Origin of the sequence: Pseudomonas sp. NPDC087626 (assembly GCF_044743405.1) — a bacterium.
Lineage (GTDB): Bacteria > Pseudomonadota > Gammaproteobacteria > Pseudomonadales > Pseudomonadaceae > Aquipseudomonas.
Map to the genome: position 1 here is coordinate 1 of NZ_JBIUWJ010000045.1, position 44930 is coordinate 44930.

A 44930-nucleotide genomic window follows, 5' to 3' on the forward strand; every position below is an offset into this window, starting at 1 on the left:
GTAAGAGCGTTTTGCTTACTTTTGCGCTGTTCAAAAGTGAGCCGCCGTCAGGCGGAACCATAGGAGGCCGTTACCGAAGAAATGGATATGTACTCCGCCTAATCCAACCCCCCAGAGGCCGCTACAACGTTGTGTAGATACCTATGCCGAGATAGGGCCTTCAAAAGCCCCGCAACATCAGGCCTTACGCCAAACCCCCTGGCCACTCAAGCGCTGCCGATCATGGGCCGCGTTGAAATCCTGTTGCGGTCCTTTTGGTACCACCCCCGTCGGATTGATGGTCTTGTGGCTGGCGTAGTAGTGATTCTTGATGTGGGTAAAGTCCACCGTCTCGGCAATCCCCGGCCATTGATACAGTTCGTGTAGCCAGTTCGACAGGTTCGGGTAATCGGCTATCCGCCGCAGGTTGCACTTGAAGTGGCCGTGGTACACCGCATCGAACCGGATCATCGTAGTGAACAAGCGCACATCCGCTTCAGTCAGGTACTCCCCCGCCAGATAGCGGTTTGCGCCCAAGACACGCTCCAGGTGATCGAGCTCGGCAAACACCTCATCAAACGCCTCTGCATATGCCTGTTGCGAGGTGGCAAACCCTGCGCGATACACGCCATTGTTCACGGCCGGATAGATCCGCTCATTCAGCGCATCGATCTCGCCGTGCAGCGGTGCCGGGTAGAAGTCCAGGTCATTGCCGGTCAAGTCATCGAACGCACTGTTGAACATGCGGATGATCTCGGCCGATTCATTGCTGACGATGCGTTTGAGCTTTTTGTCCCACAGTAGCGGCACGGTGACGCGGCCGGTGTAGTCGGGCGTGTCGGCTGTATAGCGCTGGTGCATGAAGTCGAAGTGATCGAGTTTGTCGCCGGTTGATCCGAGCGCAGTGTCGAAGGTCCAGCCGTTTTCCAGCATCAGCCAACTGACCACCGAAACGTCGATCAGGTCTTCCAGGCCTTTGAGTTTGCGCAAGATCAGCGTGCGATGTGCCCACGGACAGGCGAGTGAAACGTAAAGGTGATAACGCCCGGCTTCAGCGCTAAAGCCGCCTTCGCCGCTGGGGCCGGGCTGGCCGTCAGCCGTGACCCAGTTGCGGCGTTTCGCCTGTTCGCGCTGGAACGCCCCGTCTTTGCTGCTTTCGTACCACTGGTCCTGCCAGTGGCCATCAACGAGTAAACCCATGATCAAGACTCCGCAAACCAATAATCGTTGGAGCCGAGTCTATTCCGATGAGTTCGAACAAAAAGCGCAAAGATCGGGCGCCAATGATCGGTTAAATCGATTTGTCGCGAGCAGCCCAGTATTTTTCGGCGGTTTCAAATGCTTGCTCACGGGGCTGGCCAAGACCGCGCAGGGCCAGTGCCATGGTCGAAATCAGGGCCATCTGCGGATAGCTGTCGACTACATCGCCGCGCCACACCGCTTTCAGGTGCTCGATATCCAGCGAGGCCGGCTTGACGTGACGTTGCGCCGATAGCTGTGGCCATTCTTCGTCCCAGCTTTCGCCGCCGGCAGTGCCGTACAGATGGCTGTCGGCATCCGGGTTGATCTCGATTTCACCGCCATCGCCCTTGACCACAATCGCCGTGTCACCGAGCAAGCCGCTGGCATCGCGATGCACAGCCTGATAGCCCGGATGGAAAATGCTTTGCAGGCCGCATCGCGCGCCCAGCGGGTTAAGGATCCGCGCCAGCGAATGAATCGGTGAGCGCAGGCCGAGCGTGTTGCGCAGGTCGATCATCTTCTGCAGTTGCGGCGCCCAGTCCATCAGCGGCATGAACGCCAGGCCAGCGTTGTCCAGTGCCGTACCGACTTGCTGCCAGTTGCGGCACAACGCAATGTTCAATTCGCCGAGCAGTTGCTCGCTGTACAGGCGCCCGGCAGTGTGTGCGCCACCGCCATGCATGAAGATGCGCACACCGTTCTGGGCCAGGCACTTGGCTGCCAGCAGGTACCAGGGCAGGTGCCGCTTCTTGCCGGCGTAGGTCGGCCAGTCGAGATCGACCGCCAAGGGCGGGGCGTGCAGGCGCTCGCGCAGGGCTTCGGTGAAGCCCGCCAGTTCTTGCGGGCTCTCTTCCTTGTGCCGCAACAGCATGAGGAAGGCGCCGAGCTGGGTGTCCTCGACCTTGTCGTCGAGCAGCATGCCCATGGCTTCGCGGGCTTCCTCGCGGGTCAGGCTGCGCGCGCCGCGCTTGCCTTTGCCGAGGATGCGCACGAAGGGGGCAAATGGGTGTTCGGCGGGCGTTTCGGTAAGCAGTGGGGCGAAATCGGTCATAGACAATTCGTCGGTTTGGGCAGGCCCGCCAGCTTGGCGGCGAGTTTGGCGGGAGTGCCTTTGAACAGGCGGTTCAGGTGCAGGCTGTTGCCCTTGTCCGGCCCCAGCTTGAGCGCGGTGTACTTGATCAGCGGGCGGGTTGCCGGCGACAGCTGGAACTCCTGGTAGAAACCGCGCAGCAGCTCGAGGATTTCCCAGTGTTCGGCGCTCAGTTGCAGCTCTTCGGTGGCCGCCAGCGCGTCGGCGACTTGCGCCGACCAGTCCGCCAGGTCGAGCAGATAGCCGTCTTTGTCCAGTTCGATCTGGCGTGTACCCACGGTCAGCGTGTTCATAACCAGCTGTTGACCTTGTCGTAGGTTATCGACAGTTCGACGAAGGCCGGGTAGTCAAGGGACTTGATCCACTGCGGCACCGGCAAGCCGCGAGCCTGGACGTCTTCTTCCAGGACAAACAGCTGCAGGCTGTCAGCCCTTTGCTGTAACTGATTGCACGGTGTGGTGCCGGGTTGTAGGGCATAGACCGCGTCCCCTGTGAGCAGCAGGCCATCGTTGCCGCCGAGCAAGCGCAGGCAACTGTCCAGCCGGTTGTCGGAGAAAGGCGAATGAGACAACACATGCAAAGTCGACATCAGAGGGTAATAACCTGGTCATAGCGGTCAATAACGGCCGAGATCTGCCCGGCGGCCAATAGCTGCAGTTCTTCGAGGCTCAAGTCCTGCGCCTGCAAGCCACGTGCGTGGGCACTGTCGGCGCAGACGTAGAGGTCTTCGACACCGAACAGGCCAAGGGCTTGCAGGTTGGCGCTGAGGTCTTTCTGCTGGATGGCCTTGGCATTCTGCTGGCTGGCCAGCTGGAACACGCCATCATCCAGAAACAGCAGGCCGATGGGCAGGTCGAAGGCGCCGCCGGCCAGCACGATGTCCAGTGCTTCACGGGCACCGGGGCCGGACCAGGGGGCCTGGCGGCTGATAATCAACAGGGATTTAGGCACGGCTCACGGCCCTCCAAAGCAAATTAGCCGATCGGCGTCCTGCACCGCGTCGTGCAGTTGACCGAGGCCGGACAATTGCCACGGCGCGTCGACATCGATCGCGCTGCGCTGATAGCGCTTGGCCTCGGTCTCGTCCAGCACACCGCGTCTCAGGGCGGCGGCGATGCACACCACGCCATCGAGCTGGTGCGCACTGACGAAGGTGCGCCACTGCTGGGCGACGTCCTGCTCATCCTGCGGGGTGACGACGCTGCTGGAAGCGTTGTAGACGCCGTCCTGATAGAAAAACAGCCGTACGATCTGGTGCCCGCCGGCCAGCGCAGCCTGGGCGAACAGCAGGGCGCGGCGCGAGGAGGGCGCGTGAGGGGCAGAAAACAGCGCGATGGCGAACTTCATGGCGAACTCTGACGATAAATCTGCGGCCATGATAATGCTTTATCGGCGGTGCGGCGAAGGGCGATTCAGCGTGGCATGTAGCCCAGTTGCCAGCGGCGCGGAATCTTCAGCGAGACAATGCCCAGCACGGCCGCCAACAAGCCGCTGGCGTACAGCGCTTGCAGGCCGAACCGGTGCTCCAGGATCGCCCCCAGCACGGCACCGGCAAACATCCCGGCCCAGGGGATCAACTGCACGCGCCAGCCCGTGCGCCGCTCGCCCAGCATCCAGCGCCCCAGGCCACGGCCGAAGCGTGACAGGGCGCCGGTAACGTAAGTCAGGCCAATTGGCAGGCCGTTGACCTGCTCCACGGCGGCATTGAGCATGCCCATGGCCAGAATGGCCGCCAGCAATGCCGGGAATTGCGTTTCGAATGGCCAGGCCGCAGCGGCGCACAGCAGGGCGGCGATACTCAGCATCAAGGGCAGGGCGCGGCGCCGGCCGATGCGGCTGACGATCACGCCCAAGGCGTTACCGACGATAAACATCAGCACCAGCACTGACAGGTGCAGGGTCAGTTGCCAGTCACTGGCGCTGATCGCCACCGCCAGGCGGGTAGTGTTGCCGCTCATGAAGGAAACAAAGTCGCCGGTGGCCATGAAGCCGATGGCGTCGGTCATGCCCGCCAGGACCGACAGGCTCGCCACCAGGCACAGGCCGACCCGGCCGCGCCATTTCTGCACGTGCAACAGCCCGCTGGTGGGTGCGCGATGGGGTGGGGAAGGCAGCATCGGCTAACGCTCGAGGCCGTGCAGTTCGCAGTACTCCTGCCAGTCCATGCCGGCCATCTGCGCCACCTCCTTGTGCACTTCCAGCCGTTGGGCGGCGAAGTCCTCGGGGGTAGCGGCGGTCAACTGCAAGGTCAGTTCCCAGGCAAACAGGCCCAGGCGCTCGGCCTCGGCTTCGTAGGCTTGGTGCAGGTGTTCGCTGCGAAACCGCTCCATGCTCTCGCCTTTGGCCTGGGCAGCCAGCGGATTGAGGTGGTCCAGTTCTTCGCGCAGTGCCGGATGGGCATTGAGAAAACGTTGCAGCGCCAGTTCGTGTTGCGATTCGATCGAGGCCATGAATCATCCTGGTCAAAATGAAAGTATGCGCGCGGTACCGGGCCGGGCCTTGATCCGGGTCAGGAAGTCTTCTTGCGGTTGGCCTTGGCCTCGGCTGCCAGGCACTCGAGGGCAAATTGTTCGGTGTAGGTCATCTGGATCGGCGTGGTCTCGCCCTTTACCGTGCGTTCGCCGTCGAGAATGTAGCGGATGCGTTTGTCGGTCACGCCAATGCGCTTGGCAATCCAGGAGGGGGTCTGGCCGATCTGGCTGATCAGTTTGTCGGCGTAGTCGGTGGACGGTTTGTACAGCTCGGCGTTGGGGGTCATTGGCTTTCCAGAAAGAGTACGTGGCGCAGGGCGCCCATAATGGCGCGACAGGGTGCGTGAATAACCGTGGCCTGTCGCGCCTTATCTCGAAGTAAAGCAGAGCCTTTGCACTTCGAGACGGCGGTGTGGAGTGATAGAGTCGCCGTTTTACCTATTTAAGGAAGCACGATGCGTATTTGTCTGGTGGCACTGGCGGGGCTGTTATTGGCCGGGTGTGCGGGATCGACGATGAACCAGGCCCGCACCCAGAGCCCCTACAAGACGCTCGCTTCGAACAAGGCTGATCTGGTGGTTGCCCAGTGTGTGCAGTTTGCCTGGCAGGATGAGGCAGTGTTTGGGGTGGATGCCAGCGGTTACCTGGAGCCGGGGGACGGTGGTGGGTTTACTGTTTATACCCGGTCGGCTGAGTCGTTTATCGATGTGCAGGGCGGGGTGTTGAAGTATTACGTGGTGCAAGATAGCTGGGTTGCCACGCGTCGGTTGGCGGCTTTGGCGACCTGCTTGTAGGGGGTTATCCATAGATGTGGCAGCGAGCTTGCTTGCGATGGGGCCTGAGCCACTGCTATCGCGAGCAAGCTCGCTCCTACAGCTGTGGCAAGGCAGCCACCGGGAAGTCGAACGCGGCCAGCTGGAATCCCTGCTCATCCACCTGCAGCGCCCAGCCTTGACGGTCCCAGTCACCCAGCACAATGCGCTTGGCTGCCAGGTCGCCAATTTGCAGCTTGTGGATGGCGGGGCGGTGGGTGTGGCCGTGGATCAGGGTTTTTACCCCGTATTGCTGCATGATCCGCGGGATTTCCTCGGGGGTCACGTCGACGATGTCGTTGGCCTTCATGCGGGTCTGCGCGCGGCTTTCGCTTCGCAACTTGCGCGCCAGCGCGTGGCGGGTGCGCAGGGGCAGGTGGCGCAGGATGAACAGCGTCAGCGGGTTGCGCAGGTAGCGTCGTAGTTTCATGTAGCCGATGTCGCGGGTACACAGGCTGTCGCCGTGCATCAGCAGCACCGGTTCACCGGCGAGTTGCACCACACTCGGGTCTTTTAGCAGGGTACAGCCGGCTGCTTTGCAGAAGGCCTTGCCCAACAGGAAGTCGCGATTGCCGTGCATCAGAAAGATAGCCGTGCCGCTGTCGCTCAAGTTGCGCAGGGCTTGGCAGATGGAGCGTTGGAAGGGGCTCATGGCGTCGTCGCCGATCCAGGCCTCGAAAAAGTCGCCCAGTATGTACAGCGCACTGGCCGTGCGGGCACGGGTGGCGAGCAAATCCAGAAACGCCCGGGTGATGTCCGGGCGCTCCTCTTCCAGATGTAAGTCTGAAATCAGCAGTATCACTCAATGATCTCGGCTTTCTCGATGATCACGTCTTCTGCTGGAACGTCCTGGTGGCCGGACTTCATGGTGGTGGAAACACCCTTGATCTTGTCGACAACGTCAGTGCCGGCAGTCACTTTGGCGAACACCGCGTAGCCCCAGCCCTGCACGTTCTTGCCGCTGTGGTTGAGGAAGCTGTTGTCCGCCACGTTGATGAAGAACTGCGCGGAAGCCGAATGCGGCTCCATGGTGCGAGCCATGGCCACGGTGTACTTGTCGTTGGAAAGACCGTTGTCCGCTTCGTTCTGGATGCTTGGACGCTTGTCTTTCTTTTCCTTCATGCCTGGCTCGAAACCACCGCCCTGGATCATGAAGTTGCCGATTACACGGTGGAACACGGTGTTGGTGTAGTGACCGGCCTTAACGTACTCGATGAAGTTGGCCACGGTGATCGGGGCTTTCTCGGCGTTCAGGTCCAGGACGATGTCGCCGTGGTTGGTGGTCAGTTTGACTTGAGTCATGATCGCTACTCTTTAAGGAATTCGTGGGTTTCGGGGCAGCACGGCCCCCAACCGGTTTGGCCAGCGTCGGCCAAGGTGCGCAGTTTAGCGTGCCGGGCGCGAATTTCGAGGCTGTTTTTTCATCTGGGTTCGATTAAAAGCAGCAGTTTTCCGGCCTGCTCTGTCAGGCACTTGACCGCATCGGCTATGATAGCGGCTTTGTTTTGTTCGGCCTGCATGTAGGCCACGCACTTGTACGCCCAAGGATCCTATGAGCAAGCCCACTGTCGACCCTGCCTCGAATTCCAAGAACGGCCCAGCCGTGCCGGTCAACTTCCTGCGCCCGATCATCCAGGCGGACCTGGACTCGGGTAAGCACACGCAGATCGTCACCCGTTTTCCGCCAGAGCCCAATGGTTACCTGCACATCGGTCACGCCAAGTCGATCTGTGTGAACTTCGGCCTGGCCCAGGAATTCGGTGGCGTCACGCACCTGCGTTTCGACGACACCAACCCGGCCAAGGAAGACCAGGAATACATCGATGCCATCGAAAGCGACGTCAAGTGGCTGGGTTTCCAGTGGTCCGGTGAAGTGCGCTATGCCTCGCAGTATTTCGACCAGTTGCACGACTGGGCGGTCGAGCTGATCAAGGCGGGCAAGGCCTATGTCGACGACCTGACCCCTGAGCAGGCCAAGGAATACCGCGGCAGCCTGACCGAGCCGGGCAAGAACAGCCCGTTCCGTGAGCGCAGCGTGGAAGAAAACCTCGACCTGTTCGCCCGCATGAAAGCCGGTGAGTTCCAGGACGGTGCACGGGTGCTGCGGGCCAAGATCGACATGGCCTCGCCGAACATGAACCTGCGCGACCCGATCATGTACCGCATCCGTCATGCCCACCACCACCAGACCGGTGACAAGTGGTGCATCTACCCCAACTATGACTTCACCCACGGTCAGTCGGATGCCATCGAAGGCATCACCCACTCGATCTGCACCCTGGAGTTCGAAAGCCATCGTCCGCTGTACGAGTGGTTCCTGGACGCGCTGCCGGTGCCGGCCAAGCCGCGCCAGTACGAATTCAGCCGCCTGAACCTGAACTACACCATCACCAGCAAGCGCAAGCTCAAGCAACTGGTCGATGAAAAGCACGTACATGGCTGGGATGACCCGCGTATGTCGACGCTGTCGGGCTTCCGTCGTCGCGGCTACACCCCGGCGTCGATCCGCAACTTCTGCGACATGGTTGGCACCAACCGTTCCGATGGCGTGGTCGACTTCGGCATGCTGGAATTCAGCATCCGTCAGGATCTCGACGCGAACGCCCCGCGCGCCATGTGCGTGTTGCGTCCGTTGAAGGTGGTGATCACCAACTATCCGCAAGACCAGGTCGAAAACCTCGAACTGCCGCGTCATCCGCAGAAAGAAGAGCTGGGCGTGCGCAAGCTGCCGTTCGCCCGTGAAATCTACATCGACCGCGATGACTTCATGGAAGAGCCGCCAAAAGGCTACAAGCGCCTGGAACCGAACGGCGAAGTGCGCCTGCGCGGCAGCTACGTGATCCGCGCCGACGAAGCGATCAAGGATGCCGACGGCAATATCGTCGAGCTGCGCTGCTCCTACGATCCAGACACCCTGGGCAAGAACCCTGAAGGCCGCAAGGTCAAGGGTGTGGTGCATTGGGTGCCGGCCGCTGCCAGCATCGAGTGCGAAGTGCGCCTGTACGATCGCCTGTTCCGCTCGGCCAACCCTGAGAAGGCCGAAGACAGCGCCAGTTTCCTGGACAACATCAACCCTGACTCACTGCAAGTCCTCACCGGTTGTCGTGCCGAGCCTTCGCTGGGCGATGCACAGCCGGAAGACCGTTTCCAGTTCGAGCGCGAAGGTTACTTCTGCGCGGATATCAAGGACTCGAAACCGGGCGCTCCGGTATTCAACCGTACCGTGACCCTGCGCGACTCCTGGGGTCAGTGATTCAGTCAAGGAACTAACGTGCTAACGATCTACAACACGCTCACCAAGAGCAAAGAAGTCTTCAAGCCGCTGGATGGCAACAAGGTGCGCATGTACGTGTGCGGCATGACCGTGTACGACTACTGCCACCTCGGCCACGGCCGCAGCATGGTCGCGTTCGACCTGGTGACCCGCTGGTTGCGGTTCAGCGGGTACGACCTGACCTACGTGCGCAACATCACCGACATCGACGACAAGATCATCAATCGGGCCAATGAGAACGGTGAGTCGTTCGAAGCCTTGACCGAGCGCATGATCGCGGCGATGCACGAAGACGAAGCGCGCCTGAACATCCAGAAGCCGGACATGGAGCCGCGCGCCACGGATCACATTCCGGGCATGCACGCGATGATCCATACCATGATCTACAAGGGATACTCCTACGCCCCGGGCAATGGCGACGTGTACTACCGCGTCGGCAAGTTCATGGGCTACGGCAAGCTGTCGCGCAAGAAGATCGAAGACCTGCGCATCGGTGCGCGGATCGAGGTCGACGAAGCCAAGGACGATCCCCTGGATTTCGTTCTGTGGAAGGGCGTCAAGCCGGGCGAGCCGAGCTGGGAGTCGCCGTGGGGCGCCGGGCGTCCGGGCTGGCACATCGAGTGCTCGGTGATGTCCACCTGCTGCCTGGGCGAGACCTTCGACATTCATGGTGGCGGCAGCGACCTGGAGTTCCCGCACCACGAGAACGAAATCGCCCAGAGCGAAGCGGCCACCGGCAAGACCTACGCCAACGCGTGGATGCATTGCGGGATGATTCGCATCAATGGCGAGAAGATGTCCAAGTCCTTGAACAACTTCTTCACCATCCGCGATGTGCTGGAAAAGTACCACCCGGAAGTCGTGCGTTACCTGCTGGTGTCGAGCCACTACCGCAGCGCCATCAACTACTCGGAAGACAACCTCAAGGACGCCAAGGGCGCCCTGGAGCGTTTCTACCACGCGTTGAAAGGCCTGCCGAAGGTGGCGCCGGCCGGTGGCGAAGCCTTTGTCGAGCGGTTCACCCAGGTGATGAACGACGACTTCGGCACGCCGGAAGCCTGCGCGGTGCTGTTCGAGATGGTGCGCGAGATCAACCGCCTGCGTGAGAGCGATCTCGATGCGGCGGCCGGTCTGGCAGCGCGCTTGAAAGAACTGGCCAGCGTGCTGGGTGTGTTGCAGCTTGAGGCCGACGACTTCCTGCAGGCTGGCGCCGAAGGGCGGGTGGATGCGGCTGCAGTCGATGGCTTGATCGCCGCGCGCCTGGCGGCGCGTGCCGCTAAAGACTGGGCCGAATCCGACCGCATCCGCGACCAGCTCACCGCCATGGGCGTGGTGCTGGAAGACGGCAAGGGCGGCACGACCTGGCGTCTGGCTGACTGAGTGGTGTCATCGCTGCAAAACCAAACCCGCCTAGTGCGGGTTTTGTTTTGACCGGCATCGCAAGGCATTGATTCGGCAGATCATCCGTGAGGCTAAGGGCTGACCGCTGATCGTTATCTGCGGGTTTTTTCCCACTCAGTGGGAATCCGGTTTCAGTTAATGGAAAACTCGGTGCACCATGCCCGCAAGAGCATGAGGCCGATATGAACTACAACACGCCCACTGATCGCTTGCTGCAAATCCTCGTCACCCTGGGGCAATCCGGCGAGGCGATCTCCGCCAAAGAACTGTCCGAGCAACTGGCACAGCCGCTCAGCAGCACTTATCGCCATCTCAAGACCCTGCTGCGCTGGGGGCTTGCCGAAGAGAACGGTCAGGGTCGCTATTTGCCGGGGCCAACTTGTTTGCAACTGGCCAAGAAATTCGACCGCGAAGCCGTGCTGGTGACCCTCGCCAAGCCGGAACTCAAGCGCCTGGCCGAGCAAAGCCAGGAAAGCGTGGCGTTAATGGTGCCCAGCAATGGCCAGGCGATTTGCATCGAACTGGTCGACAGCCCGCAACCGCTGCGTTGCTGCTACCAAAAAGGGCTGGCCCAGCCGCTGTTGGTCGGTGCGTCGGCGAGAGTGCTGTTGGCCTATATGGATGAGGCGCAAAGCCTGTCGGCTCTTTTGGCGCAAGGCGTCGAAAGCGAGGACGTCGCCACGTACCAACGCAGTTTTGCCGATATCCGCGCTGCCGGTTATGCCGTGAGTGTGAGTGAAATCGACGACGGCATTTGGGGTATCAGCACGCCGTTGCTCGACAGCCGAAATCGCCTGCACGGCGCCATCAGCCTCATGGCTCCTGCCTTCCGGGCGCACACCCGCAGTGAACGCCTGATCCGCTGGACCCAGGACGTGGCCCTGCGCCTGAGCGCCCGGCTCGACTGAATTTGACTGGAATTTCAAGCATGACTGCTGTTTCTGACATACCCCTGTGGACAGGTCGTATCGACGCTGGCGAAGGGCAGGCTGCGCTGCGCTGGCATCAATGGGTCAAGCCCTTCTGCGAGGGTCAGTCTGCGGGTGCAGCACTGATTGGACTGGCCTGTGATGAAGGCGTCAAACGTAATCAAGGACGCACCGGCGCCCGTCTTGGCCCGTCAGCACTGCGCAAGGCGCTGGCCAACCTGGCGTGGCACGGCCGTGCGCCGCTGTATGACGCGGGCGATGTGAGCTGCACCGACAGCAACCTCGAAGGCGCGCAGCAGATTTACGCTCACCACGTCAGCTATATGCTCAACCAGGGGCATTTGCCGTTGGGGTTGGGTGGCGGCCATGAAATCGCCTTTGCCAGCTTTAGCGGCCTGGCCGATCACCTGCGCCAGGCCACCCCGCATGCGCGGATCGGCGTTCTCAACTTTGATGCCCACTTTGATCTGCGCCATGGTGAACAAAGCAGTTCGGGTACCCCTTTTCGCCAGATAGCCGAGTACTGCCAGCGTGCGCAGATGCCGTTCACCTATTGCTGCCTGGGTGTCAGCCAGATGAACAACACCCAGGCGCTGTTTGAGCAGGCGCAGCGACTGAATGTGCGTTACCGCCTCGACCGGCAAATGAACAGCTGGGACATACCCGCCTGCGAAGCGCTGATCGATGAGTTCTTGCAAGACGTCGATCACCTCTACATGACCATCTGCCTTGATGTCCTGCCCGCCAGCCAGGCGCCCGGTGTCAGTGCGCCGTCTGCCCATGGCGTGGACATGCAGATCGTCGAGCACCTGATACGTCATGCCAAGGCCAGCGGCAAATTGCGCATGGCCGACATCGCCGAACTCAACCCCGGCCTGGATATCGACAATCGAACCGCCCGCATTGGCGCGCGTCTGCTCGCCAGCCTGATCGATTAAGTTTTTCCGTAAATCCCTGAAACCGCTTGTTGAATCATAAGAAAAAGAGAAATTCGCCATGCTGACATTCGAACTGGATGCGCTGAGCACCCTCGCTCTCGCTTTGCTCCTGCTGGGCCTGGGTGCCCAACTGAAAAAACGTAGCTACTGGCTGCGTCACCTGTGTGTTCCTGCACCGGTGATTGGTGGTTTTGGTTTTGCCTTGGTGATCTGGCTGTTACGTGATCAGCAACTGCTCAACCTGACCCTCGACACCAGCCTGCAAACCCCGCTGATGGTGGCGTTTTTCACCACTGTCGGTTTGGGTGGTAGCCTGGGCTTGCTGCGCAAGGGCGGTAAATTGCTGTTTATCTACCTGGGTGCGTGCTGGGGCCTGGCGCTGGTGCAAAACGTGGTGGGTGTCAGTGTCGCCAAGCTGCTGGGCATCGACCCGTTGCTGGGGATCATGGCCGGCGCGGTGTCACTGGAAGGCGGTTTTGGTGCGGCGGCAGCTTTCGGGCCGATTGCTGAAAACCTCGGTGCGGTCGGTGCGACCACTGCAGCGCTGGCAGCTGCAACCTTTGGCATGGTGGCAGGCGGCTTGTTGGGTAGCCCGCTGGCGCGCTGGTTGATCGAGCGCAACAAACTCGTAGTCAAGGCCGAAGCCGTTGGCAGCCTCAAGGCGTTCGAAGAAGTGGTCCACACCCCGCAGCCCGCGCTGGATGCTGCCACCTTGTTGCGCTTGTTGACCTGCATTGTGGTGATCATGGTGCTTGGGTTCTGGCTGGGCTCCAGCTTGCAACAGCATCTGGGTATCGTGTTGCCGAGCTATGTGGGCGCCATGTTCGTCGCGATCATCCTGCGCAACCTCAATGACCGTGCTCAGGTTATCGAGATGCCCGACCATGCCGTCAGCACTATCGGCGATGTGTGCCTGGGCATGTTCCTGACCATGGCAATGATGAGTCTGAAGTTTTGGGAGCTGGAGAAGCTTGGCTTGCCGCTGCTGGTGATTCTGGTGGTGCAGGTGGTGATCATGATTTTGCTGTGCGTGTTCGTCCTGTTCCGCCTGTTTGGCCGCAACTACGACGCGGCAGTCTTGTGCGCAGGCTTCATGGGGCACGGGCTGGGCGCGACGCCCAATGCAGTGGCCAACATGGGCGCCATTTGTGACCATTACAAAGTGTTCTCGTACAAAGCCTTCATCATCGTGCCGCTGTGCGGTGCCGTGCTGATCGACATTGTGGCTATCCCGATGATCACCTGGTTTATCAACGCATACAGTTGAGAATCACCTGGTTGCTTCATTGCTAAATCGCGCCGAAGCCAGCTTCCACAAGTTGGCTTCGGCGCATGCAAAATCCGCGAGCACCCCAGAACCACTGTGGGAGCGAGCTTGCTCGCGATTGACCGCGCAGCGGTCAGCTCTCGCACTGGCGCAACCTTTTATAGAGGGTATTGCGACTAACCCCCAACCGCCGTGCCAAATGCGAAATATTCCCCCCAACTGCCTGCAACTGCCGATTCAAATCCTCGGCATCATTCAAGTCCACCGCCAAAGTCTCGGGCGTCTCAAGCGGCTCCATCTCCAGGTCGACAAAAAAATCGTCCGGTAAATGCTCCGGCCGCACCGGTTGGTCTTCGGCCATGGCCAGGGCCACCTGGATCACGCTGCTGACCTGGCGCAGATTGCCAGGCCATGGATGGCGTTCGAACAGGGCCAGTACCTCCGGGCTCAAGCCGGCCCACTGGAGCGCCTCGCGGTGCTGTTCCCAGAGACACTTGAACAACGCCTGCTTATCGCTGCGCTCGCGCAGCGGTGGCAGTTCCAGGGTCAGGCCGCCGATGCGGTAATACAGGTCCTCGCGAAAGCGCCCCAGTTGCACCTGCTCGCGCAATGAACGGTTGGTGGCCGAGATGATGCGGATGTCCACCGCGAACAGTTCACTGCTGCCCACCGGCTGCACACAACGCTCCTGCAGCACGCGTAGCAGCCGGGCCTGGGTCGGCAGTGGCATGTCGCCGATTTCGTCGAGAAACAGGGTGCCTTTGTCGGCCTTGCGGATCAGGCCGATGCTGCCTTTCTGATTGGCGCCAGTGAAGGCGCCTTTTTCATAGCCAAACAGCTCGGATTCCACCAGTTCGGCGGGGATCGCCGCGCAGTTGACGGCGATAAATGCCTGTTTACTGCGTGAGCTCGCCTGGTGCAGGGCCTTGACGAAGACTTCCTTGCCCACCCCGGTTTCGCCGTGAATCAACAGGGGAATGTCTTTTTCCAACAGGCGCTCGGCCTGGCGCACGGCCTTTTCCACGCGACTGTCGCCAAAGTGCAGGGTGCCGAGGCTGATGGGCTGTGGCGCGGGGAGGGGGGCTTGGGCAAACACCCGGGCCTGCACCGGGCGCTGCAACGGCCGCTTGAGCAGGCAATGGAAACGATTGCGCCCGGCCGCCTGCAGGGCAAAGGGCAGACCGTCGGGCTGGTTGAGCAACTCCAGCAACGAGACCTGGAACAGACTGTCGATGCTGACTCGCGACAAGCTGATGCCCAGCAGATTGTCCGCGCGCCGATTGGCCGAGAGCACCTGACCGCTTTCATCAAAAATCAGCAGGCCGGCCCATTGGCTGTCGAGGTTGTTCAGCCCGGTGTTGAACACCAACTGGAAGTGTTCACCCTTGAACAGATTGAGGATCAGCCGGTTTTCCACGGTCTGGCTCATCATCTTGACCATGCCCAGGGTGTGGTCCGGGGGCAGGTAGCTGTCGCTGGATACATCGAGCACGGCGATCAGCCGCCGCTCGGCATCGAAAATCGGTGCGGCGGAGCCGGTCATGAAGCGGTTGGCCTTGAGAAAGTGCTCATCGTGGGCGATATGCACGGCCTGTTCGCAGGCCAGGGCGGTACCGATGGCGTTGGTGCCGCTGGATTGCTCACGCCAACTGGCACCGGCGTTGAAGCCACGGCTCAGGCTCGGCTCGATAAAGCGTTGGGTACCCCATGAGGTCAGTACTTGGCCCTGGTTGTCGGCCAGCATGATCAGGCAGTTGGAGTTGCTCAGGATGTTCTCATAGTAGGGCAGCACTTCCTGGTGGGTGGTCTGCACCAGTGCGTGCTGGCTTTCCAGCAGACGTGCGATGCCGGCGGCGGGGAGCTGGTCGAAGGCCGGGGGGCTTTGATGTTGCAGGCCGAAGGCGCGGCAGCGGCGCCAGGAGTCCTGGATGATGGCGTCGTGGGGCAAGGGCGAGGCAGGCGCGGGCATGGCAGGCAGTCCCTGGGCAAACATTTATTGTTTTTGTTATGGACGAACGCAACGACGTAATCGATTGAGTGTTGTTCACAATTGTTCAAAGTCAACTCGGCAACTGTTCAATTGCGCAGGTGAAGTTGTTCATTTCTGTTCAGGCGCGAACCCATCATCCTGTTCTTTTTCGTCAAAGCCCAGGCAGATCAAGCCTTTGGAATTTCTGGCACGAATGTCGCTCTGTCACCTCGGTCGCTTGACTCCAATAAGAAAAAGGCCGAGCCATGTCATTAACGCTGGAGCACGTCAGCCGCACCGTCGAGGGCCAAGTCTGGATCGATGATGCCAACCTGCACTTCGAGCCCGGGTCGTTCAACGTCCTGCTGGGCCGCACGCTGTCGGGCAAGACCAGCCTGATGCGCTTGATGGCCGGTCTCGACAAGCCGGACAGCGGGCGTCTCCTGATGAACGGGGTCGATGTCACCCAGCGCCCGGTGCGCTTGCGCAACGTGTCGATGGTCTATCAGCAGTTCATCAACTACCCGACCATGACCGTGTTCGAGAACATCGCCTCGCCCTTGCGCCAAGCCGGGGTCTCGGCCGAGCTGATCCAGAGCAAGGTGCACGAGACCGCGCAGATGCTGCGCATCGACAAGTTCCTCAAGCGTTATCCGCTGGAGTTGTCGGGCGGCCAGCAGCAGCGCACCGCCATGGCCCGGGCGCTGGTCAAGGATGCCGAACTGATCCTGTTCGACGAACCCCTGGTCAACCTCGACTACAAGCTGCGCGAAGAGCTGCGCCAGGAAATGCGCGAGTTGTTCCAGGCGCGCCATACCATCGCCATCTACGCCACCACCGAACCCAACGAGGCGCTGGCCCTGGGCGGCACCACCACCATCCTGCACGAGGGCCGGGTGATCCAGAGCGGCAAGACCGCCGAGGTCTATCATCAACCGCAGACCGTGCTGGCCGCCGAACTGTTCTCCGAGCCACCGATCAACCTGATGCCGGGGCGCATCGCCGGCAACGAAGTCAGCTTCGCCAATTTTGTGCACTTCCCGCTGAACGTCGACTTGCGTCCGGTGGGTGAAGGTGAGTTCCGCTTTGGCGTGCGCCCCAGCCATATTTCCCTGGTGCCGAGCAACGACGACGACCTGGAACTGGCGGTGACCGTCGAAGTGGCGGAAATCAGCGGTTCGGAAACCTTCCTGCATGTGCGCAACGAACACTTCCTGCTGGTGCTGCACTTGCCCGGGGTGCACGAGTACGACGTCGATGCGCCGATCCGCATCTACATCCCGACCCACAAACTGTTTGTCTTCGACGGCCAGGGACGCCTGCTGCAGGCGCCCGGCCGGCGTGTCGCGAGGGTTGCCTGATGGCCGAAATTCACTTGCACAACCTCGCCCACAGCTACACCCGCACCCCGACGGGGCCTGAAGACTACGCGATCCGCGAGATGAACCATGTCTGGGAACAGGGCGGGGCCTACGCCTTGCTCGGGCCTTCCGGATGCGGCAAGTCGACCTTGCTTAACATCATTTCCGGCCTGCTCAGCCCTTCCGAAGGGCAGGTGCTGTTCGACAACAAGGTGGTCAACCAACTGACCCCGGAGAAGCGCAACATCGCTCAGGTTTTCCAGTTTCCGGTGGTCTACGACACCATGACGGTGTTCGATAACCTGGCTTTTCCCCTGCGCAATCAAGGCATGGCCGAGGCCCGGGTACACAGCAAGGTCCAGGAAATCGCCGAGGTCCTCGACCTGCGGGCGCTGCTGGGGAAAAAGGCGCGCAACCTCAGCGCCGACGAAAAACAGAAAGTCTCCATGGGCCGCGGGCTGGTGCGTGACGACGTGTCGGCGATCCTGTTCGACGAGCCGCTGACGGTGATCGATCCGCACCTTAAGTGGAAGCTGCGGCGCAAGCTCAAGCAGATCCACGAGCAATTCAACATCACCATGGTCTACGTCACTCACGATCAACTCGAGGCCTCGACTTTCGCCGACAAGATCGCGGTGATGTACGGCGGGCAGATCGTCCAGTTCGGTACCCCGCGCGAGCTGTTCGAGCGACCGAGCCATACCTTCGTCGGTTATTTCATCGGCAGCCCGGGGATGAACCTGATCGAGGTCAGCCCACGTCCCGGGGGCGTGGGTTTCGCTGACATCGACTTGCCGTTGTCCGAAGGCCTGCAGCAGCGCATCGCCGAGGCCGCCGGCAAATCGCTGAAGGTTGGCATCCGCCCGGAGTTCGTGCATGTCTGGGACGAGCCCTTCGATGAGGCAATGCAAGCGACGGTGGTGCATGTCGAGGACCTGGGCACCTACAAGATCATGACCCTGAACCTGGGCGGCGTGCCGCTCAAAGTGCGCCTGGCCGAAGACAAGCCGGTGCCCCAGGGCACCGCCTATATCAGCTTTCCGGCGCAGTGGCTGATGGTCTACGCCGATGACTATCTGCTGCCCATGCACGCCAGCAACGAGGGGCAGCCATGAACAAGGTGCAGAACAACAAGGCCTGGTGGCTGGTGCTGCCGGTGTTCCTGCTGGTGGCGTTCAGTGCGGTGATCCCGATGATGACCGTGGTCAACTATTCGGTGCAGGACATCTTCGACCAGTCCAGCCGCTACTTCGTCGGGGCCGACTGGTACAAACAGGTGCTGCTGGACCCACGGCTGCACGACTCGCTGCTGCGCCAGTTCATCTATTCCGCCTGCGTGCTGCTGATCGAGATCCCGCTGGGCATCGGCATCGCCCTGACCATGCCGACCAAGGGCCGCTGGTCGTCGCTGGTGCTGATCATCCTGGCAATCCCGCTGCTGATTCCATGGAACGTGGTCGGCACCATCTGGCAGATTTTCGGCCGCGCCGACATCGGCCTGCTGGGCTCGACCCTCAACGCCATGGGCATCAGCTACAACTACGCGGCCAACACCATGGATGCCTGGGTCACGGTGTTGGTGATGGATGTCTGGCACTGGACCTCACTGGTGGCCTTGTTGTGTTTCTCCGGTCTGCGGGCGATCCCGGATGTCTACTACCAGGCCGCCCGGATCGACCGGGCATCGAGTTGGGCGGTGTTTCGCCACATCCAGTTGCCCAAGCTCAAGAGTGTGCTGCTGATCGCGGTGATGCTGCGTTTCATGGACAGCTTCATGATCTACACCGAGCCGTTCGTGCTCACCGGTGGTGGGCCGGGCAACGCCACCACCTTCCTCAGCCAGACCCTGACCCAGATGGCGATCGGCCAGTTTGACCTGGGGCCGGCGGCGGCCTTCTCGCTGGTGTACTTCCTGATCATCCTGCTGGTGTCCTGGCTGTTCTACACCGCCATGACCCACTCCGACGCCAACCGCTGAGGCCCGACATGAGCAAGACAAAGCTGCTGCCTCTGTTGCTCTACATCCTGTTCCTGCTGGTGCCGATCTACTGGTTGCTGAACATGTCGTTCAAGAGCAACACGGAAATCCTCGGTGGCCTGACCCTGTTTCCCCAGGACTTCACCCTGGCCAACTACAAAGTGATCTTCACCGACCCGAGCTGGTACACCGGCTACCTCAACTCGTTGTACTACGTGAGCCTGAACACGGTGATTTCCCTGAGCGTGGCGCTGCCAGCGGCCTACGCGTTCTCCCGTTATCGCTTCCTCGGCGACAAGCACTTGTTCTTCTGGCTGCTGACCAACCGCATGGCGCCGCCAGCGGTCTTCCTGTTGCCGTTCTTCCAGCTGTATTCGTCGATCGGCCTGTTCGACACCCACATCGCGGTGGCCCTGGCCCACTGCCTGTTCAACGTGCCGCTGGCGGTGTGGATCCTCGAAGGGTTCATGTCCGGAGTGCCGAAGGAAATCGACGAAACCGCCTACATCGACGGCTACAGTTTTCCCAAGTTCTTCGTCAAGATTTTCATCCCGCTGATCGGCTCGGGCATCGGTGTGACGGCGTTCTTCTGCTTCATGTTTTCCTGGGTCGAGCTGCTGCTGGCGCGCACCCTGACCTCGGTCAATGCCAAGCCGATAGCCGCAGTGATGACCCGCACCGTGTCGGCCTCGGGGATCGATTGGGGGGTGTTGGCGGCGGCCGGGGTGCTGACGATCCTGCCGGGCATGCTGGTGATCTGGTTCGTACGCAACCATGTGGCCAAGGGCTTTGCCTTGGGACGAGTGTGAGGAACTGATGATGGAGTGGATGAACTGGACCCAGCCGACCGCGCTGTTCTTCGGCGCCATCGCCTTGCTGCTGGTGGGCATGACCACCTGGGAACTGCGTTCGCCGAGCATCGCCCGGCGCGGCTTTCTACCGATCAGCACCACCCGTGGTGATCGGCTGTTTATCGGTCTTCTCGGCAGCGCCTACCTGCATCTGCTGGTGATTGGCGCTACCGGCTGGAGCATCTGGGTGGCCACCGGCCTGTCCCTGGTGTGGCTGTTGGTCGTGATGCGTTGGGGCTAGCCGACACCCGGCAATCGTGCTCCGAAACCTAATACAGGAGGTCTCTATGTTCGAGAAAAACAATAAGCTGCGACATAGCATTTCAGTGGCAGCCATGCTGGCACTCAGCGGGTTGAGCGTTGCAGCCTGGGCCGATGCCTATGAAGACGCCGCGAAAAAATGGATTGGCAGCGAATTCAAACCCTCGACTCTCACGGCCGAGCAACAGCTGGAAGAGCTGAAGTGGTTCATCAAGGCCGCCGAGCCGTTTCGTGGAATGAAGATCAACGTGGTCTCGGAAACCATCGCCACCCACGAATACGAGTCCAAGGTGCTGGCCAAGGCCTTCAACGAAATCACCGGGATCAAGCTGACCCACGACCTGTTGCAAGAAGGCGACGTAGTGGAAAAACTGCAGACCCAGATGCAGTCGGACAAAAATATCTATGACGGTTGGGTCAACGACTCGGACCTGATCGGTACGCACTTTCGCTATGGCAAAACCGAATCGATCACCGACCTGATGGCCAATGAAGGCAAGGACTACACCTCGCCGACCCTCGATCTCAAGGATTTCATCGGTCTTTCCTTCACCACCGCGCCAGACGGCAAGATCTATCAACTGCCCGACCAGCAATTCGCCAACCTCTACTGGTTTCGCGCCGACTGGTTCGAGCGGGCGGACCTGAAGGCCAAGTTCAAGGAAAAGTACGGCTACGAGCTGGGCGTGCCGGTGAACTGGTCGGCCTATGAGGACATCGCCAAGTTCTTCACCGAAGACGTCAAGGAAATCGACGGCAAGCGGGTGTATGGGCACATGGACTACGGCAAGAAAGACCCGTCCCTGGGCTGGCGGTTCACCGATGCCTGGTTCTCCATGGCCGGTGGGGGCGACAAGGGCCTGCCCAATGGCTTGCCGGTGGATGAGTGGGGCATTCGCGTAGAGGATTGCCACCCGGTCGGCTCCAGCGTGACCCGTGGTGGCGATACCAACGGCCCGGCGGCGGTGTTCGCGACACAGAAATATGTCGACTGGATGAAGGCCTACGCGCCACCGGAAGCGGCCGGCATGACCTTCTCCGAATCCGGGCCGGTGCCCTCCCAGGGCAATATCGCCCAGCAGATCTTCTGGTACACCGCCTTTACGGCTGACATGACCAAGCCAGGGTTGGCGGTGATGAACGCCGACGGCACGCCGAAATGGCGGATGGCGCCATCGCCGCGCGGACCGTATTGGGAGGAGGGCATGAAGCTGGGCTATCAGGACGTGGGGTCCTGGACGTTCATGAAGTCGACGCCGGAGAAACAGAAACTGGCGGCCTGGCTCTATGCCCAGTTCGTCACTTCAAAAACCGTGTCGCTGAAAAAGACCATCGTCGGCCTGACGCCGATTCGTGAGTCGGACATCAACTCCCAGGCCATGACCGACCTGGCACCCAAGCTCGGTGGCCTGGTGGAGTTCTACCGCAGCCCGGCCCGCGTGCAATGGACCCCGACCGGGACCAACGTGCCGGACTACCCGCGCCTGGCCCAGCTGTGGTGGAGCCACATTGCCGAAGCCGCCAGTGGCGAGAAAACCCCGCAACAGGCCCTCGACGGCCTGGCCAAGGACCAGGACGCCATCATGGCCCGCCTCGAACGCTCCAAGGTCCAACCGGTTTGCGGCCCGAAAATGAACCCGGAACGCGACGCGCAATACTGGTTCGACCAGCCGGGCGCACCAAAACCGAAACTGGCCAACGAGAAACCCAAGGGCGAGACCGTGAGTTATGCCGAACTGCTGAAGTCGTGGGAGGCGGCGCGTAAGTAATTTGGCTTGATAAACGAACGGCGCCGCAACGGTGCCGTTTTTTTGTGCGCCAGGATAGCGCTTCCACTCGGAAGTGAAAAACACCTGCGCGCTGGGTAAAGGGGCGCACTGTAAATCCAGAAGCGTTTACGCAGACGGTAGTTTTATTGGCCATTGCAAGGTAATTGATGAGGGTGATGTTAAGTCTGAGTGTCGGCGCGACAATATCGTGGGCATTCTGGGTTCACAGTGAACGGACATGTGGGTATGCCGTATTGATGTAATAGCTGTTGCGTAACATCTCGTTGCGGATTGTTTTATGGTATTTGCCATTTTTGAAGTGGAGCGCAATGCCATCATCTACTGCATAGGCAGGGTGAATGTTTTTTGAACGCACTAACTCGACGAAGGATGCATGTCGTTCGGCCTCTGAGCTGAAGTGCGGACATAGTGCTCCGGAGAGTAACCCTAGGCCGTTGATCAGTGCGTATTCTCCTCCAGAGTCCGAGTGTCCGTAGTCGAACCAACAAATTGCTCCGGCGCTGACACCACAGAGAATTTTACCGTTTACCCACGCTTTTCTCAGACAGTCGGTTACACCGAATTCCCGCCAAATGGCGAGCATTGCTCTCGTGTTGCCACCAGCGACGTAAATAATGTCAGCTTGGTCTATCAATGATGAAATATGTGCTGCGTGCGTGAACGGCGGTATGAAAAATGTCAGTTGAATGACAATGCAGCCTGAACTTTCATATTTGTTAAAGAACTCGCGGGCCTTGATCGGATCGTCACCATTGGCTGTTGAAATAAAAAGAATCGTAGGGTTGGCTTTTTCTGATAGTGACCGTATGTATTCATCAATAGGCGCCATGTACTTTCGTTCTTCAGGTGATTCGCCCCCGATGACAATAATGTCTCTATTGGTTTTTGTCATGTTGTCTATCCTATATGTGATGTTTTATGTGTATTTATGTTGTTTCAGGTGTTGGAGGTGGCTCTGTAAGGTTGCGTTTTTGGTGGGTTAAAGTTGGCTTGATGTGGTGATGTTGTTTTCTGTTTTAAGGTGCGTGGTCGATGAAATTCAGTTGTTTTGCTTTCGTGGGTCATTAATCTTGGATGGCTTTCTATGATGTCTCGTTCAGTGTTTTTAAGGTGGATACGTTGAGGTTTTGATTTGTTCATAATGCAAGTTTGACTATTCACGATTGTCGAGAGTTTGTTGAGTCGGCTTTATCCTGTGTTATCGCTCTACTTTCCTCTTGTTGTGAGGGATGAGTCCTACAACGTGTTTGGTCTATTCGGCTTTTTAGGCCTGCAGCGTAAGCACGCCACAATGCTTGATTTAGACTCCCCCTCCAGGTGACTTCTGATGCTGTACATCATTTTTGTTTCTAGAAAATTATCCAGTTCGCGAACCGAGCCGTAACTGCCGTCACGCATGTTCATCCACTAACTGGGCGTCGGAGTAAATGCATATGAAAGTGCTTTTACTTTGCCTGCCCGACTTTCATTGCGGCGTGTCGACGGTTTAACTCGGCTTTTTCGTCGAAACGACGCGAAACCGTCCACCGGTACGGCATGCCCTGATCGGCGAAACCGGCTAAACTGCCGCACGATTTTTGTTGAGTGTTTTCCATGCAAATTGCCTTGGCGCCCATGGAGGGGTTGGTCGACAACATCCTGCGGGACGTGCTGACCCGGGTTGGCGGTATCGATTGGTGCGTGACCGAGTTCATCCGGATCAACGATCAACTGCTCACGCCTGCCTATTTCCACAAGTTCGGTCCTGAATTGCTCACCGGTGCCAAGACCGCTGCCGGCGTGCCGCTGCGTGTGCAATTGCTCGGTTCCGATCCGGTGTGCCTGGCGGAAAACGCGGCGCTGGCCTGTGAGCTGGGCTCGCAGGTGATCGACCTGAACTTCGGTTGCCCGGCCAAGACCGTCAACAAATCCCGTGGCGGCGCGGTATTGCTCAAGGAGCCCGAGCTGCTCAACCAGATCGTCGAGCATGTGCGGCGTGCGGTTCCGGCGCACATTCCGGTGACCGCCAAGATGCGCCTGGGCTTCGATAGCCCGGACGGTTCGCTGGTGTGTGCCACCGCACTGGCCGAAGGCGGCGCCGAGCATATCGTGGTGCATGCGCGGACCAAGATGGATGGCTACAAGCCGCCGGCGCATTGGGAGTGGATCCCGCGGGTGCAGGAGGTGGTCAAGGTGCCGGTGTTCGCCAATGGCGATATCTGGAGCGTCGACGACTGGCGCCGCTGCCGCGAGATCAGCGGAGTGGAAGACATCATGCTGGGTCGCGGCCTGGTGTCGCGCCCGGACCTGGCGCGACAGATCGCTGCCGCGCGGGCGGGTGAAGAGGTGGTGGAGATGACCTGGGCCGAGCTGTTGCCGTTGATCCAGGAATTCTGGCTGCAGGCCAAGGCGCAGATGACCGCGCGCCAATCGCCGGGTCGCTTGAAGCAATGGCTGGCGATGTTGACCCGCAATTATCCCGAGGCGGTGGAGCTGTTTACCCTCATGCGCCGGGAGACGGAACTGGACCAGGTCTCGCGTTTGCTGGGTTTGCAGGTCGCGGAGGCGGCCTGAAAAAAACTGCAGAAAACCTCTTGAAATGCAATCAGCGGTCCCTATCTAAGGGTTACGCGATGCCGAATTCGGGTCGCGGAGACAAAAAACCTTGCTGATTGTTTTCAGGAGATTTGAACCATGAGTACCGCATTTTCCCTGGCTCCACTGTTCCGTTCTTCGGTAGGTTTCGATCGTTTCAACGATCTGTTCGAGTCTGCGCTGCGCAATGAGCCCGGCAGCAGCTACCCACCCTACAACGTTGAAAAACACGGTGACGACCAATACCGCATCGTCGTGGCGGCAGCCGGCTTCCAGGAAGAAGACCTGGAGCTGCAAGTCGAAAAAGGCGTGTTGACCATCAGTGGCGGCAAACGCGACAGCAACGACAGTGTGACCTTCCTGCACCAGGGCATCGCCCAGCGCGCTTTCAAACTGTCGTTCCGCCTGGCCGATCACATCGAGATCAAGGCCGCGGACCTGCGCAATGGCCTGTTGAGTATCGACCTGCTGCGCATCGTGCCGGAAGAGGCGAAAGCCAAACGCATCCCGATCAACGGCGAGCAAAAACCAGCACTGCAGCACTGAGTCACCGCAATGAAGAAGGGCGCCGATGGCTAATGCCGATCAGTTAGGCGACGCTGTCAATTGTAGGAGCGAGCTTGCTCGCGAAAAACGTCAACGATAACGCGTGTATCCAGTATAAACGCGGCGCCTTTGAGTTCTTCGCGAGCAAGCTCGCTCCTACAAAAGGGCTTAACTGACCGGCATTAGCGCCGATGGCGCCCTTTTTTATCGGCTGTCTGTAGGAGCCGCCGGACTCACGTCCATCCATACCGCACCAGGTGAAAGAAGATCGGCGCGGCGAAACACACCGAGTCCAGGCGGTCGAGCATGCCGCCGTGGCCTTCGATCATGTGCCCCCAGTCCTTGACGCCACGGTCGCGCTTGATCGCCGACATCACGATGCCACCGGCAAACCCCAGCAGGTTGATCAGCAGGGCGATCAGGAACGACTGCCAGGCATTGAACGGGGTAATCCAGCACAACGCGGCCCCGATCACGGAAGCCAGGAGGATACCGCCGATAAAGCCTTCGACGGTTTTGGACGGGGACAGGTTGGGCGCGATCTTGTGTTTGCCAAACAGTTTGCCGCAGACGTACTGCAACACGTCCGACATCTGCACCACGATCACCAGGTAGGCGATCAGCAGCAGGTTGCGGCCCTCGTATCCAGCAATGTCCAGGGTCAGCAGGGCGGGTACGTGGGACACGCAGAACACCGCAATCATCAGCCCCCATTGGACCTTGGAGGCGCGCTCGAGAAAGTGCGTGCTGTCCCCGCCCAATGACGCGAGGATCGGCAGCAACAGGAATACGTAGACCGGAATGAAGATCGAGAACAGCCCGTACCAGTCGAAATAAATCAGTAGGTACTGCAGCGGCAGCGCCAGGTAGAAGGCCGCCACCAGGGCCGGGTAGTCGCTGCGCCGGGTCGGGGTGAGGGTCATGAACTCGCGCAGGGCGTAGAAGGATACGGCGTAGAACAGCAGGATGACCGCGCTGGTGCCGAGCCAGAAAGCGATGCCGATCACCGCCACCATCACCCACCAGGCGTTGATCCGCGCGTTGAGATTATCGATCACCGGGTCCGGTGTACCGCGCTTGCGTAGCTTGAGGATCCAGCCGATCAGCGAGGCGAGCAGCAGGAAAGCACCAATCCCGCCAAACAGCATCAGGGTTTGTCTGTCCATGTCAGGCCGGCTCCTCAGCCAGGTCCAGCAGCGCTGCACGGCTGCGCTGGAGAAACTGTTCTTTGCTTTCATCAATATCGAGGGTCAGCGCCGCGCCAAAACGGGTGGTGCATAGCAAGGGCAGCGGCAGGAACCGGCCCTTGGGCATGACGCGGTTGAGGTTGGCGATCCACACCGGCACCAGCTCGACCTCGGGGTGTGCTTTGGCCAAGTGATAGATCCCGCTTTTGAACGGCAGCAGGCCGTCCGCGAGGTTACGTGTGCCCTCGGGGAAGATGATCAGTGAGTCGCCGTTGGCCAAGGCCTCGAGCATCGGCAGCAAGGGGTTGTCAGTCGGTTCCTTGCGCTCACGGTCGACCAGCACGCCATTGAACACACGATTGATGATGTAGCGGCGCAGCGGGGTGGTTTGCCAGTAATCGGCGCCCGCCACCGGCCGGGTCATTTTGCGCAGGGCCGGGGGCAGCGAGGCCCAGAGCAGCACGAAGTCGCCATGGCTGCTGTGGTTGGCGAAGTAGATGCGCTGCACCGCTTGCGGCGCGCAACCGAGCCACAGGCTACGGGCGCCGGTAATGGTGCGTGCCGCGGAGGTGATGAGGGTGGCGACCAAGGGTTCGAGCATGAAAGTTCCTTATTCAGCGAAGGCCAGCCAGGGGCCGGCCAGGATGAAGCCCAGTGTCAGCAGCACCTGCACCGCCACCAGCAGGGCCTGGCGCCGAAGCAGGTTGAGGGCGCCGCCGGTACGTTCGCTCCACAGGCGACCACCCCGCGCGGCAGGTTGCAGGCCGAGGGCGGCGAGGGCGTGATCCAGGGCCTCGGTACGCAGGGGCAGGGGTTGATTGCCGTCGGCTATGCGCTGGAACAGTTCCGCGTCGAGCGCGACCCGCACGGCCCAGTATTTTTGCAGCACGCCCAGTACCAGCAGGGCGGCACTGCACAGCACCGCCCAGACACCGGGGCTGGCCAACAGATACTGGCTCAAGCCCAGCAAGGCGCCGACCAGCGCGAGGCCGGTGGACAGTTGATCCAGGGAGGCCCCGCGGCGCAGCAGGCTGGCGGTCGTATGCAGTTCCATGTCAGTGGTCATGGGCAGGCTCCGTGCTCAAGCACAAGGGTGTCAGGGCGACTCGGTGGGCCTGGCGCAGGACGATGCCCGGGCGGGCTCGTTGCAGTTGCAGGAGCGCTTGATCGAGGTTGGCAGCCCTGCCGCTGCGCAACAGCCAGGCGGCCACCGCAGTGGCACTGCGTGAATAACCGAGGGCGCAACAGACCAGCAGCGGACCGTGCTGGCGCAGGTCTTCGATGGCCTGCGCGGCTTCCAGGCATTGCGCGGTGGTGGGGGCGGTCAGGTCGAGCACGGGCAGCGAGCGGTAGGCCAGGTTTGCCGGGTCCAGCGACAACTCGGCACACAGGTCGAGCACCGCCTTGAACGGGCTGTCCTGCAGTTCCCGGCGGGTCGGCATCCGCCCCAGCCACACGCCATCGAGCACAAGGTCGGGCTGCGGATGGTGGCGCGTCCACCCGCGTGAGTTGAGCCAGGCCGCGGCCAGGTAGGGCGCCAACAACCAGCGTGCGGCCCAGCTCAGGCGCCCGTCGGCGCGCTTTTGAAAACCATTGGCGTCCAGCACCGCGTAATTCAGCGCGACCAACAGCAAGGCCAGCGCCGGCCAGAGCAACCACAACCCGCCGCCACCGATGCGCCAGGCCAAGAGACCCAAGATCCCGGCACCTGCCAGGTAGCACAGGCTGAGTTTCCAGCGTTGGCTGTCGCGGGCCAGCCGGGCACTGCACAGCGGACTCGGGCGATCCAGCGGCCACAGCCAGACACACAGCCAGCCGAGCAAGGCGCCCGTGGGCAAATCGATGAAGTGATGCTGGTAGGTGGTCAGCACCGACACCCCGATCAGGCCAAACCAGACATGCATCAACCCGCGCCAGAGGCCCGATAGATGTCGCTGGTAGCAGGTCCATAACACCACCAGCAGGGCAATGTGCAGGGAGGGAGCCTGATTGAACGGTTTGTCGAAGCCGGCCAGGACCTCGAACAGCCAGCCGAAAACCCCATCGAGTTCGGGCCGTTCGAAGGTGAAGCGTAATGGCCACAGCAGAAAACAACTGACCGCGATCAGTTGCGCGGTCAGCAGGCGAAAGGCATGGCGCTTGAGCTCCTGGCGAGTGTCGGGTAGCAGCAACGACAGGCCATACAGTAGGTCGATCGACCAATAGGGCACGATGGTCCACGCCCAGAACGGCATGTGGTTTTCCCAACCAAATACCAGGCTGCCGACTTCGGCGCGCTGGGTAGTGGCCCAGGTGGCAAAGCCGTAGGTGGCAAAAAACAACGGTGCCAACACCAGCAGCCAGAGCACCGCGGGCTTCAACAAGCCGGGTTCACGCTGCCCGGTGATGGCGTTGCTCATGCCTGCACGCGCTGGGCCAGGGCGACGCTGAAGATGCCCCACTCATCGACCCGCTGGGTGATTTTGCGAAAACCTGCGGCTTCCACCAACTGGTCCATTTCTGCCTGGCTGCGGCGGCGCATGACCCAGGCCTGGCCTTCGCGGTGGCTGGTCAGGGCGCGGGCAATCAGTTCCAGTTGCGGGTGCCAGGGTTGGCCGGTGTAGACCAGGTAACCGCCGACGGGCACCGCGTCCGCCAGACCCGCGAGAGAGCTGCCGACCCTCTGGTTGTCGGCGAACAGTTCATACAGGCCGGACACCACGGCGAGGGTCGGTTGCGGGTCGAGGGCCGCCAGGTCGGCGCGGTCGAAGGCATCGGCCTTGATGAAACGGGCGATGTTTTCCAGGCCCTTCTCGCGGATCAACGCACTGCCGTCGCGCACGTTGATGTCGCTGTAGTCACGCAACAGTATTGATTCGGGCAGCGGGGTAACCCCCTGCAAGGCTTCGAGAATGTAGCGTCCGTGACCGGCGGCGATGTCGACGATCCGCACCGCGCTGCCTTGCTCGCGCAGTTGGGCGATCGCCTGGCGCAGCAGTTCCTCGACATGCAGTTTGCGCTGGCGAATGCCGCGCCAGCCGATCGAGTCCAGGTAACTGCGGTCGATCATCCGCCCGATCGCAGAGGTGCCAGTGGGGGTGTTGCGGTAGACGTAGTCCAGGGTGCTGCCGGAGTCGAAACCGGTGTCGAAACCCAGCTTGACCCCGCTCGACAGTCGACTGCCCAGGCGCATGCTGGCGCGGGTCATGCGCCAGTAGCGGTCGCGCAGGGAGTTGTGCGGCAAGGGCGCGGCCAGGGCTTCCGATTCGGCGCACGTCAGGCCCAGGCGGTCGGCGGCCAGCAGCGAAGGGCGTGCGAGCGGTTGCTGGAAGTTCTGCACTATGAAGCGCCGGGCACTGGCGACGGCGATAGCGCGACGCTTTTCGCCGAGGGTGTCGTGGAAGAAGCCCGGCAGGATGTGTTTTTCCTTGTGCAGGCTGCCCAGGCGCTCGAAGAACTGCTCCTGCGGATGGCGATGCACCACGAAGTCGGCACCAGAGATCAGGAGCTGGGTGGGCACCTGAATCGCCTGGGCATCGGCCACCACGCGCTCGGCGGCGTCATACAGGCCGAGCAGTACATTCACTGAAATGGCTTTGGTGATCAGCGGGTCGCTGTCGTAGGAGGCCACCCGTTCTGGGTCATGGCTGAGAAAGCGTGCCTTGACGTAGCTGTTGACGAAGAAGTTACCGCGAAACCGCCGCATCAGGGCCAGCCCCTGGCGGGCGAATGGTACGTAGAGCTTTACTTTGAACGCCGGCGACGCCAGCACCAGTGCGCGGATGCGTGGGGCGTAGTCGTGGACCCAAGTGGCGACTATCACCGCGCCAACGCTCTGGGCAATCACGGCCATGTCCGACTCGGCGATCTGGTAGGTCGCCTGCAGGTGATCGCAGAACGTCTGCACGTCACGCACGCTGGTGGCGAAGCTCGGGCTGTCGCCGCGTTCGCCCGGGGACAGCCCATGGCCACGTGAATCCCAGGCAAAAAAATCCACTTCAGGCAGGTCCAGTTCGTCTGCCAGATGGGCGATGCGCGCAGAATGTTCATGGCCGCGGTGGAACAGCAGCACGGCTTTGCGCGGTTCGCCGGGGGCCGGGGTGCCTGGCCAGTAGCGATAGAACAGTTGCACACCGTCGTGGGTGGTGAATGTCTGGTGCTGGGCTTGGCGCATGACAGCTTCCTTAGACTGAGGGGGCGTTTTCCTGGACTTCCTTGAGACCCTGGCGGACCCGGTTAAACAGGGTGTAGGCCAGCAGGACCGCGATCAGCGCGAACACCCCGTTGATCCACGGGGCGCTGGCCCAACCCAGGGCGATAGCCATGGCCAGGAGCCCCAGCACCAACGCCCGGTCGCTCTTGCCCATCGGCCCGTCATAGCGTCGCGAAGCACCGATCATCGGGCCCAATACGCCGCTGTATTCGCTGAACACCGCAAGCAGGGTGACCAGCATTACCAGCAGCAGGCTGACGTCGGCGATCAGGGCGAAGGGCAGGATCAGTGCACAGTCGGCGACCACGTCGCACAGCTCATTGAGATAGGCCCCCAGCGGTGATTGCTGGTTGAACTCGCGGGCGAGCATGCCGTCGATGGCGTTGAGGGCCATGCGCAGCAGCATCCACAGGGGAATCAGGGCGAACATCCAGGCGTGCTGGGCAAACGCGCTGATCGCGACCCCCACCAACACCGAACCGAGGCCTGCCAGCAGGGTGATCTGATTGGCCGTGGTGCCGTTGGCGAACAAGCGCCGGACCAGCGGTCGCAAGCAGTTCTGAAACGCAGGTTTGAGCTGATAGATGCTGGGCACGGCAAGGAGTCTCGGCGAGGGAGCGTGCGGCAAGGCAATGCCGGGAAATATGAGGTGTGAGTGTAGATGGCTTCTGGCTGCTAGCCGCGCGGGACAAGCTAACCGGCGAGTGCGACCTCGCCACCGGTTATTGCAACAGCAACTGAAACTCCTCCACCGGCAATGGCCGGCTATGCAGGTAGCCCTGGTACAAGTGACAGCCCAGGCCCTGCAAAAACTCAAGCTGTTCCGGGGTTTCCACGCCCTCGGCGATGACTTCCAGTCCCAGGCTGCGGGCCATGGCGACAATGGCGCGGATGATTTCGGCGTCGTTGGGGTCGCTGGTAGCGTCGCGGATGAACGACTGGTCGATTTTCAAGGTGTCCACCGGCAGGCGCTTGAGGTAGGTCAGCGATGAGTAGCCGGTGCCGAAGTCGTCCATGGCAAAGCTGACGCCGAGTTTTTTCAGGCGACGCATTTTGCTGATGGTGTCCTCCAGGTTCTGGATCACGATGCCTTCGGTGATTTCCAGTTTCAGCAGCGAGCAGGGCAGGCCGTGGCTGCTGAGGCTGCGCTCGATGCGCTCGACGAAATCGGCCTGGCGGAACTGTCGCGGGCTGATGTTCACGCACAGGCTGAAGTTCAGCGGATCGACCTTGCCCCTGGCGATCAGTTGCTTGAAGGCCTGGCAGGCTTCATCGAGGATCCAGGTGCCGACTTCGAGGATCAGACCGCTGTCTTCCAGTACCTTGATGAACTCGTTGGGCGACTGGGCGCCCAATTGCGGGTGGTTCCAGCGCACCAGCGCTTCGGCGCCGACGATGCGCTCGCCGCGGGCATCGACCTGGGGTTGGTAGTGCACCCGGAACTCACCCCGTGACAGGGCCAGGCGCAGGTCGGTTTCCATGCGCAAGCGCTCGCTGGCGGCCTTCTGCATGGTGTTGTGGTACATCTGCGTGGTGTTGCGCCCCGAGTCCTTGGCTCGATACAGGGCAATGTCCGCGCGCTTGAGCAGGTCGGTCGGGGTGGAGCCGTGGTCGGGAATCAAGGCCACGCCGATACTGGGCGTGACCTGCAGGCGGTGACCGTCTAGGAACATCGGCTCCGACAGCAGCTCGCGCAGGGTGTCGGCCAGGTCCCGGACCTGATCGCTGACTTCATTGCGCGAGCCTTCCAGGCCACTGAGCAGGACCACGAACTCGTCACCGCCCAGGCGGGCCACGGTGTCTTCCATGCGTACGCTGGCTTCCAGGCGCGCGGTGATGATCTTCAGCACCGTATCGCCCACCGGGTGGCCCAGGGAGTCATTGATGTGCTTGAAGTGGTCGAGGTCGAGGAACAGCAGCGCGCCACGCAGGTTGTGGCGCTTGAGCAGGGCGATCTGCTGGCTCAGGCGGTCCATCAGCAGGGCGCGGTTGGGCAGGTTGGTCAGGGAGTCGTGGTAGGCCAGGTGACGGATCTGCGCTTCGGCATTCTTCAGCAGGCTGACGTCCCGCGCGGTCAGTAGCAGGCAGTCGGTTTCATTGAGGGTGATCGGTTCCACCGAAACCTCGACGGTGAGCAACTGCCCGCTCTTGTTGCGCCCGAGCATTTCCAGGTGGTGCACCCGGCCCTTGAGTTGCAGCTCCGCCAGCAGCATCGAGCGCTGCTTTTCTTCGGCCCAGATTCCGACCTGGTACACGGTTTTGCCGACCACTTCCTCGGCACGGTAGCCGGTCAGGCGGCAGAAGCCGTCGTTGACCTCCAGGTAACGCCCAGTGTCGCGTTCAGTGATGGTGATGGCGTCGGGGCTGGAGTGAAACGCCTTGGCGAATTTCTCTTCACTGGCCTTGAGCGCGGCCTCCGAGCGCTGTTGCTGGGTTATGTCGCGCAGGGTGGTGACGATGCACGGTTGTTCGCCGACGCTGATCTGCCGGCTGGAAATCACGCAGGTCAGGGACTGGCCGTCCTTGTGCTGGACCATGATCGCGACATTGTTCAGGCCCTGTTCGCGGATCACCTGTTCGATCCGCCGCAGGCTTTGCGCCGAGGCGTCCCACAGGCCGATGTCGTCGGCGCTGCGGCCGATCACGTCGGCGGCGGTCCAACCGAAGGTCTGGGTGAAGCTGTTGTTGATTTCGATGAACTGGCCGCTGTCCTGGCGGGTCACGCAGATCGGGTCCGGGCTGACCTGGAACAGAGTGGCGAACTTCTCTTCGGAAGCCACCAGGCGCTGCTCGCGCTCCACCTGGTCGGTGATGTCGAGCAAGGTCCCGGCCATGCGCAAGGGCTGGCCGTCTTCGTCGCGGTACAGGCGCGCGCGGCTTTCCAGGTAGCGTGAGGTGCCATCGGCCAACTGCACCCGGTAAGTCAGTTGATAGTTGCCGGCCGGACCTTCACGCAGGCTGCGGTAGGCGTCGCGCATGCTGTCGCGCTCTTCGCCGGGAACCCCTTCGAAAAACTCCTCGAAGGATTCATGAAATGGGATGGGTTCCAGCCCGTGCAGTTGGGCGGCCCGCGCCGAGCCATAGAGCATGCCGCTGGGGATGTGCCAGTCCCAGGTGCCCAGTTGGGCGGAATCCAGGGCCAGGTCCAGGCGCTCCTGGCTGTCCTTGAGCGCGTCTTCGGCGATTTTGCGTTCGGTGGTGTCGAGAAAGGTGCTCAGCAGGTAGGGCTGGCCTTCGAGTTCGACCTTCTGCGCGCTGAGGATACCGTCATGGATCTGCCCATTGCTGGCGCGGAACTGCACTTCCATGCTTACCAGCTCGCCCTTGGCCTTGGTCGCCTTGACCAGCTTGGCCCGCTGCTCGGGGTGCACCCACAACCCCAGCTCCAGGGTGGTACGACCAATGGCGTCCTGTACCGGCCAGCCGAACAGGCTTTCGAAATACTGGTTGGCCTCGGTGATCAGGCCGTCTTCCTGGCGAGTCAGCAAGACCATGTTGGGGCACAGGTGAAACAGCGTGGCGAAGCGTTTTTCCGAGCTGCTCAGGGCCTGTTCGCGCTGGCGCTGATGGGTTATCTCGCGGATCACCCCGATCATCCGTGGCCGGCCCTGTTTGTCCGGCAGCAGGCTACCGCTGATTTCCAGCCAGTGCAGGCTGCCATCCGGCCAGCGGATGCGGTGGTGCATCACTTGTTCCAGGGGCGCGCCGGCGATCACCGCATTGAACGCACGCAAGGTCTTGGGCCGGTCCTCGGCGGGCAGCAGGTCGAGGTATTCAAGGTCGGCCGGCAAGGGTTTGCGGGGGTCGAAGCCGAACAATGCCTGGGTGCCCCGCGACCAACTGATCAGCCCGCGCTCGATGTCCCAATACCAGGCACCCAGGCGCGCGCCGTTGAGCGCCGCCAGCAACTGCGGAGCGCTTTCCCAACTTTGCTCCGAAGTGTGGGGGTCAAGCGCCTGGATACGCGGCATCAATGGCGTATGGGGACGAGGGCGGTCAACAGATTTGGGCATTGGCAGCAGGCCTTGGGCTGAATGGGGCGTTAGGCACGGGTTTTGCGGCTCTATAGGAGTAGCACAAGTTAGCCATCAGTCCCTGGCAAATCGATCTGTGCGTCCAGCAAAGCCATGAAGGCCCGCGCGGCATTCGACAACGTCCTTTCGGTGTGCACGATATAGCCTAGCTGGCGAGTGAGTTGTATGCCCGGCAATGGGATGCGCGCCACCTGGTCGTCGAGCATGGTGCGCGGCAGGACGCTCCAGGCCAGGCCGATGGACACCATCATCTTGATGGTTTCCAGGTAATTGGTGCTCATGGCGATGTTCGGCGTCAGTCCCTGGGCCTCGAACAGGCGCTGGACGATGTGATGGGTGAAGGTGTTGCCGCCGGGGAAGACCGCCGGGTGCAGGGCGATGTCGGCCAGGCTGACCGCGCCATTGCTGATCAGCGAATGCTCGGGGGCCACCACGAAATCCAGCGGGTCGTCCCAGACCGGGGTGGCCTTGACCAGGGTGTGGGGTTCCGGGGCCAGGGTAATCACTGCCAGTTCAGCGCGGCCGTGAAGAATTTCCTCATAGGCCACTTCCGAGTCGAGGAACTGGATGTCCAGCGCCACCTCGGGGTATTGGCGGGTGAACGCCCTTAATAAGGGTGGCAAGCGATGCAGGCCGATGTGGTGACTGGTGGCCAGGGTCAGGCGACCGGTGACCTCGCCGGTCAGGTTGGTCAGGGCGCGGCGGGTGTCATCCAGCACGTTGAGGATCTGGTAGGCCCGCGGCAGCAGGGCGCGCCCGGCTTCGGTCAGGCCCACTTCGCGACCCAGGCGATCAAACAGGCGCACCTTGAGCTGTTGCTCCAGGCCGGCGATGCGTTTGCTGATGGCCGGCTGGGTCAGGTGCAGGCGTTCACCGGCCCCGGAGAAGCTGCCGGTCTCGGCAATGGCAATAAAAGCATTGAGGTTGGCCAGGTCCATGTTCGTATTCCAGTTGGTTATCCAAAGCATAAAAAATATGAATTTGAGTTATTTAATGTAACCCCATAGGATCGACCTCACAAGCCAAGGGGTTATTGAGTCGATCAAGGCCCAGGGCATAGAAACAAGCTGATGAGGAAACGTCTGATGGCCGGCAAAACGCTCTACGACAAGCTCTGGGATTCGCATTTGGTCAAGCAGCGCGACGATGGTTCGGCGCTGATCTATATCGATCGTCACATCATTCACGAAGTGACCTCGCCGCAAGCCTTTGAAGGCCTGCGTCTGGCCGGGCGCAAGCCGTGGCGCATCGATGCCAACATCGCGACCCCGGACCACAACGTACCGACCACCCCGGAGCGCAAGGGCGGCATCGAGGCGATTGTCGACCAGGTCTCGCGTTTGCAGGTTCAGACCCTCGACGACAACTGTGACGAATACGGCATCGTCGAATTCAAGATGAACGACGTGCGCCAGGGCATCGTCCACGTCATCGGCCCGGAGCAGGGCGCCACCTTGCCGGGCATGACCGTGGTCTGCGGCGACTCCCATACCTCGACCCACGGCGCCTTTGGGGCCCTGGCCCACGGCATCGGCACCTCCGAGGTCGAGCACGTGCTCGCCACCCAGTGCCTGGTCGCCAAGAAAATGAAGAACATGCTGGTGTCCGTCGAAGGCACCTTGCCGTTTGGCGTGACTGCCAAGGACATCGTGCTCGCCGTGATCGGCAAGATCGGCACCGCCGGCGGTAATGGCCATGCGATCGAATTCGCCGGTAGCGCGATTCGTGACCTGTCCGTTGAGGGCCGCATGACCATCTGCAACATGTCCATCGAAGCTGGCGCTCGCGTAGGTCTGGTGGCAGCGGACGAAAAAACCGTGGCGTACGTCAAGGGCCGTCCTTTCGCCCCGAAAGGCGCGGAATGGGACTTGGCGGTCGAAGCGTGGAAAGACCTGGTGTCGGACGCCGATGCCAAGTTCGACACCGTCGTTGAACTCGACGCGACCCAGATCAAGCCACAAGTCAGCTGGGGCACCTCGCCTGAGATGGTACTGGCGGTTGATCAGAACGTGCCGGATCCGGCCAAGGAAATGGACCTGGTCAAGCGCGATTCCATCGTCCGTGCCTTGAAGTACATGGGTTTGACCGCCAACCAGGCGATCACCGACATTCAGCTGGACCGCGTGTTCATTGGCTCCTGCACCAACTCGCGGATCGAAGACTTGCGCGCGGCAGCCGTGATCGCCAAGGGCCGCAAGGTGGCCTCGACCATCAAGCAAGCCATCGTGGTCCCGGGTTCGGGCCTGGTGAAGGCCCAGGCGGAATCGGAAGGCCTGGACAAGATTTTCCTCGAGGCCGGTTTCGAATGGCGTGAGCCAGGCTGCTCGATGTGCCTGGCGATGAACCCGGACCGTTTGGAAAGTGGCGAGCATTGCGCGTCCACCTCCAACCGTAACTTCGAAGGCCGTCAGGGCGCCGGTGGTCGTACTCACCTGGTAAGCCCGGCGATGGCCGCCGCGGCCGCTGTCAACGGCCGTTTCATTGACGTCCGCGAATTGATCTGAAGGAGCGCAGCATGAAAGCTTTTACCCAGCACACTGGTCTTGTCGCGCCTCTGGATCGTGCCAACGTCGACACCGACCAGATCATTCCCAAGCAATTCTTGAAGTCGATCAAGCGCACCGGTTTTGGTCCGAACCTGTTCGACGAGTGGCGCTACCTCGATGTCGGGCAGCCGTACCAGGACAACTCCAAGCGTCCGCTGAACAAGGACTTCGTGCTCAATGCCGAACGTTACCAGGGCGCCAGTGTGTTGCTGGCCCGTGAGAACTTCGGTTGCGGCTCGAGCCGCGAGCATGCGCCGTGGGCCCTGGAAGAGTACGGCTTTCGCAGCATCATCGCGCCGAGCTACGCCGATATCTTCTTCAACAACAGCTTCAAGAACGGCTTGTTGCCGATCATCTTGAGCGACGCTGAAGTCGACGAACTGTTCCAGCAGGTGGAAAGCACGCCGGGCTATCAGTTACAGGTCGACCTGCAGGCCCAGACCGTGACCCGTCCCGACGGCAAGGTGCTGAACTTCGAGATCGACGCCTTTCGCAAGCACTGCCTGCTCAATGGCCTGGATGACATCGGCCTGACCTTGCAGGACCACGAGGCGATTGCCACGTTTGAGGCCAAGCACCGGGCGAGTCAGCCTTGGTTGTTTCGTGACGCGTGATTGAACCGAGATTCAGGTAGGTAGTGTCGCCCTGATCGCGGGCAAGCCCGCTCCCACAGTGATTTGCACTGTCACAAAACCTGTGGGAGCGGGCTCGCCCGCGATCAGGCCAGATCAGACACCACAAGGCTAACCGCCTAAAAGGAAGTCCCCATGACCAGCACCACCCAGCACACCCAAGTCGTACAAAAGCAATTCGGTGAACAGGCTGCGGCCTACCTGAGCAGTGCCGTGCACGCCCAGGGCACTGAGTTCGCGCTGCTCCAGGCCGAAGTGGCAGGGCGCGGTGATGCGCGGGTGCTGGACCTGGGCTGCGGCGCCGGGCATGTGAGTTTTCATGTGGCCGCGCTGGTCAAGGAAGTGGTGGCCTACGACCTGTCGCAGCAGATGCTCGATGTGGTCGCCGGTGCTGCGGTTGAGCGTGGCTTGAGCAACGTATCGACAGTCCTGGGCGCCGCCGAGCGGTTGCCGTTCGCCGATGCTGAATTCGACTTCGTCTTCAGCCGGTATTCGGCGCACCATTGGAGCGACCTCGGCCTGGCCCTGCGCGAAGTGCGGCGGGTTTTGAAGCCGGGCGGGGTGGCGGCGTTCATTGATGTCTTGTCGCCGGGTAGCCCGTTGTTCGACACTTACCTGCAGAGCGTCGAAGTGCTGCGCGACACCAGCCATGTGCGCGATTATTCCGCCGGCGAGTGGTTGCGCCAGGTCAGTGAGGCGGGGTTGTTTGCCCGAAGCACCAGCCGTCAACGGCTGCGCCTGGAATACAGCTCCTGGGTCGAGCGCATGCGCACCCCTGAAGTGATGCGCGGGGCGATCCGCGAGCTGCAGCAGGCAATGGGTAGCGAAGTGCGCGAGTATTTCCAGATCGAAGCCGACGGTTCGTTCAGCACCGACGTGCTGGTGTTGATGGCCGAACGCTAGAATTTTTCCGGGCGTGCCTCGTATGGCGCGCCGACTGATGACATGAGGAACCCATGAGCAAGCAGATTCTGATTCTCCCAGGCGACGGTATTGGTCCGGAAATCATGGCCGAAGCGGTCAAGGTGCTGGAGCTGGCCAGCGACAAGTTCGCCCTGGGCCTGGAACTGAGCCACGACGTGATCGGCGGCGCGGCCATCGACAAGCACGGCGTACCGCTGGCGGACGAAACCCTGGAGCGCGCGCGCGCGGCCGACGCGGTACTGCTGGGCGCCGTGGGCGGCCCGAAATGGGACACCATCGAGCGTGACATCCGCCCTGAGCGCGGCCTGCTGAAAATTCGTGCGCAACTGGGCCTGTTCGGTAACCTGCGTCCGGCGATCCTTTACCCGCAACTGGCCGAGGCTTCCAGCCTGAAGCCGGAAATCGTTGCCGGCCTGGACATCCTGATCGTTCGCGAACTGACCGGCGGTATCTACTTCGGCGCGCCACGCGGCACCCGCACCCTGGAAAACGGCGAGCGCCAGTCCTACGACACCCTGCCGTACAGCGAAAGCGAAATCCGCCGGATTGCCCGTGTCGGTTTTGACATGGCCATGGTCCGTGGCAAGAAGCTGTGTTCAGTGGACAAGGCCAACGTGCTGGCGTCCAGCCAACTGTGGCGTGAAGTGGTCGAGCAGGTGGCCAAGGATTACCCTGAGGTCGAACTGAGCCACATGTACGTCGACAACGCCGCCATGCAACTGGTGCGTGCACCCAAGCAGTTCGACGTGATCGTTACCGACAACATGTTCGGCGACATCCTGTCCGACCAGGCCTCGATGCTCACCGGCTCCATCGGCATGCTGCCGTCGGCGTCCCTGGATACCCACAACAAGGGCATGTACGAGCCTTGCCACGGCTCGGCGCCGGACATCGCAGGCCTTGGCATTGCCAACCCGCTGGCGACCATTTTGTCGGTGTCGATGATGCTGCGCTACAGCTTCAACCAGCAAGCGGCGGCCGATGCCATCGAGCAGGCGGTCAGCCTGGTCCTGGACCAGGGCTTGCGCACTGGCGACATCTGGTCGACCGGTTGCACCAAAGTCGGAACGCAGGAAATGGGCGACGCAGTAGTCGCGGCGCTGCGGAATCTGTAATCTCTCGGGCCCCGCTTGTTGCTGATGCCGGCAAGCGAGCCCACTTTTTGTAAAAGGTGTAGTTGCGATGAAACGTGTAGGTCTGATCGGTTGGCGCGGTATGGTCGGTTCCGTGCTCATGCAGCGGATGCTGGAAGAGCAGGATTTCGATCTCATTGAGCCGGTGTTTTTCACCACTTCCAATGTCGGTGGCCAAGGCCCGTCCGTGGGCAAGGATATTGCTCCGCTCAAAGACGCTTACAGCATTGAAGAGCTCAAGACCCTCGACGTGATTCTGACCTGCCAGGGTGGCGACTACACCAGCGAAGTCTTCCCCAAGCTGCGTGAAGCCGGTTGGCAGGGCTACTGGATCGATGCCGCTTCCAGCCTGCGCATGCAGGATGACGCGGTCATCGTGCTGGACCCGGTCAACCGCAAGGTCATCGACCAGCAGCTGGATGCGGGCACCAAGAACTACATCGGCGGCAACTGCACCGTCAGCCTGATGCTGATGGGCCTGGGTGGCCTGTTCGAAGCCGGTCTGGTGGAGTGGATGAGCGCCATGACCTACCAGGCGGCCTCCGGTGCCGGCGCGCAGAACATGCGTGAGCTGATCAAGCAGATGGGCGCGACCCACGCCGCGGTTGCCGATGAACTGGCCAACCCGGCCAGCGCCATCCTCGACATCGACCGCCGTGTGGCCGAAGCCATGCGCAGCGACGCCTATCCGACCGAGAACTTCGGTGTACCACTGGCCGGCAGCCTGATCCCGTGGATCGACAAGGAACTGCCGAACGGCCAGAGCCGTGAAGAGTGGAAGGCCCAGGCCGAGACCAACAAGATCCTCGGTCGCTTCAAGAGCCCGATCCCGGTGGACGGTATCTGCGTGCGGATCGGCGCCATGCGCTGCCACAGCCAGGCGCTGACCATCAAGCTGAACAAAGACGTGCCGATCGCCGATATCGAAGGCTTGATCAGCCAGCACAACCCATGGGTCAAGCTGGTACCGAACAACCGCGACAGCAGCATGCAGGAGCTGAGCCCGACCAAGGTCACCGGCACCCTGAATGTACCGGTTGGCCGTCTGCGCAAGCTCAACATGGGCACCCAGTACCTGGGCGCGTTCACCGTCGGCGACCAGTTGCTGTGGGGCGCGGCCGAACCGCTGCGGCGCATGCTGCGGATCCTGCTGGAACGTTGATCGGTTGAAGTCATGAAAGAACCCGTGCCTTGCGAGAGGCGCGGGTTTTTTTTTGCCGACCGAAAGTCCGTCATCGCGCGCATGCGTTGAACCCTGTGGGAGCGGGCTTGCCCGCGATGGAGTCGATACAGACATTGCATAATTGCCTGTGCGCCACCCACCCGGTAAAGTGCCGCTCCCCCCGTTTCGCCTGAGGTAGAACCATGAGCCAGTCCTTTGATATCGCCGTTGTCGGCGCCACCGGTACTGTCGGCGAAACCCTCGTCCAGATTCTCGAAGAACGCGACTTCCCGATCGCTAACCTGCACCTGCTCGCCAGCAGCGAATCGGCCGGGCATTCGGTACCGTTTCGTGGCAAGAACGTGCGGGTGCGGGAGGTCGATGAGTTTGATTTCAGCAAAGTCCAGCTGGTGTTCTTCGCCGCAGGCCCAGCGGTCACCTTGAGCTTTGCCCCGCGTGCGACGGCCGCCGGCTGCTCGCTGATCGATCTGTCAGGAGCCTTGCCGGCCGAGCAGGCGCCCCAGGTGGTGCCGGAGGCCAATGCCCAAGTGCTGGCCAGCCTGAAAAAACCGTTCCAGGTCAGCAGCCCGAGCGCCTCGGCCACCACCCTGGCAGTGGTGCTCGCGCCGTTGCGCGAACTGCTGGATGTGCAGCACGTGACCCTGACCGCCAGTCTGGCTGTGTCCACCCAGGGCCGCGAGGCGGTGACCGAGTTGGCCCGGCAGACCGCCGAGCTGTTGAATGTGCGTCCATTGGAGCCGCGCTTTTTTGATCGGCAGATGGCATTCAACCTGCTGGCACAGGTCGGCACGCCGGATGCTCAAGGCCACACCCTGCTGGAAAAACGCCTGGTCCACGAACTGCGTGCGGTCCTCGGACAGCCTGCATTGAAAATTTCCGTAACCTGCGTTCAAGCCCCGGTGTTTTTTGGCGATAGCTTTAGCGTGACCCTGGCGTCGGCCAAGCCGGTTGACCTGGCGGCGGTGAACGCTGCGCTGGAGGTTGCCGAGGGTGTCGAGCTGGTGGAGGCGGGCGATTACCCGACTCCAGTCGGCGATGCGGTTGGCCAGGACGTGGTCTACGTCGGTCGGGTTCGCAGCGGGGTCGACGACCCGACGGAACTTAATTTGTGGCTGACGTCAGATAACGTGCGCAAAGGCGCAGCGCTCAACGCGGTGCAAGTGGCCGAGTTGTTGATAAAAGCCCTTGTGTAAAAGATACTTGGCAACAATTTTCAGAATGATTCTAGCTGAGCGCTATGCTTGCAAGCGGAGCGCCTGCGGGGGCTCCCTGGCGTGTCAGTGAAATAATCGCGTACAGCCTCATCCGAGGCCTGTGCGCAATGCCTTGTGGCAGCGACAAACAACACCTTCTCGCTGGCCGAGGAATGTTCAAACAAAGGATGAGGCTATGGTTCAAGTTCGCAAACTGGTGTTAGCAATAGCGGCCGCCTCGGCGCTGTCCTCCGGTATGGCGCATGCCCTTGGGCTCGGGGAACTGACCCTGAAGTCGACCCTGAACCAACCGTTGGTGGCCGAGATCGAGTTGCTCGATGTCAAGGACCTGACGGTGGCCGAAGTGGTGCCGAGCCTGGCCTCAGCCGATGACTTCGCCAAGGCCGGCGTGGATCGCCAGGCGTTCCTCAATGACCTGACCTTTACCCCGGTGCTCAATGCCAATGGCAAGAGCATTCTGCGGGTGACCTCCAGCCAGCCATTGTCCGAACCCATGGTCAAGTTCCTGGTCCAGGTGATGTGGCCCAACGGCCGCCTGCTGCGCGACTACAGCGTGCTGCTCGACCCGTCCAAGTTTTCGCCGCAAACGGCCGAGGCTGCCGGGCAAGCCGCGCCGGCGATCAATGCGCCAGTCACCGGGGCGACAGCACAACACACCACCGTGGCCCGCGACACCCTCTGGGAAATCGCCGCCAAGGCACGCAACGGCGGTTCGATCCAGCAGACCATGCTGGCAATCCAGGCGTTGAACCCCGATGCGTTCATCGATGGCAACATCAACCGCTTGAAGGCCGGCCAGGTCCTGCGCCTGCCGGATGCCACGCAAATCACCCAACTGCCGCAGACCCAGGCCATTGCCGAAGTGGCTGCGCAGAACAAGGCCTGGCGCCAGGGCCGTCGGTATGTGCCACGGACCCAGGCCCAGCAACTGGATGCCACCGGTCGTGCACCTGACGCTGCCGCGGCGCAGGGTGCGGCCCGCGACAGCTTGAGCCTGGTCTCGGCCGAGTCGGGCAAAAACACCGGTAAAGGCGCGGTCGGCGACAGCAAGGGCATCAGTAACAAACTGGCGGTGACCCAGGAAAGCCTGGACACCACCCGGCGCGACAATGCCGAGCTGAAAAGCCGCGTGGCCGACCTGCAAAGCCAGATGGACAAGCTGCAACGCTTGATCGAACTGAAGAACAATCAACTGGCCAAGTTGCAGGCTGAAGGCGGCGCGACGCCTGAGGCGGCTGCGTCCGAGGCGCTGCCTGCTGAGTCCGTACCGGCCACTGCGCCTGCAGTGACTGACGCTGTACCGACTGCCGCCCCTGGCGAAACACCTGCCAAGGCGACACCTGAGCAAACCTACAACGAACTGCTGACCAGTCCGCTGTTGATGGGGCTGATCGGGGGTGGCGCGATTGTCCTGGCGTTGCTGCTGTTGCTGCTGGCCCGCCGACGCAAGGCGCAGCAGGAAGCCGAGAAGCATGTGCGCATGGCGCGTGCGTTGGCCGAGGAATCGGATTTCAACGAAGACCTGGATCTGCCGGAGAGCAGTTTCGAAGGCCTCGAAGAACCGGCCCCGACTGCCAAGTTGGCCACCGCGCCGACGCCAGCGCCGGTCGTTGCGGCAGTTGTTACCCCGGTGGTAATGACCACGCCGATTGCCGCGCCATTGGTGGCGCCGGCCGGCGAGCGGGCGGACGACGTGCTGGGCCATGCCCAGGCCCATATCGATGAGGGGCGCCTGAACCAGGCCGCCAGCCTGCTCGAGGAAGGCATCAAGCAAGAGCCACAACGCAGCGAGCTGCGCCTCAAGCTGATGGAAGTCCACGGCATGCAGGGCGATCGCGATGCGTTCGTGGTGCAGGAGCGCCAGCTGGTTGCCAATGGCAAGAACTTTGCACAAGTCGAAGAGCTCAAGAGCCGCTTCCCGGCCATGGCGGCGGTCGCTGCAGTCGGTGGTATCGCTGCCGCTGCGGTAGCGGCCGAGCTGGATGCGCAATACGTCAAGGACCTGCTGCTGGACGAGCCGCAAGAACCTGCGCCGAGCGCTGAAGAACCGGCGCTGGACGATGATTTCGACAGTGCCTTCGACCTCGATCTGGACGCACCACAGGCCGCCCCGCAAGTAGAGCCGGCTGCAGCAGTGACGGCGCTGGAAGATGACTTCGACAGCGCCTTTGATCTCGACCTGGATCAGCCCGAGGAGCCGGTTGCGGCACCAGTTGCGCCAGCAGAAGTTGCGCTGGATGACGACCTCGACGCTGCCTTCGATCTCAGCCTGGACGAACTGGAGGCGGTGTCGCCGGCCGTGGTCGCGACCGAACCGGTTGCCGACCTGGAAGACTTCCCGCTGGACGACGATCTGAGTTTCGAGTCGCCGGCTGAGGCGCCGCAAAGCCCGGCCGACCTGGCGGATTTCGACCTGGACCTGGCTGGCGATGTACCGGAGTCGGTCCTGGCTGAGGACGCCGCGGTCCTGGGCCTGGACGATGAGCCCCAGGACCTGGCCGTAAGCGAGGAGCCGGCGGTAGCCGAAGTGACGCCTGACGACCTGGAGTTGCCGGCGGATTTCGACCTGTCCCTGGCTGATGAGATGGATGCACCCGCCACATCGGATGATTTCATCACCGACCTGGATGATGTTCACGCTGAGCTGGACCGTTTTGCCGAGGATCTCGAACATCCGCCTATCGGCGAGCCGAGCTTCACCGCCGAAGACGCGGCGCTGGCGATGGACAACGACGAACCGGAGTTCGACTTCCTGTCGGGCACCGATGAAGTCGCTACCAAGCTGGACCTGGCCCAGGCCTACATCGACATGGGCGACAAGGACGGCGCGCGGGATATTCTCGGTGAGGTCCTCAGTGAGGGCAACGACGGACAGAAGGGTGAAGCCAAGGAGATGCTTGCTCGTCTGGTGTGATTGAGCAGCTCTGGAAGCGGTAAACCTGTGGGCATATCCGTTGGTGGGGTCGGGGCGGCTTATGGTTCCGCCTGACGGCGGCTCACTTTTGAACAGCGCAAAAGTAAGCAAAACGCTCTTTCCCCACCACTCGGCACCTCGCCTGGGCTCGGTGTGCCCTCACTCCGGCTTGAATCCGTGGGCCGCCGCCACGCGCCATCCATGGCGCGGGGCGGCTAACCCGGCGTCCTGCCGGGTT

General features: G+C 61.4%; 43 protein-coding genes. 21 read left to right on the plus strand and 22 right to left on the minus strand.

Annotation, left to right across the window (positions count from 1 at the left end):
* Positions 1-177: 177 nt before the first annotated feature.
* The 9 genes from ACIOVD_RS25710 to ACIOVD_RS25750 form a co-directional block, all read right to left on the minus strand.
* The gene (locus tag ACIOVD_RS25710; protein WP_401130949.1) at positions 178-1179 is read right to left on the minus strand and encodes a glutathione S-transferase family protein; all 1002 of its coding nucleotides are present in this window, start codon (positions 1177-1179) and stop codon (positions 178-180) included.
* A 91-nt stretch (positions 1180-1270) separates the two neighbouring features.
* Complete coding sequence (locus ACIOVD_RS25715; RefSeq protein WP_095171390.1) at positions 1271-2272, minus strand: glycosyl transferase family protein; 1002 nt, start codon at positions 2270-2272, stop codon at positions 1271-1273.
* A complete protein-coding gene (locus ACIOVD_RS25720) occupies positions 2269-2604 on the minus strand; it encodes a TusE/DsrC/DsvC family sulfur relay protein (RefSeq protein ID WP_159996922.1) in 336 nt (111 codons plus the stop codon). Before ACIOVD_RS25720 ends, ACIOVD_RS25715 begins: the two co-directional genes overlap by 4 nt.
* Positions 2601-2900 carry a sulfurtransferase complex subunit TusB gene (gene tusB, locus ACIOVD_RS25725; RefSeq protein ID WP_159996920.1) on the minus strand — a complete coding sequence of 100 codons (300 nt, stop codon included), beginning with the start codon at positions 2898-2900 and terminating at the stop codon, positions 2601-2603. The genes ACIOVD_RS25720 and tusB overlap by 4 nt, the downstream gene beginning before the upstream one ends.
* Positions 2900-3262, minus strand: coding sequence for a sulfurtransferase complex subunit TusC (tusC, locus tag ACIOVD_RS25730; protein WP_401130952.1), 363 nt, complete (start codon positions 3260-3262; stop codon positions 2900-2902). The genes tusB and tusC overlap by 1 nt, the downstream gene beginning before the upstream one ends.
* 3 nt (positions 3263-3265) lie before the next feature.
* On the minus strand, positions 3266-3658 hold the full coding sequence (tusD, locus tag ACIOVD_RS25735) for a sulfurtransferase complex subunit TusD (protein ID WP_401130954.1): 393 nt from the start codon (positions 3656-3658) through the stop codon (positions 3266-3268).
* A 65-nt stretch (positions 3659-3723) separates the two neighbouring features.
* Positions 3724-4428 (minus strand): YoaK family protein, encoded by a 705-nt coding sequence (locus tag ACIOVD_RS25740; RefSeq protein WP_401130956.1) that lies wholly within the window; start codon positions 4426-4428, stop codon positions 3724-3726.
* Positions 4429-4431: 3 nt separating this feature from the next.
* A complete protein-coding gene (locus tag ACIOVD_RS25745; protein ID WP_401130958.1) occupies positions 4432-4761 on the minus strand; it encodes a DUF6388 family protein in 330 nt (109 codons plus the stop codon).
* Positions 4762-4820: 59 nt separating this feature from the next.
* Complete coding sequence (locus tag ACIOVD_RS25750; protein ID WP_095171377.1) at positions 4821-5069, minus strand: hypothetical protein; 249 nt, start codon at positions 5067-5069, stop codon at positions 4821-4823.
* Positions 5070-5237: 168 nt separating this feature from the next.
* Here ACIOVD_RS25750 and ACIOVD_RS25755 point away from each other — a divergent pair, with 168 nt between their 5' ends.
* Positions 5238-5576 carry a hypothetical protein gene (locus tag ACIOVD_RS25755; protein ID WP_095171376.1) on the plus strand — a complete coding sequence of 113 codons (339 nt, stop codon included), beginning with the start codon at positions 5238-5240 and terminating at the stop codon, positions 5574-5576.
* Positions 5577-5652: 76 nt separating this feature from the next.
* Here the strand turns inward: ACIOVD_RS25755 and lpxH are convergent, their stop codons facing one another.
* Both lpxH and ACIOVD_RS25765 read right to left on the minus strand, forming a co-directional pair.
* Positions 5653-6396, minus strand: coding sequence for a UDP-2,3-diacylglucosamine diphosphatase (gene lpxH / locus ACIOVD_RS25760; protein ID WP_401130961.1), 744 nt, complete (start codon positions 6394-6396; stop codon positions 5653-5655).
* Entirely contained in the window at positions 6393-6896 is a 504-nt protein-coding gene (locus tag ACIOVD_RS25765) for a peptidylprolyl isomerase (RefSeq protein WP_095171372.1), read from the minus strand. The genes lpxH and ACIOVD_RS25765 overlap by 4 nt, the downstream gene beginning before the upstream one ends.
* Before the next feature lie 250 nt (positions 6897-7146).
* On the opposite strand from ACIOVD_RS25765, the gene ACIOVD_RS25770 reads away from it, so the two are divergent.
* From ACIOVD_RS25770 to gltS, 5 genes are all read left to right on the plus strand, one after another.
* Positions 7147-8847 (plus strand): glutamine--tRNA ligase/YqeY domain fusion protein, encoded by a 1701-nt coding sequence (locus ACIOVD_RS25770; RefSeq protein ID WP_095171370.1) that lies wholly within the window; start codon positions 7147-7149, stop codon positions 8845-8847.
* Between the two features lie 18 nt (positions 8848-8865).
* Positions 8866-10248 carry a cysteine--tRNA ligase gene (gene cysS / locus ACIOVD_RS25775; protein ID WP_401130963.1) on the plus strand — a complete coding sequence of 461 codons (1383 nt, stop codon included), beginning with the start codon at positions 8866-8868 and terminating at the stop codon, positions 10246-10248.
* 203 nt (positions 10249-10451) lie between these two features.
* Positions 10452-11177, plus strand: coding sequence for an IclR family transcriptional regulator (locus ACIOVD_RS25780; RefSeq protein ID WP_401130965.1), 726 nt, complete (start codon positions 10452-10454; stop codon positions 11175-11177).
* 20 nt (positions 11178-11197) lie between these two features.
* Positions 11198-12136: a formimidoylglutamase gene (hutG, locus tag ACIOVD_RS25785; RefSeq protein ID WP_095171365.1), complete on the plus strand. Its 939-nt coding sequence runs from the start codon at positions 11198-11200 to the stop codon at positions 12134-12136.
* 58 nt (positions 12137-12194) lie between these two features.
* Entirely contained in the window at positions 12195-13403 is a 1209-nt protein-coding gene (gene gltS / locus ACIOVD_RS25790) for a sodium/glutamate symporter (RefSeq protein WP_095171363.1), read from the plus strand.
* Positions 13404-13536: 133 nt separating this feature from the next.
* On the opposite strand, the gene ACIOVD_RS25795 is transcribed toward gltS, so the two are convergent.
* Positions 13537-15372, minus strand: coding sequence for a sigma-54-dependent Fis family transcriptional regulator (locus ACIOVD_RS25795; protein ID WP_401130968.1), 1836 nt, complete (start codon positions 15370-15372; stop codon positions 13537-13539).
* Between the two features lie 266 nt (positions 15373-15638).
* Here ACIOVD_RS25795 and ACIOVD_RS25800 point away from each other — a divergent pair, with 266 nt between their 5' ends.
* Genes ACIOVD_RS25800 through ACIOVD_RS25825 form a run of 6 tightly spaced genes read left to right on the plus strand, consistent with a single transcriptional unit; the run spans position 15639 to position 21592 of the window.
* The gene (locus ACIOVD_RS25800; protein ID WP_095171361.1) at positions 15639-16733 is read left to right on the plus strand and encodes an ABC transporter ATP-binding protein; all 1095 of its coding nucleotides are present in this window, start codon (positions 15639-15641) and stop codon (positions 16731-16733) included.
* Complete coding sequence (locus ACIOVD_RS25805; RefSeq protein ID WP_401130970.1) at positions 16733-17848, plus strand: ABC transporter ATP-binding protein; 1116 nt, start codon at positions 16733-16735, stop codon at positions 17846-17848. Before ACIOVD_RS25800 ends, ACIOVD_RS25805 begins: the two co-directional genes overlap by 1 nt.
* Positions 17845-18711: a sugar ABC transporter permease gene (locus tag ACIOVD_RS25810; RefSeq protein WP_320332591.1), complete on the plus strand. Its 867-nt coding sequence runs from the start codon at positions 17845-17847 to the stop codon at positions 18709-18711. The genes ACIOVD_RS25805 and ACIOVD_RS25810 overlap by 4 nt, the downstream gene beginning before the upstream one ends.
* 8 nt (positions 18712-18719) lie before the next feature.
* Complete coding sequence (locus tag ACIOVD_RS25815; protein ID WP_095171355.1) at positions 18720-19520, plus strand: carbohydrate ABC transporter permease; 801 nt, start codon at positions 18720-18722, stop codon at positions 19518-19520.
* Between the two features lie 10 nt (positions 19521-19530).
* Positions 19531-19803, plus strand: coding sequence for a DUF2160 domain-containing protein (locus ACIOVD_RS25820; RefSeq protein ID WP_095171353.1), 273 nt, complete (start codon positions 19531-19533; stop codon positions 19801-19803).
* A 46-nt stretch (positions 19804-19849) separates the two neighbouring features.
* A complete protein-coding gene (locus ACIOVD_RS25825) occupies positions 19850-21592 on the plus strand; it encodes an ABC transporter substrate-binding protein (protein WP_095171352.1) in 1743 nt (580 codons plus the stop codon).
* Between the two features lie 223 nt (positions 21593-21815).
* Here ACIOVD_RS25825 and ACIOVD_RS25830 read toward each other — a convergent pair whose 3' ends face one another.
* Positions 21816-22505, minus strand: coding sequence for a peptidase E (locus ACIOVD_RS25830; protein ID WP_159996895.1), 690 nt, complete (start codon positions 22503-22505; stop codon positions 21816-21818).
* Between the two features lie 553 nt (positions 22506-23058).
* Complete coding sequence (locus ACIOVD_RS25835) at positions 23059-23208, minus strand: hypothetical protein (RefSeq protein WP_401130974.1); 150 nt, start codon at positions 23206-23208, stop codon at positions 23059-23061.
* Here ACIOVD_RS25835 and ACIOVD_RS25840 point away from each other — a divergent pair.
* Together ACIOVD_RS25840 and ACIOVD_RS25845 are read left to right on the plus strand one after the other, a co-directional pair.
* On the plus strand, positions 23207-24166 hold the full coding sequence (locus ACIOVD_RS25840; RefSeq protein WP_095171348.1) for a tRNA-dihydrouridine synthase: 960 nt from the start codon (positions 23207-23209) through the stop codon (positions 24164-24166). The two genes, ACIOVD_RS25835 and ACIOVD_RS25840, sit on opposite strands and share 2 nt — an antisense overlap.
* Positions 24167-24286: 120 nt before the next feature.
* Positions 24287-24733 carry an Hsp20 family protein gene (locus ACIOVD_RS25845; RefSeq protein WP_095171347.1) on the plus strand — a complete coding sequence of 149 codons (447 nt, stop codon included), beginning with the start codon at positions 24287-24289 and terminating at the stop codon, positions 24731-24733.
* A gap of 233 nt (positions 24734-24966) precedes the next feature.
* Here ACIOVD_RS25845 and ACIOVD_RS25850 read toward each other — a convergent pair whose 3' ends face one another.
* The 8 genes from ACIOVD_RS25850 to ACIOVD_RS25885 all read right to left on the minus strand — a co-directional run bounded on the left by ACIOVD_RS25850 (position 24967) and on the right by ACIOVD_RS25885 (position 35084).
* Entirely contained in the window at positions 24967-25899 is a 933-nt protein-coding gene (locus ACIOVD_RS25850) for a phosphatidate cytidylyltransferase (protein WP_159996893.1), read from the minus strand.
* Between the two features lies 1 nt (position 25900).
* Positions 25901-26521, minus strand: a complete 621-nt coding sequence (locus ACIOVD_RS25855; protein ID WP_095171343.1) for a 1-acyl-sn-glycerol-3-phosphate acyltransferase — start codon at positions 26519-26521, stop codon at positions 25901-25903.
* 9 nt (positions 26522-26530) lie between these two features.
* Positions 26531-26986 (minus strand): hypothetical protein, encoded by a 456-nt coding sequence (locus ACIOVD_RS25860; protein ID WP_095171341.1) that lies wholly within the window; start codon positions 26984-26986, stop codon positions 26531-26533.
* Positions 26976-28319, minus strand: a complete 1344-nt coding sequence (locus ACIOVD_RS25865) for a phosphatase PAP2/dual specificity phosphatase family protein (protein ID WP_401130978.1) — start codon at positions 28317-28319, stop codon at positions 26976-26978. The genes ACIOVD_RS25860 and ACIOVD_RS25865 overlap by 11 nt, the downstream gene beginning before the upstream one ends.
* Entirely contained in the window at positions 28316-30073 is a 1758-nt protein-coding gene (locus tag ACIOVD_RS25870) for a bifunctional alpha/beta hydrolase/class I SAM-dependent methyltransferase (RefSeq protein ID WP_401130980.1), read from the minus strand. Before ACIOVD_RS25870 ends, ACIOVD_RS25865 begins: the two co-directional genes overlap by 4 nt.
* Positions 30074-30083: 10 nt before the next feature.
* The gene (locus ACIOVD_RS25875; RefSeq protein WP_159996887.1) at positions 30084-30707 is read right to left on the minus strand and encodes a CDP-alcohol phosphatidyltransferase family protein; all 624 of its coding nucleotides are present in this window, start codon (positions 30705-30707) and stop codon (positions 30084-30086) included.
* 127 nt (positions 30708-30834) lie between these two features.
* Positions 30835-34125, minus strand: coding sequence for an EAL domain-containing protein (locus ACIOVD_RS25880; RefSeq protein ID WP_401130983.1), 3291 nt, complete (start codon positions 34123-34125; stop codon positions 30835-30837).
* A gap of 68 nt (positions 34126-34193) precedes the next feature.
* Positions 34194-35084: a LysR family transcriptional regulator gene (locus tag ACIOVD_RS25885; protein ID WP_095171332.1), complete on the minus strand. Its 891-nt coding sequence runs from the start codon at positions 35082-35084 to the stop codon at positions 34194-34196.
* A 147-nt stretch (positions 35085-35231) separates the two neighbouring features.
* On the opposite strand from ACIOVD_RS25885, the gene leuC reads away from it, so the two are divergent.
* The 7 genes from leuC (at position 35232) to ACIOVD_RS25920 (ending at position 44692) form a co-directional block, all read left to right on the plus strand.
* Complete coding sequence (gene leuC / locus ACIOVD_RS25890) at positions 35232-36650, plus strand: 3-isopropylmalate dehydratase large subunit (RefSeq protein ID WP_095171330.1); 1419 nt, start codon at positions 35232-35234, stop codon at positions 36648-36650.
* An 11-nt stretch (positions 36651-36661) separates the two neighbouring features.
* A complete protein-coding gene (gene leuD / locus ACIOVD_RS25895; RefSeq protein WP_095171328.1) occupies positions 36662-37306 on the plus strand; it encodes a 3-isopropylmalate dehydratase small subunit in 645 nt (214 codons plus the stop codon).
* Positions 37307-37459: 153 nt separating this feature from the next.
* Positions 37460-38227: a class I SAM-dependent methyltransferase gene (locus tag ACIOVD_RS25900; protein WP_401130986.1), complete on the plus strand. Its 768-nt coding sequence runs from the start codon at positions 37460-37462 to the stop codon at positions 38225-38227.
* Positions 38228-38280: 53 nt separating this feature from the next.
* Positions 38281-39363, plus strand: coding sequence for a 3-isopropylmalate dehydrogenase (gene leuB / locus ACIOVD_RS25905; protein WP_320332586.1), 1083 nt, complete (start codon positions 38281-38283; stop codon positions 39361-39363).
* Positions 39364-39430: 67 nt separating this feature from the next.
* Positions 39431-40543: an aspartate-semialdehyde dehydrogenase gene (gene asd, locus ACIOVD_RS25910; RefSeq protein WP_095171322.1), complete on the plus strand. Its 1113-nt coding sequence runs from the start codon at positions 39431-39433 to the stop codon at positions 40541-40543.
* Between the two features lie 203 nt (positions 40544-40746).
* A complete protein-coding gene (locus ACIOVD_RS25915; protein WP_095171321.1) occupies positions 40747-41757 on the plus strand; it encodes an aspartate-semialdehyde dehydrogenase in 1011 nt (336 codons plus the stop codon).
* 196 nt (positions 41758-41953) lie between these two features.
* Positions 41954-44692: a FimV/HubP family polar landmark protein gene (locus tag ACIOVD_RS25920; protein ID WP_401130989.1), complete on the plus strand. Its 2739-nt coding sequence runs from the start codon at positions 41954-41956 to the stop codon at positions 44690-44692.
* Positions 44693-44930: the final 238 nt, after the last annotated feature.

Coding starts and splice junctions, on each gene's coding strand:
- ACIOVD_RS25710 (WP_401130949.1), bottom strand. CDS start 1,179: ATGGGTTTACTCGTTGATGGCCACTGGCAGGACCAGTGGTACGAAAGC.
- ACIOVD_RS25715 (WP_095171390.1), bottom strand. CDS start 2,272: ATGACCGATTTCGCCCCACTGCTTACCGAAACGCCCGCCGAACACCCA.
- ACIOVD_RS25720 (WP_159996922.1), bottom strand. CDS start 2,604: ATGAACACGCTGACCGTGGGTACACGCCAGATCGAACTGGACAAAGAC.
- tusB (WP_159996920.1), bottom strand. CDS start 2,900: ATGTCGACTTTGCATGTGTTGTCTCATTCGCCTTTCTCCGACAACCGG.
- tusD (WP_401130954.1), bottom strand. CDS start 3,658: ATGAAGTTCGCCATCGCGCTGTTTTCTGCCCCTCACGCGCCCTCCTCG.
- ACIOVD_RS25740 (WP_401130956.1), bottom strand. CDS start 4,428: ATGCTGCCTTCCCCACCCCATCGCGCACCCACCAGCGGGCTGTTGCAC.
- ACIOVD_RS25745 (WP_401130958.1), bottom strand. CDS start 4,761: ATGGCCTCGATCGAATCGCAACACGAACTGGCGCTGCAACGTTTTCTC.
- ACIOVD_RS25750 (WP_095171377.1), bottom strand. CDS start 5,069: ATGACCCCCAACGCCGAGCTGTACAAACCGTCCACCGACTACGCCGAC.
- ACIOVD_RS25755 (WP_095171376.1), top strand. CDS start 5,238: ATGCGTATTTGTCTGGTGGCACTGGCGGGGCTGTTATTGGCCGGGTGT.
- ACIOVD_RS25765 (WP_095171372.1), bottom strand. CDS start 6,896: ATGACTCAAGTCAAACTGACCACCAACCACGGCGACATCGTCCTGGAC.
- ACIOVD_RS25770 (WP_095171370.1), top strand. CDS start 7,147: ATGAGCAAGCCCACTGTCGACCCTGCCTCGAATTCCAAGAACGGCCCA.
- ACIOVD_RS25780 (WP_401130965.1), top strand. CDS start 10,452: ATGAACTACAACACGCCCACTGATCGCTTGCTGCAAATCCTCGTCACC.
- hutG (WP_095171365.1), top strand. CDS start 11,198: ATGACTGCTGTTTCTGACATACCCCTGTGGACAGGTCGTATCGACGCT.
- gltS (WP_095171363.1), top strand. CDS start 12,195: ATGCTGACATTCGAACTGGATGCGCTGAGCACCCTCGCTCTCGCTTTG.
- ACIOVD_RS25795 (WP_401130968.1), bottom strand. CDS start 15,372: ATGCCCGCGCCTGCCTCGCCCTTGCCCCACGACGCCATCATCCAGGAC.
- ACIOVD_RS25800 (WP_095171361.1), top strand. CDS start 15,639: ATGTCATTAACGCTGGAGCACGTCAGCCGCACCGTCGAGGGCCAAGTC.
- ACIOVD_RS25805 (WP_401130970.1), top strand. CDS start 16,733: ATGGCCGAAATTCACTTGCACAACCTCGCCCACAGCTACACCCGCACC.
- ACIOVD_RS25810 (WP_320332591.1), top strand. CDS start 17,845: ATGAACAAGGTGCAGAACAACAAGGCCTGGTGGCTGGTGCTGCCGGTG.
- ACIOVD_RS25815 (WP_095171355.1), top strand. CDS start 18,720: ATGAGCAAGACAAAGCTGCTGCCTCTGTTGCTCTACATCCTGTTCCTG.
- ACIOVD_RS25820 (WP_095171353.1), top strand. CDS start 19,531: ATGGAGTGGATGAACTGGACCCAGCCGACCGCGCTGTTCTTCGGCGCC.
- ACIOVD_RS25825 (WP_095171352.1), top strand. CDS start 19,850: ATGTTCGAGAAAAACAATAAGCTGCGACATAGCATTTCAGTGGCAGCC.
- ACIOVD_RS25830 (WP_159996895.1), bottom strand. CDS start 22,505: ATGACAAAAACCAATAGAGACATTATTGTCATCGGGGGCGAATCACCT.
- ACIOVD_RS25840 (WP_095171348.1), top strand. CDS start 23,207: ATGCAAATTGCCTTGGCGCCCATGGAGGGGTTGGTCGACAACATCCTG.
- ACIOVD_RS25835 (WP_401130974.1), bottom strand. CDS start 23,208: ATGGAAAACACTCAACAAAAATCGTGCGGCAGTTTAGCCGGTTTCGCC.
- ACIOVD_RS25845 (WP_095171347.1), top strand. CDS start 24,287: ATGAGTACCGCATTTTCCCTGGCTCCACTGTTCCGTTCTTCGGTAGGT.
- ACIOVD_RS25850 (WP_159996893.1), bottom strand. CDS start 25,899: ATGGACAGACAAACCCTGATGCTGTTTGGCGGGATTGGTGCTTTCCTG.
- ACIOVD_RS25855 (WP_095171343.1), bottom strand. CDS start 26,521: ATGCTCGAACCCTTGGTCGCCACCCTCATCACCTCCGCGGCACGCACC.
- ACIOVD_RS25860 (WP_095171341.1), bottom strand. CDS start 26,986: ATGACCACTGACATGGAACTGCATACGACCGCCAGCCTGCTGCGCCGC.
- ACIOVD_RS25865 (WP_401130978.1), bottom strand. CDS start 28,319: ATGAGCAACGCCATCACCGGGCAGCGTGAACCCGGCTTGTTGAAGCCC.
- ACIOVD_RS25870 (WP_401130980.1), bottom strand. CDS start 30,073: ATGCGCCAAGCCCAGCACCAGACATTCACCACCCACGACGGTGTGCAA.
- ACIOVD_RS25880 (WP_401130983.1), bottom strand. CDS start 34,125: ATGCCCAAATCTGTTGACCGCCCTCGTCCCCATACGCCATTGATGCCG.
- ACIOVD_RS25885 (WP_095171332.1), bottom strand. CDS start 35,084: ATGGACCTGGCCAACCTCAATGCTTTTATTGCCATTGCCGAGACCGGC.
- leuC (WP_095171330.1), top strand. CDS start 35,232: ATGGCCGGCAAAACGCTCTACGACAAGCTCTGGGATTCGCATTTGGTC.
- leuD (WP_095171328.1), top strand. CDS start 36,662: ATGAAAGCTTTTACCCAGCACACTGGTCTTGTCGCGCCTCTGGATCGT.
- ACIOVD_RS25900 (WP_401130986.1), top strand. CDS start 37,460: ATGACCAGCACCACCCAGCACACCCAAGTCGTACAAAAGCAATTCGGT.
- leuB (WP_320332586.1), top strand. CDS start 38,281: ATGAGCAAGCAGATTCTGATTCTCCCAGGCGACGGTATTGGTCCGGAA.
- asd (WP_095171322.1), top strand. CDS start 39,431: ATGAAACGTGTAGGTCTGATCGGTTGGCGCGGTATGGTCGGTTCCGTG.
- ACIOVD_RS25915 (WP_095171321.1), top strand. CDS start 40,747: ATGAGCCAGTCCTTTGATATCGCCGTTGTCGGCGCCACCGGTACTGTC.
- ACIOVD_RS25920 (WP_401130989.1), top strand. CDS start 41,954: ATGGTTCAAGTTCGCAAACTGGTGTTAGCAATAGCGGCCGCCTCGGCG.